This is a genomic window from Micromonospora sp. LZ37, from assembly GCF_059359015.1.
The window spans coordinates 167223-223085 of record NZ_JCADBL010000008.1 but is presented as its reverse complement, the minus strand read 5'-3'; the positions used below and the strand labels follow the sequence as shown (position 1 = coordinate 223085).

The following is a 55863-nucleotide window of genomic DNA, read 5'->3' as shown; positions in this document are numbered from 1 at the left end:
CCGCTGCTCGACGCGGTGGTGCCCACCCGGTTCGCCCTGATCACCTCCGTGGTGATCGGCGTGCTGCTGGCGCTGGCGGTGCAGCGGGCCTGGACGCTGCGCGGCGCCGAGTGGCGGCACGCCCGTACCGTCACCGTGGCCGCCCTGGTCATCGCCCTGCTGCCGATCGTGCCGATGCCGCTGAAGGTGACCTCCCGGCCGCCGGTGCCGGACTTCATCACCGCCGAGCGCTGGCGGGAGTACGTGGGTCCGGACCAGACCCTCGTCCCGATCCCCGTGCCGAGCATGGGCAACACCTACGGGATGCGCTGGGCCGCCGCCACCAACCTCGACTTCAAGATCCCCGGCGGCTACTTCCTCGCCCCGCGCAACGGCACCACCGGTGACCCGGGCCGCTTCGGTGGCCGGCCCAGCGGCATCGGTGAGCTGCTCGACGAGGTCGCCACCACCGGCCGTACGCCGAAGCTGAACGACCGGCAGCGCCGCCGCTGCCTCGACGAGCTGCGGCACTGGCGGTCGGCGGTGCTGGTCCTGCCGGTACGCCAGCACCACGCCGAGCCGCTGCGCCGGACCGTGGAGCAGCTCGTCGGCCCCGCCCGGCGGGAGCTGGACGTCTGGGTGTGGGACGTCCGGTCGCTGGACGCCCGCTCCGCCTGACGTCCGGAGCCGCTCAGCCGCTCAGCCGACCAGCGGGCGGACGTCCCAGAGCCAGACGTCGTCGACCCGCTGCGCCGGGCCGAGCAGGCCGGTCATCAGCTCCCGCAGCACCGCCTCCCGCGGGTGCGCGCCGAGCACCACCACCGACGCCTTCCAGAAGCGCAGGTCCTCGACCGCCTGACGGCGGTTCTCCTCGGTCAGCGCCGGCACCGTGCCCGAGTCCATGCTGGAGTAGATCAGGGTGCTGGTAGGGCGGTTCGGGGCGCCGAAGACCCCCTCGCCCTTCTCGTTCGGGCCGATGAAGTAGCCGCCCGGCACGGGGAACTCGTGCCCGGTCAGGGCGCTCCAGCGCAGCGTGGGCAGGCCGTGCACGTTGCTGGGGATCGGCACCGGCACCAGGGTGCGGCCGTCCGGCACGTACGGACGCCAACCGCCGGCGGTGATGAAGCGCGGCGGCGGGTCCACCGGCTGCGCCGGCAGCGGACGCGGGAACAGCGGCAGCACGGCGAGCGTGATCGCCGCGTACCCCACCGGGCGCAGCCACCGCCGGCGGGCCGGCGCCGGCGTGGTGGGCCGGCTCGCGGCGTCGTCGGCCGGCCGGCGCGGCGCCGGGGCGGTGGCGCGGCCGTACCCGGCCGCCGCGTCCCAGGCCAGCGCGAGCAGGACGCCGACCGCCGCGACCACCACCAGGCTCAACCGGGTCGGCATCATCATCTCGACCAGCGGCAGGTCGTCCGGGATGTACGCCCAGGGGCCGTCGGTGTCGGTCTCCACCCCGTTGACCCGCACCTTCGGGCCGATCGAGGCGACGGTGAAGACCACCACCAGCACCCCGGCGATCCGGGTCGCCAGCGACCGGCGCCAGAGCAGCACCAGGGCGGCCAGCGCGACCAGCACCAGCGGCCAGCCGAACCAGGTGTTCTGCTCGGTGAGGCCGATGGTCTTCTCCACCGCCTCGTCGCCGGCCACGGTGTCCCGGGCGAAGGTGACGAAGGCCATCAGGTCCTCGCCCCAGTTGTGGAACACCCCGCCCTGCAGGCCCCGGTAGGACTGCGGGCCGTTGAACTGGTACCAGATCGGGTAGCCGGTGAGCAGCAGGGCCAGCCCGCCGCCGAGGCCCAGCGAGGCCAGGAAGCCCCCGGCCCGCGCCCGCGCCGCCCGGGGCCGCTGCGCCACGTACGCCAGCACCACCACCAGGCAGGCCAGCGCGGTCAGCAGCAGCATCTCCTCGTTGATGAAGATCTGGTACGCCACCAGCAGGCCCAGCACCACCCCGTCGCGCCGCCACCGGCCCGGCTGCCCGAGGCCGAAGACCCGGACCACGATCAGCGGCAGCAGGAAGTTGGAGACGAAGTTGGGCTGCCCGTTGGCGTGGTGCACGATGCCCGGCGCGAAGCCGAGGAAGGCGCCGCCGACGAAGGCCGCCCCGCGGGAGCGCACCAGGTGCCGCGAGAGCACCCAGTACGAGGTGGCCGCGGTGGCGGCGAGCGCCCCACCCAGGTAGAGCGCGTACGTCACCTGCGGTCCGAAGAGGAGGGTCACCGGGGCGAGCGGGATGGTCATGCCCAGCAGTGAGGTGTTGGCCATCATGTTCACCCCGTCCGGCGCGTTCTGCCGCGCGCTGAACAGCGGGTTCTCCAAGTGCCGCACCGAGTGGGCGCCGTGCTGGAAGAGCCACTCGAACCAGCTGTGGTCGGTGGGCAGGTGGGAGGAAACCCGGTGCTGCACGTCCACCCAGTAGTTCAGGCACACGAAAACGCCGAGCAGCACATAGGCTCCGATGGCCAGCAGGTCGGCCCGGCCCGGTCGCCGGCGGGGCCGCCGTGTCGGTTCGGCCACGACGGGCTCGGCCCCAACGGGAGCGGACGTCGGGTTCAGCGAGGGATCTACCACCGGCACAGCCACGACGGGCCATCGTACAGGCGGCGACGAATCGGACCCGCCGGCCGGTGACCGGAGCGGGGGACGCCGGGATCCGGTCGTAACGGTCCCGGGGGAGGGGTGGACGTGGCGACGATCGATCTCGGTGAGATCCGCGCGGACGCCGAACCCGAGCCGCTCCGCCGGCCACCCCGCGCCGCCGGCCGGCCCCTGCGGATCGCCCTGCTGGCCGTGCTGCTCGTCGTCTCCATGGCCGGCGCCGCCGCACCCCCGCGGCGCAGCCTCTTCACCGTGCCGGCCGGGCCCACCACGTCGGCCAGACTGCACGGTGACCTGCTCTTCGTGCTGGAGCGCGGTGACTCACCGGCCGCCCGGGGCGGCCAGCTCGTCGCCTACGTCGTACCGGCGGCCGGGACCGGCCCGCTCAGGCCACGGTGGCGCGCCCCGCTGCCCACGGCGAACGCCGCCGAGGGGGTCTCCGTGGTGGGCGACACGGTGCTGGTGACCGGCGGCGTGGCCGCGGAGGCGCCGGCGCGCACCGCCGCCTTCGACCTGACCACCGGGGTACGCCGCTGGGAGCTGCCGGGCGTCGCCTTCAGGTCGGGGGAGGGTCTGCTCATGGTCGACGGCGGCGGCGACCGGTCCACCGAGTTCCGCTCCGTCGAGCTGGCCACCGGCCGGGTCCGCTGGTCGCTGTCGACACCGCCGGACGCCAGCTGGCGGTGGGGCCCCGACGGGATCGACCGGATCGTGGCCACTCCCGCCCCCGGCGAGGTGCAGGTCTGGGACCCCCGTAGCGGCGTGCGGCTGCGAGCGGCGAACATCCGCCCCGGCGAGCTGCCCACTCCCCAGCGGGCGCAGCCGGTCGGCGACCTGCTGCTGGTGTTCGGGGAGAACGCCACCCGGGTCACCGCGTACGGGCTGGACGAGCTGGACCGCCGCTGGGAGGCCCGGCCCGGGCTGGTGTCGTACTTCGAGTCCTGTGGCGCGCTGATCTGCGGATACGGGCAGACCAGCGGCATGTGGGGGCTCGACGGGGACACCGGGGACGTGCGGTGGCGGGCCGACCGCTGGAACGGCCGGCTGACCGAGCGGGACGGCCGGATGTTGGTGATGGCACCGCACACCGGTGGCCGGGAGACGCTCGCGATCCTCGACACCGCGACCGGACGCACGGTCGCCGAGCTGGGCAGCTGGCAGCTGGCCAGCTGGTATCCGTTCGACGGCCGGTTGATCGGGCTGCGCCCGGCCGGGACGGGTCGGCTGGTCGTCGCCGACCTGGATCCGGCGGCCGGCGAGGCCCGCGCCCTCGAGGTGGTCACCGGGGTCGTCGGCGACTGCCAGGCCACCCCGACGCTGCTGCTCTGCCGGCGGGGTGACGACGCGTACGGGATCTGGCGGTTGCCACGGTGGCCGTGATCGACCTCGGCGAGCGGAGCCACGACACCGAACCGGACCCGCCGCCTCCACCCCCGCCCGTCGGTCGTCAGCTACGCGCCGCGCTGCTCGCCCTGCTCGCCCTGCTCAGCCTCGGCGCGGCGGCGCCCGCACCGGCGCGGGCCGTGCGGATCGCCGTGCCGGCCACGTCCCAGCCGGGCGCCCTCGTCGCCGCCGGCCTGCTCATCGTCATCGGGGAGCGGGCCGCCGGGCCGGACGGGCCGCCCCAGCTCATCGCGGTGGACGTGACCGACGGGCGACCCCGGTGGCGACTGCCGCTGCCGGACGCCGCGCCGGTCTCCGCGCTCGAACGACTCGGCGACGACGTGCTGGTGACCGTCGAGTCCGACGAGGGCCCGACCACCCTGCTGATCGACCCCACCGCCGGCCGGGTGCGCTGGCGGCGGGCCGGTACGGCGACGCCGACCGGCGACGGTGGACTGCTGCTGAGTGTTGCCGGCCCGGGGACCGTGCACGGGGTCGATCCGGACTCCGGCGCGCTCCGTTGGTCGGTGGCCTCCGGGTCGGACACCGTCCAGTACCGCTACGACGACCGGACGGTCGACGCGTTCGTCCTGGTGGCCGTCACCGGTCGGATCCAGGTGTACGACGCCGGTACCGGCGAGCGGCGAGCGGCCTTCACGATCCCGCCGCCCCGGCCCGGCGGGTACGAGTCGACGCAGGTGGTCGGGGACCTGCTGCTGGTCGTCGAAGAGCCGGACCGGGTCGCCGCGTACGGGCTGGACGACGGGGCGCCGCGCTGGGAGGCGCCGCTGGACCCGACGGCGCCGATCACGAACGACTGCGGAGACGCCGTCTGCCTCGGCCAGCCGAGCAGGGCCCGGGTGATCGACCCGGCCACCGGGCGGGTGCGCTGGACGGCCGACGGATGGGCCCCACTCACCCTGGTCGGCGACCGGTTGCTCGCCGGCGGCCTGGAGGGGGCCCGCCCGCAGTACGCCCTGCTCGATCCGGCGACCGGCCGGGTCCTCGCCGAGCTGGGCCGGTGGCAGCCGGTCGGCGAGCTGCGGGGGGAGCGGTTGCTGGTGACCCGCCTGCTGCCCCGCAACCGGCAGCTCCTGGGGGAGCTGGAGGTGGCCACCGGCGAGGTGCGGGCGCCCCACGTGCTGCCCGGCTGGTCCGGCCCGTGCGACCACGCCGACCGCGTCCTGCACTGCCTGACGGATGGCGGGCAGATCCGAGCGTGGCGGCTACCCGGTTGACCTGCCCGCCCCCGCCGGGCCCCGGCGTCGGGTTTGGTGGCCGGCACTAGGTTGTCGGGCAGGTCGGCGAGGAGGTCGGGATGCGGGTACTGGTGGTCGAGGACGAGCGCAACCTCGCCGACGCGATCGCGCGCGGGCTGCGCAAGCGTGGCATGGCGGTCGACGTGGCCTACGACGGCGACGCCGGCCACGAGGCCGCCTTCGTCACCCGGTACGACGTGGTGGTCCTCGACCGGGACCTGCCGGGGATGCACGGCGACCAGATCTGCGCCGAGCTGGCCGCCTCCGGCACCCTGACCCGGGTGCTGATGCTGACCGCCAGCGACAGCGTGGCGGACCGGGTCGAGGGGCTGGGTCTCGGCGCCGACGACTACCTGCCCAAGCCGTTCGCCTTCGACGAGCTGGTCGCCCGGGTGCAGGCGCTGGGCCGGCGGGCCACCCCGGCCGCCCCGCCCGTGCTGGCGATCGCCGACCTGGTGCTGGACCCGGCCCGCCGGGTGGTCAGCCGGGGCGGCGCCCCGGTCGACCTGACCAACAAGGAGTTCGGCGTGCTCTGCGAGCTGGTCAAGGCTCGCGGCGCGGTGGTCTCCAGCGAGGAGCTGCTGGAACGGGTCTGGGACGCCAACACCGACCCGTTCACCACCATCGTCCGGGTGACCGTGATGACCCTGCGCAGGAAACTCGGCGACCCGCCGCTGATCGAGACGGTCGTCGGCGCCGGCTACCGGACGGTGGGGGCATGACCCGCCGGCTGCGCCCCACGCTGCGGCTGCGGCTGACCCTGCTCAACGGGGTGCTGCTGGTGGGCGCCGGGGCGGTCCTGGTGGCGCTGGCCTGGCTGCTGGTCCGCGACGCGCTGCGCCCGAGCGACGAGCTGCGCGCCGGCACCACCGTGCTGCTGGCCGACGGCCGCACCCTCGACGCCGCCGTCTGGCAGCGTCAACTGGTCGACGCGGCGTCGCAGGAGCTGCTGTTCAAGGGCCTGGTCGCCCTGCTGGCGATCAGCGTGGTCGGGGTCGCCGGGGCGTACCTGGTGGCGGGGCGGGCGCTGCGGCCGCTGCACCAGGTCACCGCCACCGCGCAGCGCCTCGGCGAGGCCACCCTGGACCAGCGGATCGGCTGGTCGGGGGCGGACGACGAGGTGGCCGAGCTGGCCCGCACCTTCGACGCGATGCTGGACCGGATCGCCGCCGCCTTCGAGGCGCAGAAACGCTTCGTCGCCAACGCCTCGCACGAGCTGCGTACCCCGCTCGCGGTGATGCGGACCGAGATCGACGTCACGCTCAGCGACGACGAGGCGGACACGGCCGAGTACCGCCGGATGGCCACCGTGGTGCGCGACGCCTCGGAACGGGCCAATGGGCTGGTGGACGCGCTGCTGGTGCTCGCCCGCAGCGAGGCCCAGACCGGTCGCCGGCTGGCCCGCCGCACCGAGTGCGACCTCGCCACCGGTACGGCCAACGCCCTGTCGGCCGTCGCCCGGGAGGTGGAGCGGATCGGGCTGCGGGTGCAGACCTCGCTCCGGCCGGCTCCGGTGGTCGGCGATCCGGGACTGCTGGACCGGCTCGCCGGCAATCTGATCGAGAACGCGGTCCGCTACAACCACCTGCACGGCCGGCTCTGGGTACGGACCGGCACCGGCGGATGCAGCTCCTTTCTCGTGGTGGGGAACACCGGCTTCGAGGTGGACCCGGCCGACGTGCCGGGGCTCTTCGAGCCGTTCCGGCGGGGCGGGCGGGAGCGGACCGGGGCGCGCGGGTCCGGGCTGGGGCTCTCCATCGTCCGGGCGGTCTGCGACGCGCACGGCGGCGCCGTCACGGTCGTGACCCAGCCCGGTGGCGGGCTGGAGGTGACCGTGGCGCTGCCGGCCGCCGGCGCGGAGGGCGCGGTCGCGCGGCCCGCCGCCGTCCGGTCGACCGCGCACCGGGAGCGGTGACGCCGCTCCTGCTGTCGGCCTGCTCGTCCGCGCCGCCCGTCCCGGCCACGCTCCGGGGAGCGGCGGAATCCGGTTGGCGGGCGGTCGGGCGGGTGGAATGATCAGCCCGCGTCAGCCAGAGGCGACGAAGGGAGGTGCGTCCGATGTCCACCATGCACCGTCGCCCGCCCCGCCCCGGTCACCGCTGACATCCACGTCCGCGGGGCGCATCCCGCCACTGGACCTGGAGCCGACCGACCGGACCCGGGACGAGGAGGTCGAGCGGCTGCTCGGGATCGGCGCGGTCCAGGTGGCCGACCACCGCCGCCCGGACGGCTCGGGCTGGGTGGTGCTGGCCGACCCCGAGGGCAACGGGTTCTGCGTCCTGCGCAGCGCCCCGGAGCGCGCCGCCACGGCCGGCTGACCGGATCGGGCCCCGTCCACTTCGGTGGACGGGGCCCGCTGTCGCGGCGTACGGGTCAGGACTTCTGCTCGATCTGTCCGCGCATGGTGGCGAACTCCGCCTGCACGTCGTCGCCGTTCTTGAAGTAGATCATGATCATGCCGAGGCTGCCCTTGTCGCTCCAGAGGCAGACGCCCAGCGGCACCTTGGCGGCCTTGGCGTCGCCGCACCTGGCCACACCGCCGAGCGGCCCCGCGTCGACGGTCTTCATCGCGCCGATCTCGACGTCGCTGGTCCGGGCGCCGGCGAGGAAGTCGTTCAGTGTCCTGGTCGGGTCGGGGTTCAGGCCGGAGGCGGCCGCGACCATCACCAGGTCCCGCTTGGCGGGGTTGCCGTAGAAGGCGCCGGCGGTGCTGGTCGCGTCCGGGATGGTGCGGTTGAGCTCCGACTCCAGCTGCTTGGCGACATCCTGGAGGTTCGGGTCGGTGACCTTCGGTCGGCCGGCGAGCGTCTCCGGCGCGCTGACCCGGATGTCCTGCGCGTCGACCGCCTCCTTCACCTCGTCCTTGACCAGGAAGAAGACGGCCGCGCCGCCGCCCAGGCAGAGCACCAGCAGCGCGGCGAGCACGATCAGCACGATCTTGCCGGCGGAGGACTTCTTCGGCGCCGGCGGGACGCCCGGGCCGCCGTACGGCTGGCCGGGCGCGTTCGGGTCGCCCCACGGCTGGCCGGGCGGAGCGGGGGCGCCGACTGGCGGCGGGTAGGCCCCGGGCTGCGGCGGCGGGTAACCAGCGGGCTGCTGCTGCGGGTAGCCCCCCGGCGGCGGATATCCGCCGGGCTGTTGCTGCGGCGGCGGGTACGAGCCGTACGGCCCGTCGCCCTGCGGATTCGGGGGATAGGGGTTGGCCGGCGGCTGGGACATGGGACGGCTCCAGGTCTGCGGGGAGGGGAACGGGTGATCTTAGCCAGCCGCTGTCGGCGAACCGCCGGCCGACCGGGACGGTCCCGGGTCGACGGTCCCGATGGGGGTGACCGCCGACCCGGGCACGCGTCGACTCAGGACCGCTTCTCGAGCTGGCCCCGGATCCTGATGAACTGGGCCTTCGCCTTGGCGCCGGTGGAGAAGAACATCACGACGATGCCGACGCTGCCCTGGTCGGCCCAGGCGCAGACGCCCAGCGACACGCCGGAGGTCCGGCCGTCGCCGCAGCGCGCGGCACCGCCGAGCGGGCCCGGGTCGACGGTGGACATCTTCCGGGCGGCCAGTTCGCCGGAGAGCCCCTCGACCGCCTCGTCGAGCTCGCTCTCCGGGTCCAGGACGAAGCCGGAGGCGCCGGCGACCATGATCATGTTTCGCCGGGTCGGGCTGCCGTAGAACGCGCCGATGGCGCCGTTCTCGTTGCGGACGGTCGACTTCATGTCCTCGACCATCTCGTCGGCCAGCTTCCGCAGCTCCGGGTCGGTGCTCTTGGCCCGGCCGGCGAGGCTCTTCGGCGCGACCAACCGGATCCGCGGCTCGGCGCTGGGCTCCGCCGAGGGGGTCTCCTCGGCGGTGGCGGTGGCGGTGGCGGTGGGCGTCGCGCCCCGCGGGGGCGTGGAGCCGGCCACCGGGTCCGGGTCGTCCCCACCGGAGAGGGCGACGTAGGCGAGGCCGCCGCCGCCCAGGCAGAGCACCAGCAGGCCGGCCAGCCCCAGCGACAGGATCAGCGGGAGCCGGGACTTCCTGGCCGACGGGGCGGCCGGGGCGCCGTACGGCTGCTCGGCCGGGGCGCCGTAGGGCTGGCCGTACGGCGGCTGCACGGAGGGGAAACCCCCGTACGCCTGGGTGGGTTGGGGATCGGGGTGCGGCCCCGGCTGGGGCGCGGCCGGCCAGCCACCGGCCTGGGTGGGCGGCGGGGGCTGGCCGCCGGGCGGGTACGGGTGGGGGCCGGGGGGCGGGCCGTGCTCCGGCTGCCCGGACCAGGGATCGACCGGCGGTGAGGACATTGATCAGCTCCAGCGCGAGATGAGAACGGGTGATGGTAGCCAGCCGAAGTCCCCTCCCGCTGCCCCGTGTCCGAGCCGACGGCGCCCACCAACGACGATCGCGGTGGCCGGCGGCGCCGCGAGGGGCGCGCCGACCACCGCGATCGCGGGCAGCGGGTGGGGTCAGCCGCGCAGGCTGGCCGCCCCGAGCGGCAGGAACCGCCGGCCGGTGACCCGCTCGGAGGTGCCGGTCCGGTCCAGATACGGCGTGACGCCGCCCAGGTGGAACGGCCAGCCGGCGCCGAGGATCATGCACAGGTCGATGTCCTGCGCCTCGGCGACGACGCCCTCGTCGAGCATCAGCCGGATCTCCTGCGCCAGCGCGTCGAGCGCGTTCTGGCGCACCTGCTCGGCGGTGAGCGGCTGGTCGCCGACCACCAGGAGCTTGGCGACGTCCTCGTTCACCCGGTCGTCGACCACGATCGGCTGGCCGGACTCGGCGATCCGCTTGAGGTTCTCGCTGACCGCGAAGCGGTCCGGGAACGCCGTGTGCAGGGTGCCGCCCACGTGGTACGCCACCGCCGGCCCGACCAGCTGGAGCAGGGCGAGCGGGCGCATCGGCAGGCCCAGCGGGTCCAGCGCGCTGTTCGCCACGTCCAGCGGGGTGCCCTGGTCGACGGCGGCGAAGACGGTGCCGAGGAAGCGGGTGAGCAGCCGGTTGACCACGAACGCGGGCGCGTCGGAGACCAGCACCGACGACTTCTTCAGCTGCTTGCCGACGGCGAACGCGGTGGCCAGGGTGGCGTCGTCGGTCCGCTCGCCGCGGACGATCTCCAGCAGCGGCATCATCGCCACCGGGTTGAAGAAGTGGAAGCCGACCACCCGCTCCGGGTGCTCCAGCTCCGCCGCCATCGCGGTGACCGACAGCGACGAGGTGTTCGTCGCCAGCACCGCCTCCGGCTTGACGATCTTCTCCAGCTCGGCCCAGACCTGCTTCTTGACGTCCAGGTCCTCGAAGACCGCCTCGATGACGAAGTCGGCGTCGGCGAAGACGCCCTTGTCGACCGAGCCGCTGACCAGGCCGTACAGCTTGGCGGCGGTGCCCTTGTCCATCCGGCCCTTGCTGACGGCCTTCTCGATCTGGGTGTGCACGTAGCCGACACCCTTGTCCACCCGGGCCTGGTCCAGGTCGGTCATGACGACCGGCACCTGGAGGCGGCGGGCGAAGAGCAGCGCGAGCTGGCTGGCCATCAGGCCGGCGCCGACGATGCCCACCTTGGTGACCGGCCGGGCCAGGCCCTTGTCCGGCGCGCCGGCCGGCCGCTTGGCCCGCCGCTGCACCAGGTCGAAGGCGTACAGGCCGCTGCGCAGTTCCTCGCTGAAGACCAGGTCGGCCAGGGCCTCGTCCTCGGCGGCGGTGCCGGTGGCGAAGTCGGCGTCCTTCGCCGTCTCCAGCAGGTCCAGCGCCTTGTACGCGGCCGGGACCGCGCCGTGCAGCCGCTGGTCGAGGGTCTGCCGGGCGAAGTAGAGCACGCCCGCCCACATGTCCTTGTCGACCTCGGGACGGACCACGGTGACCTCGCCGCGGACCACGCCGGCGGCCCACTCCAGGGACCGCTCCAGGAAGTCGCCCGGCTCGAGCAGCACGTCCGCGATGCCCATCTCGGCGGCCTGCTTCGGCTTGAGCATCTTGTTCTGCATCAGCGGGTTCTGGATGATCACCTGGGTCGCCGCCGGGATGCCGATCAGGTTCGGCAGCAGCTGGGTGCCGCCCCAGCCGGGCACCAGGCCGAGGGAGACCTCGGGCAGGGCCAGCGCCGCCGCGCCGCCGGAGAGGGTCCGGTAGTGGCAGTGCAGGGCCAGCTCCAGGCCGCCGCCCATCGCCGCGCCGTTGACGAAGGCGAAGGTCGGGATCTCGCTGTCCTTGAGCCGGGCGAAGACCCGGTGGCCGAGCCGGCCGACCTCGAGGGCCTGCTCCCGGTCGGCGAGCGCCGGCAGGCCGACGATGTCGGCGCCGACGCAGAAGATGTACGGCTTGCCGGTGACCGCGATGAACGCCGGGTTCGCCGCGAGCGCCGCGGTGATCGCCTCGTCCAGGCTGGTCAGACCGGCCGGGCCGAAGGTGTTCGGCTTCGTGTGGTCGAAGCCGTTGTCCAGTGTGATCAACGCGGCCGGCCGGTCCAGGCCCGGGACGTTCACCTGGCGCAGCAGCGCCCGGGTGACGACCTCGTTCGGGGCGGAGAGCGCGCTCACTTGTTTCCCTCCCAGTGCGGGTTCTCCCAGATCACGGTGCCGCCCATGCCGATGCCGATGCACATGGCGGTGAGGCCGTAGCGGACCTCGGGGTGCTCGGCGAACTGTCGGGCGAGCTGCGTCATCAGCCGGACGCCCGAGGAGGCGAGCGGGTGGCCGATGGCGATCGCGCCGCCCCAGGGGTTGACCCGCGGGTCGTCGTCGGCGATGCCGAAGTGGTCGAGGAAGGCGAGCACCTGCACGGCGAACGCCTCGTTCAGCTCGAACAGGCCGATGTCGTCGATGGTCAGGCCGGCGATGCGCAGCGCCTTCTCGGTCGACGGGATCGGGCCGATCCCCATGACCTCGGGCTCGACGCCGACGAAGCCGTACGAGACCAGCCGCATGGCGACCGGGAGGCCCAGCTCGCGGGCAGTGGCCTCGTCGGCGAGCAGGCTGGCAGTGGCGCCGTCGTTCAGGCCGGCCGCGTTGCCCGCGGTGACCTTGCCGTGCGGGCGGAACGGGGTCTTGAGGGTGGCGAGCTTCTCCAGGGAGGTCTCCCGGGGAGCCTCGTCGGTGGTGGCCAGGCCCCACGCGCCCTCGGCGTCACGGATCGCGACCGGCACCATGTCGTCCTGGAGCTTGCCGTTGGCGTACGCCTTCGCCGTCTTCTGCTGCGAGGCGAGCCCGAACGCGTCGGTGCGCTGCTTGGTGATGTGCGGGACCAGGTCGTGCAGGTTCTCCGCGGTGGCGCCCATGACCAGGGCGGACGGGTCGACCAGCTTCTCGGCGATGATCCGCGGGTTGGGGTCGACGCCCTCGCCCATCGGGTGCCGGCCCATGTGCTCGACGCCGCCGGCGATGGCGATGTCGTAGGCGCCCATGGCGATGCCGCCGGCGACGGCGGTGACGGCGGTCATCGCGCCGGCGCACATCCGGTCGATGGCGAAGCCGGGGACGGTCTTGGGCAGCCCGGCCAGGAGGGCGGCGGTGCGGCCGATGGTCAGGCCCTGGTCGCCGATCTGGGTGGTGGCGGCGATGGCCACCTCCTCGACCCGCTCCGGGGGCAGCTGCGGGTTACGGCGCAGCAGCTCGCGGATGCAGCGGATCACCAGGTCGTCGGCGCGGGTGTTGGCGTACATGCCACCCGCCTTGCCGAACGGGGTACGGACGCCGTCGACGAAGACGACATCCCGAACTTCACGGGGCACTTGAGCCTCCTATTCGACCATGATCCGGCCTTCGCGCCGGCAGGCGGCACTCCGAACCGAATGAGGGTCGCCGACACGGGCACGTTCCCCCGGATGCTACTCGCCAGTAACCAACACCGACAGCACCCCCCATGTGGCCCACCCCACACCTCTCACCCCCGCCCGAGTGCCGTCGATCATGAAGTTGTCGCCCCGGCGCGCCGAGCGCGGGGGCGACAACTTCGAGTCAGCGAAGGGGTGGGGTGGGTCAGGGGGTGGAGAGGGCCTCGGTGAGGGCGGGGAGCAGGAGGGTGAGCTGCCACTCCCGGGCGCCGAAGCCGCGCAGGACCTCGCCGACGGTCGCGTCGGTGATGTCGTCCGGCGGCTGCCAGGCCAGCCGGCGGATCGAGTCCGGCGTGATCAGGTTCTCCGGCGGCAGATTGTGCTCCCCGGCGATGCGGACCACCACCTCACGGCAGCGGGTCAGCCGGCCGGCGGCCACCGGGTCGCGCTCCGCCCAGCGGTGCGGCGGCGGCGGACCCTCGACCGTCGGCGCCACCGGCAGGGCGTCCTCGGGCAACTGCCGGGCGTCGTCCAGCGCCGCCAGCCAGGTCCGGGCCAGCCGGCGCACCGAACGGCCACCGAACCCGGGCAGCGTCAGCAGCGTCTTCTCGTCCTTCGGGTCCAGCTCGGCGGCGGCCACGATCGCCGAGTCCGGCAGCACCCGCCCCGGGGCGGCGTCCCGCCGCGCGGCGATCTGGTCCCGGGCGTACCAGAGGGAGCGGACCCGGGCCTGCGCCCGCGCCCCGCGTACCCGGTGGATGCCCGAGGTCCGGCGCCAGGGCTCCGCCCGGACCCGCGGCGGGCGGGCGCCGTTGCGGACCAGCGCGGCGAACTCCTCCGCCGCCCACGCCGACTTGCCCTGCCGGGTCAGCTCCTCGTCCAGCGCGTCCCGCAGGTCGACCAGCATCTCCACGTCCAGCGCGGCGTAGGTCAGCCAGGACTCGGGCAGCGGCCTGCTCGACCAGTCCGCCGCCGAGTGGTGCTTCTCCAGCGTGTAGCCGAGCAGCTGCTCGGTGAGGGCGGCCAGCCCGACCCGCTCGAAACCGGCGAGCCGGGCGGCCAGCTCGGTGTCGAAGAGCCGACGCGGGCGCAGACCCACCTCGGCCAGGCAGGGAAGGTCCTGGCTGGCGGCGTGCAGCACCCATTCGGCGTCGCCGATCGCCTCGTCCAGCGCGGTCAGGTCGGGCAGCGGCAGCGGGTCGATCAGCGCGGTTCCGGCGCCCTCCCGGCGCAGCTGCACCAGGTAGGCCCGCTGGGAGTAGCGGTAGCCCGAGGCGCGTTCGGCGTCGAGGGCGACCGGGCCGGTGCCCGCGGCGAAGCGGGCCACGACCTCGTCGAGTTCGCTCGGGGCGGCCACCGGCTTGGGGGTGCCGTCGCGGGGCGTGGTCAGCGGGACGGGCCCGCCGCTGGGCTGGTCGGTCCCCACGTCCTCCGGCTCCGGCGCGGCCGAGGGCGAGGCGTCTCCCGTACGGCTTTCGGCGGCCCGACGGCGCAGGGGTGGTTCGTCGGTCACCTGACAACCCTAGTGCGCGCCGCGATCCCGTGTGCGCAGCCGGTCCGGGGTGTGTCGGTCAAGTGTCCGGCGGGTGGCCGCGCGGATCGGACATCCGGGCCCCGTCGGCGCGTCCGGGCAGCTCCGTACCGGTGCGGTCAGGCGGCGCCGGCCGGACGGCGCCCGGGCAGGGCGGTCACCCCGGGCGGGGGCAGCCCCGCCGTCGAGGCGAGCAGCGCGCACCAGGCGAGCAGGTGGCGGCCCAGGTCCTCGCCGAGCGGCGTCCAGGAGGCCCGGATCTCGATGTCCCCGGCGGCGGGCGGCCCGGCCAGCTCGCCGAACCGGGTCGACAGGGTCTGCGTGACCGTGCCGCCGGCCGCCCGGTACGGGGCCTCGTGCGCCTCCAGCGCGTCGGTCAGCCAGGTCCAGCCGACTCCGGGCAGCAGCGGGTCGGCCGCCAGGTCGACCTCCAGCTCGGCCGTCACGTAGGTCACCAGCCGCAGCGTGCCCTGCCAGGCCTCGTGGCCGGCCGGGTCGTGGAGCAGGATCAGCCGGCCGGTGGCCACCTCGTCCTCCTCGCGCGGCACGGCGGCGGAGAGCGCGAAGGCGTACGGGGCGAGGCGCTGCGGGGCGCCGACCTCCTCCAGGACGATCTCGGGCCGGCAGGTGACCGACCGCAGCCCGGCGACCGCGCGGGCGAACGTCTCCGGGGGCGCGATCGGGGGGGCCATGCCGGCAGCCTATGCCGCCGTCCGGCCGCCCGCCGGGACGGCACGCCGAGGGCCGGACCCGGTGCGGCGCGTCGACGGGCGGCACGTCCCGCCCATGGCACCAGGGCCGGACGACCCGGCGGACGCGGGTCACAAATGGCGGCGCTGCCCGTTGGCGTCACCCGGGACCGTGGCACGATTGCCGCGATGACCACCGACACCACGGGCCGTGCCGCCCGAGACGGAGAATCCCGCCGCGGCGGACCGGCCGACTCGCCCTTCGTCCGGGCCTGCCGCCGCGAGCCGGTGCCGCACACCCCGGTCTGGTTCATGCGCCAGGCCGGCCGGTCGTTGCCGGAGTACCGGGAGATCCGGGCCAACGTGGCGATGCTGGACTCCTGCCGCCGCCCCGAGCTGGTGACCGAGATCACCCTCCAGCCGGTCCGCCGGCACGGCGTCGACGCCGCGATCCTGTTCAGCGACATCGTGGTGCCGGTCGCCGCGGCCGGCGTCGACCTGGACATCGTCCCCGGCACCGGCCCGGTGGTGGCCGAGCCGGTGCGCACCGCCTCCGACGTCGAGCGGATCCGGCCGATCACCCGCGACGACGTCTCCTACGTGGACGAGGCGGTCCGGCTGCTCGTGGCCGAGCTGGGCGACACCCCGCTGATCGGCTTCGCCGGCGCGCCGTTCACCCTCGCCAGCTACCTGGTCGAGGGCGGCCCGTCCCGCACCCACGCCAAGACCAAGGCCCTGATGTACGGCCAGCCGGAGCTCTGGCACGCGCTCTGCGCCCGGCTCGCCGAGGTGACCCTCTCCTTCCTGCGGGTGCAGGTCGACGCCGGGGTCTCCGCGGTGCAGCTCTTCGACTCCTGGGCCGGCGCGCTGTCGGAGGCCGACTACCGCCGCTACGTGCTGCCGCACTCGGCGGTCGTGCTCGCCGGGCTGGCCGACGCGGGCGTGCCCCGGATCCACTTCGGGGTGGGCACCGCCGAGCTGCTCGGCGCCATGGGCGAGGCCGGCGCCGACGTGGTCGGCGTGGACTGGCGTACCCCGCTGGACGTCGCCACCCGGCGGATCGGCCCGGACCGCGCGGTGCAGGGCAACCTCGACCCGACCGTGCTGCTCGCCCCCTGGTCGGTGGTGGAGACCGAGGTCCGGCGGATCGTGGAGCAGGGCCGGGCCGCCCCCGGCCACGTGTTCAACCTCGGCCACGGCGTCCTGCCGGAGACCGACCCCGACGTGCTGACCCGGGTGGTCGCGCTGGTGCACGAGGTGTCCGCGCGCCGGGCCGAGCAGGGCTGAGGGCGTCGTGCGGCGGCCGTGGCGGGTGGCGGTGGTCGGCGGTGGCATCGCCGGCCTGGCCGCCGCGGTCCGGTTGCGCGACGGCGCCCCCGCCGGCACCGAGATCACCGTGTACGAGCAGTCCGGCGCGCTCGGCGGCAAGCTGCGCACCGGTGAGCTGGCCGGGCAGCCGGTGGAATTCGGCGCCGAGTCGTTCCTGATGCGCGACCCGGCCGGCGGCGAGTCCGCCGCAGTGGGCCTGATCCGCCGGCTCGGCCTGGCCGATTCGATCGTGCATCCCACCGTCGGGCAGGCCGCGCTCGCCGTCGACGGCGGGCTGCGCCCGATGCCCGGCGGCACGCTGGTGGGCGTACCCGGGGATCTGGAGAAGGTGGCGGCGGTCGCGACGCCGGCGGCGGACGCCGACCGCGACGCCGGCCGCCCGCTGCTCGGCGCGGACGACGACGTCTCCGTCGGCGCGCTGGTCCGGTCCCGCGTCGGCGACCAGGTGGTCGACCGGCTGGTCGACCCGATGCTCGGCGGGGTCTACGCCGGCCGGGCCGACGACCTCTCGCTGGCCACCACCATGCCGGCGCTGGCCCGCGCGGCCAGGGTGGAACACACCCTGGTCGGGGCGGTCCGCGCCGCGCAGGCCGCCGCGCCGCGCCCGCCCGGCGCGCCCGTCTTCGGCACCCTGGTCGGCGGGCTCAGCCGGCTGGTCGAGGCGGCGGCGCGGGCCAGCGGCGCGACGATCCGGCGGGACGCCGCCGTGCGGGAGCTGAAGCCGACCGCCGACGGCTGGCAGTTGACCGTCGGCCCGACCCGCGACCCGGAACTCATCGAGGTGGACGCGGTGGTGCTCGCCGTGCCGGCCCGGCCCGCCGCCCGGCTGCTCACCGACTGCGCCCCGGCGGTCGCCGCGACGATCGGCGGCCTCGACTACGCCAGCGTGGCGCTGGTCACCCTGGCGCTGCCCGAGCCGGCGCTGCCGCGGCTCTCCGGCTTTCTGGTGCCGGCCACCGAGGGGCTGCTGGTCAAGGCGTCGACCTTCTTCACCACCAAGTGGGGGCACCTGGCCCGGCCGGACGGGCTCGCGCTGGTCCGCGCCTCCGTCGGCCGCTACGGCGAGGAGACCTCGCTCCAGCTCGCCGACGCCGACCTGGTGGCCGCCGTGCACCGGGAACTCTCCGGCGTGCTCGGGGTGCCGCTGCCCGCGCCGGTCGCCGACCACGTGCAGCGCTGGGGCGGCGCCCTGCCGCAGTACGCCCCCGGTCACCTCGACCGGCTCGCCGCCGCCCGGGCGGCGTTGCGCGCGACCCATCCGACGCTGGTCCTGGCCGGCGCCGGATACGACGGCGTCGGCATCCCGGTCTGTGTCCGCTCCGGCGAGACGGCGGCCGGGGAGATCATCGAAGCACTGGGAGGATCGGGTCAATGACCGAGCAGACCAACGCGGCCCGGCTCAAGGAGCTCAACGCCAGCATCCGCTACACCATGTGGTCGGTGTTCCGGGCCACCAGCCCGCTGCCGTCCCTGCGGGAGAACGTGACCGGCGAGGTCGAGGCCCTCTTCGAGGAGCTGGCCGGCAAGGACGTGACGGTCCGCGGCCTGTACGACGTCGCCGGCCTGCGCGCCGACGCCGACCTGATGATCTGGTGGCACTCCTCCTCCAGCGACGCCCTCCAGGACGCGTACCTGCGCTTGCGGCGGACCACCCTGGGGCGGGCGCTCACCCCGGTCTGGTCGCAGATGGCGCTGCACCGGCCGGCCGAGTTCAACAAGAGCCACATCCCGGCGTTCCTCGCCGACGAGGAGCCCCGCGCCTACGTCTGCGTCTACCCGTTCGTCCGCTCGTACGAGTGGTACCTGCTGCCCGACGCCGAGCGGCGGGAACTGCTCGCCGAGCACGGCAAGATGGCGCGCGGCTACCCGGACGTGCGGGCCAACACGGTCGCCTCGTTCGCCCTCGGCGACTACGAGTGGATGCTCGCCTTCGAGGCCGACGAGCTGCACCGGATCGTCGACCTGATGCGGGACCTGCGCGCCTCCGGCGCCCGCCGGCACGTGCGCGAGGAGGTCCCGTTCTACACCGGCCGCCGCCGCTCGGTCGCCGAGATCGTCAACTGCCTGGTGTGAGACAGCGGGGCCCCGGTCGACACCGGGGCCCCCGCCGCCGTCCCGTCCGCACCGCGCGGTGGCACCGGTGTACTTCAATCGCTCGTGGCAGCACTTCACGACCGCGGACAGCGTTGGAGGACCGGGTGGATGCCGTGGGGCTCGTCTCCGCCATCGTCTCCGTGGCCGGTGCGGTGCTCACCGCGCTCCTCGGTTACTGGTATCAGCAGCGGGCGCGACGGCTCGACCGGCGGAGCTACATGGACCGTTACGGGGCGCACCTGGCGATGGCGGCCTTCGATCTCCAGAGCAGGATCTTCAACATCCTGCACGGCCGGCGTGTCGACGCGGCCGGCGAGAGCCGGGGGTTCCTGACCGCCTTCGTCGTGCACGGCAGCGCCGACGATGCGGAGTACGCCCGGCGGAGCACGGCGTTCGTGTTCGCCGAGTACCTGGCCTGGGTGGAGATCCTCCGCCGGGACGTCCAGTTCCTGGACCTGGGCAGGAACCGGCTGAACCGGGACGTGATGCGGCAGATCTCCCGGATCGGCGGCATCCTGAGCGGGATCCACTTCGGGCAGCTCGACGTCGGGACCGAGTTCCGCATCTTCCGGACGGCCCAACGCGCCATCGGGGAGGTCATGGTCCAGACGGACGACGAGACCGGCCGGCGACACTGCCGCGGGTACGCCGAGTTCGACACCCTGCTCGACGAGGACGACTCGTTCCGGCGGTGGTTCACCCCGCTGTTGGGCGACGTCGACCGGGTCGCGGCGGCTCCCGATCCCGCACTGCCGAGGCTGACCGAGCTCCAGCACCGGCTCGTCGAACTGGTCGACCTGCTGGATCCCCGGTTCATCCGTTTTCCGCGCGAGCACCGCTCCCGCTTCGCCTGGTCGGAGGCGGCCGACCACGGCGGGCGGCTGACGTCGGTGACCTGAGCCCGCCCGCCGCCGGCCCGGGTCGCGCCGCTGGTGGCCCGTGGGCCGTACCCGGGGTGCCGGGTACGGCCCACGGTGGTCAGACGGTCGCGGTGCAGGTCGGAGTCGGCGCGGTGTTGGCGCCGCTCCACGAGCCAAGGAAGCCGAAGGTGGCTCTCGCCCCGGCGGCCAGCGCCCCGTTCCAGCTCACGTTTCGGGCGGTCACCGTGGACCCGCTGCTGCCCAACGTGGTGTTCCACGACGAGGTGACCTGCTGGCCGTTGCCGAAGGTCCAGGTCACCGTCCAGCCCTTGACCGCCGCCGCGCCGGCGGTCACCTCGACCTCGCCCTGGAAGCCGCCCTGCCACTGCCCGGTGACCCGGTAGGTGGCGGTGCAACCGCCGGCCGGCGGCGGGGTGGTGGGCGGCGGCGTGGTCGGCGGGGGCGTGGTCGGCGGCGGGGTGGTGGGCGGGGTGGTCGGTCCGCCGCCGCCGAAGTCGACGTCGCTGCACAGGTAGTACGACTGGTCGAGGTGGCTGGCCTGCCAGATGGTGTAGACGATGTGCCGGCCGGTGCGCCCCGGCGCGTTCGCCAGCACCTGGATCGACACCCCCTGGGTCTCGGGTGTCCACCGCGATGCCGGGGTGTCGCCGATCTGCCCGGCCAGTTCCAGGTCGCTCCAGGCCAGCGGCTTGCTCAGGGCGTTGAAGCCCTGCTTCGTCACGTACACCCGGATGTAGTCGGCGCCGTGGCTGGCCTGGTCGTACAGCTTGATCTTGAAATTGGCGGCGGCCGGTACGGTCTTCCACGCGCCGACCGCGTCGAGCGCGTCGTAGCGCCCGCCGACGGTGTGCCCGGCGCTGCACAACTGGCCGTCGGGGATGGCGGCCTGGTGGTTACCGGCGACGCCCTCACGGAACAGGCCGTTCCAGTTCCACATGGCGTTCGGGTCGGCCTGCCAGGCCTGCCAGCACATCGGGTCCTCGGTGGCCATCCTCGGGTTCTGGAAGTCGCTGCCCCAGCGTTGCAGGCAGCCGTAGTTGCGCGATGCCGGGTCCACGACCGAGCCGTGCGCGGACGCGGAGCGGGCCAGGGCGGTGGTGAGCAGCAGCGCGACGATCGCGCCGACGGCGAGCAGCGCCGCCAGGATCGGCAGGGGTCGTCTGCGCAGGAGAGTGGACATGGAGCCTCCGGGGTTTCGGGGTCGGTCGACGACGCCCGGACGGCCGGGAGTTGCCCCCTCCCGAGCCCCGCCACGTGGCTCCCGCGACGGCTCTGCCTCGCAGGCTCGCACAGGAAAGCGGTGTCCGTCAATGTCTCCGGTGGTCCGTCGGCGGCTCGGGAACGCCCGCGCGGCGCATCGGCACGTGCGGGATGCCGTCCTCGACGTACTCCGGGCCGGTCACCGCGAAGCCGTGCCGGGCGTAGAAGTCGACCAGGTAGGACTGCGCCTCCAGCCGGCAGGGCCGGTCGCCCACCAGGCGCAGGGCCTCGGTCATCAGCCGGCCGGCGTGGCCGCCGCCGCGCGCCGCCGGGGCGACCACCACCCGACCGATCCGGGCCACGCCGTCGGGGTCGGCCAGGATCCGCAGGTACGCCAGCACCACACCGTCGCGCTCCAGCCACAGGTGCCGGGTGCCCGGCTCGACGTCCCGGCCGTCCAGTTCGGGGTACGCGCAGGCCTGCTCCACCACGAACACGTCGATCCGGAGCCGGAGCAGGTCGTGCAGGGTGCGCGCGTCCAGCTCGGCGAAGGTGGCGGCGTGGAGGGTGGCGGTCTGCGGCACCCTGCGATGTTAGGCCCCGTCCACCCGCTCGGGCGTCGGGGCCGGGTCGGCGGCGGTGCGCCGGCGGCGTACCAGTGTGCTGCCGGCGGCCAGCGCGAGCAGCGCGACGGCGACGGCCGCCACGACCCACGGGCCCAGCCCGTCCAGCCAGCCGCTGACGGCCGACTGCACCCGGCCGGCGGCGTCGATCACCGGGTCCTCTGCCGACCGGCCGGAGAAGACCCGGATCTCGTACCAGCCGTACCAGGCGACGTAGCCGCCGGTGAGCACCAGCAACAGCCCGGCGACCCGGCCGAGCAGCGGGGCCGCCCGCCGGGTGCGGCGCACCAGCGACTCCCGGGCCAGGGCGACGGCCAGGGCGGCCGCCCCGACCATGAGCCCCATCCCGACCGCGTAGGCCACGAAGAGGCCGATGCCGGCCAGCGGGCTGCCGGCGCGGAAGCCGGCGGCCACCACCGCCAGGAACGGTCCGATGGTGCAGCCGAGCGAGGCGACCGCGTACGCCGCGCCGAACAGTGCCATCGAGGTGAAGCGCAGCCGGACCGCCGGCCCGGTGGCCATCCTCGGGGTGACGGTCGGCAGTTCCCGGCCGGCGAGCAGCCACCCGCCGGCGGCCACCAACGCCAGGCCGATCAGCACCGACACCCAGGGCAGCCGGCTCGCCACGGCGTCGGCGGCCGGTCCCGCGAGCAGCCCGAAGAGGCCGAACACCGCGACGAACCCGACCGTCATGGCGGCGGTGAGCGCCAGTGCCCGGCCGACCGGCCGCAGCGGCCCGCGGTCCGCCGCCGGGCCGTCGCCGAGCACCAGCACCGAGAGGTACGCGGGCAGCAGCGCGAAGCCGCACGGGTTCACCGCGGCGAGCAGGCCCGCGCCGAGGGCCAGCCCGTAGGAGGCGTCGGGCATCTCAGGTCAGCTTCGCGACCCGGCGGCGCAGCTCGTCCTGCGACAGCGGACCCGAGTGGACGACCTTCCCGGCCGAGTCGAGCAGGACGTACTGCTCCTGGCTGGTGACGCCGAACCGCCGCCACACCGCGCCGTCGTCGTCGGCGAGGTTCGGGAAGCCCTCGATGCCGGTGTCCCGGGCGAAGCGGCGCATCGCGTCGGCGCCGCTGCCCAGCCCCGCCACCCCGACCAGGTTGACCCGCGCCGCGTTGTCCCGCGCGACGGCCGCGACCTCGTCGGCGACGCCCCGGCAGCGGGTGCACCACGCGGCCCAGAACCACAGCACCGCCGGCTTGCCGGCGAGGCTGCTGCCGGCGAACGACCGGTCGTCGAGGGTGCGGGCGGTGAAGTCCAGGGTCGGGGGCGTGGCCGGGCGGGCGGGCCCGCCGGTGGCGTCCGGCCCGGCGCTGCCCGGGGCTGCCGTGGCCCCCGTGGTCGGGGCGGCCTCCGGCGCGGGCGGCTGCGCGGTGGAGCCGCCGCAGGCGGTCAGGGTCAGCACGACCGCGGTCAGCGCGGACGGGAGGAAACGGCGGATCGCGGTGGACATGTCCGGATGCTAGCCGCGGGCCGGGCCCGCCGACCCTTACCGCTCGATTACGCCCCGGAGCGCCGCTCCGGTCAGGCCGGTCGGGCGCCGACCGCGTCGCGGATCTCCGCGCCCTGGGCCTCCTCCGAGCGGGCGCAGTGCGCGGAACAGAAGAAGCGTCCGGCAACCTCGACGCCATGGCCGATGATCTTGACCTGGCAGTGCTCACAGATCGGCGCGAGCTTGTGCGCCGCGCACTCGAAGCTGTCGAAGGTGTGCGTGTCACCGCTGACCGTGCGCACCTCGAACGCCATCCAGTAGTCGTTGCCGCAGACCTCACAGGTAGCCACGATCGAAAACCCCCGGTATCAGGACAGGTGACATCAGGGTGCGGCATGGCGGGGCCCTCCGGGGGCGAAATACCGCGAGTCGATCCGGTCGGGCCGCGGTTCGCCCCCGGCGTGTCGAGGGAGGCCGGTTCACGAGCCTGGGATCACGTGGCGGTGAGCTTGTCGACGTCGGGGGCGTAGACGCTCATCCAGTGCGGGTGCAACCGGTAGTAGACCACCTCACGGTCCCAGTCGAAGGCGTCGCTGCCGTAGAAGTCCTTGAGGTAGGCCAGCAGGTCCGGCCAGTCCGCGGCAGGCTCGCCGTCCTGGGGGTTGAGGATCTCCACCCTGCCGTGCGTGAACACGCCCAGGTCCTCGCCGCGCAGGTGCGCGACGCTGGCGGCGGGGCGAGCGGCGAGATGGCGGGCCTTGGCGGCGTTGCGCGCCGTGCCGAAGTGCCACCTGCCGTGCAGGAAATGCCCGTCCACGCCGCTGATCCGCGGCTCGCCCTTCGCCGTCACGGTGGACAGGGCGAGGGTGCACATGCCGGTGAGGACCTGGGTGAGCTGCTCCGCGGTCAGCGTGCGCTCGGCGATGATCGAGCGGAGGTGCGACGTGGCGCGGGAGAGGGAGGAGTCGAGGAGGTCCTGGAGTTCGGTGAGTTCGTCTGGCGTTTCGCGCATGCCCACCATGCTCCGCCAGAAACCTGACACCTTGTGTCATATCTGTTCGCCCGGCAGGTGCCGACATCAACGGGGGCGACTTGCGTGATTCCTCCGGTCAGGCGGCGTTTCGCCCCCCGCGTGTCGCGCGTTGGACCTGGTGGACCGCCTCGACCCCGGAGGATCACGTGATCAAGCGCAGCAAGCTCTTCGGCAACCAGACCCGGGTCACCTTCTGCCTGCCCCGGGACATCCCGCCCGGCCCGGTCAGCGTCGTCGGCTGCTTCAACGGCTGGGAGCCCGGCCGGCACGAACTGGTCGCCCGCCGCGACGGCACCCGCACGGTGACCGTCCGGCTCGGCCCGGGGCAGTACCGCTTCCGCTACCTGGCCAGCGGCGGCGTCTGGCTCGACGACGACTCCGCCGACCGGGTCGACGACCGGGGCAGCCTGCTGCTGCTCTGACCGGTCACCGGCGGGACGCCTGGCGCACGGCGAGCACCACCAGCAGCAGCGGCACGAAGATCCAGAGCTGTTGGAGGGTGTAGTGCCGCAGCGTCGCGGCGATGTCGACGCCGGCGAGTTCCCGGTCCAGGGCGCCGGGCCGGAGCAGCGAGACGGTGTGCAGGGTGAGCGGGACGTAGTTCAGCCCGACCAGCGCCAACCAGCCGCCGAGCAGGGCATGCGCCGGCTGCCCACCGCTCGCCACCCACCCGCCGACCGCGAGGCAGCCGACCACGCCGAGGACGAACTCGGCCAGGATCACCCAGCGGCGCACCCGGCTGCCCGCCGAGCCGTACATGTCTATCGCGGCGAGTCGCCGCACGTCGAGCCGCAGCACCCCTCCACGGGTACCCGGCCCGCGCAACCCCGCGGCTCAGCCCTGCTTCGGCTCCAGCCGGATCGACACCGAGTTGACGCAGTGCCGGGTGTCCTTCGGGGTGAAGCCCTCACCGTGGAAGACGTGCCCCAGGTGGCTGTCGCACCGGGCGCAGCGGATCTCCGTACGCCTCATGCCGAGGGTGTTGTCCGGGATCTCCTTGACCCGGCCCGGGATGGCGTCGTCGAAACTCGGCCAGCCGCAGTTCGAGTCGAACTTGGTGTCGCTGGAGAAGAGTTCCAGGCCGCAGGCCCGGCAGTGGTACACGCCGGGCGTCTTCGTGTCGACGTACTCACCGGTCCAGGCCGGCTCGGTGCCGGCCTCGCGCAGCACCCGGAACTCCTGCGGGGTCAGCCGGACCCGCCACTCTTCCTCGGTGCGGGGCAGATCGCTCTTGTCAAGACTCACCCGTCAACGGTACGTCGGACGTCGGGGGCGTCGCATAGGGTCGCGGAATGGGTGGCAGCGCGAAGGCGGCGGTGACCGAGATCGAGGTGGCGGGGCACCCCGTCCGGCTGACCAGCCCGGACCGGGTGATCTTCCCGCAGCGCGGCTTCACCAAGGCCGACGTCTTCCACTACTACCTCTCCGTCGGCGACGGCATCATGCGGGCGCTGCGGGACCGGCCCACCACCCTCCAGCGCTTTCCGGAGGGCGTCGAGGGGGAGATGTTCTTCCAGAAGCGGGTGCCCACCCGGGGCGTCCCACCGTGGGTGGGCACGGCGACGATCACCTTCCCCAGTGGGCGCAGCGCCGACGAGCTCTGCCCCGCCGACCTCGCCCACGTCGCCTGGGCCGCCCAGATGGGCACCATCGTGTTCCACCCCTGGCCGGTGCGCGCCGCCGACGTCGACCGCCCCGACGAGCTGCGGATCGACCTCGACCCGCAGCCCGGCACCGACTTCGCCGACGCGGCGACCGCCGCCGGGGAGCTGCGCGGGCTCCTGGCCGAGCTGGGTGTCACGGGCTGGCCGAAGACCTCCGGCGGCCGGGGCGTCCACGTCTACCTGCGCATCCAACCCCGCTGGACGTTCACCGAGGTGCGCCGGGCCACCATCGCGCTGGCCCGGGAGCTGGAACGGCGCCGACCCGAGCTGGTCACCACCGCCTGGTGGAAGGAGGAGCGCGGCCGGCGCGTCTTCGTCGACTACAACCAGATGGCCCGGGACCGCACCATCGCCTGCGCGTACTCGCTGCGCGCCAACGCCCGGGGCACCGTCTCCACCCCCGTCGACTGGGACGAACTGCCCGACGTCGACCCGGACGACTTCGACCTGCGCAGCGTCCCGGCGCGGCTCGCCGAGCGGGGCGACCCGCACGCCGGCATCGACGACACCGCGTACGACATCACGCCGCTGCTGGAGTGGGCCGACCGGGACGCCGCCGCCGGCCAGGGCGACCTGCCCTACCCGCCGGACCACCCGAAGATGCCCGGCGAGCCGAAGCGGGTCCAGCCCTCCCGGGCGAAGCGCGCCGTCGGCGACGGTCCCGCATAGGGCGGCGGGCGGTCTCAGCGGGGTTGGCGAGCCGTCCAGGCCAGGAACCTCTCGAACAGGTCGGCCGGGGACGGGGCCGAATTCGGGCTGAGCTTGATCAGGTCGGCGGTGGCGTCGAACAACTGGCCGGCCATGTAGACGCTGAGGGCCACCCGGTCCCGGCGGTACTCCATCCCGAGCAGCAGTCGCGCCGGCGGGCACGGCCAGGCGGCGGCGCAGACCCGGCAGAGCCAGAGCGGCCGCATCGGCACGTGCGGGCGGACGGCTCGCCGCTGGCGGTCGGGTCCGGCAGAGGTGTGTGGCATGGCCATGCACCCATGCTCGCCCCCACTATTGCCTCTGTCAACAATCACCGTAGTTGTCGCCGTGCGGCGACTGTGCCGCTGTCATCGTCAACGTGTGGAGCTTGTCGGCGTGTCGGAGATTCGGGAGATGCTCGGTGGCGTCTCCCGGCAGCGCGCGTCCGTGATCGCCAATCAACGGAACTTCCCGGAGCCGATCGCCGTGCTGGCGATGGGCAAGGTCTGGCGGAAGTCCGACGTCGAGAAGTGGATCAAGCAGCACCGGCCGGACTCGTCCGCCGACTGACCACCCGCCAATGCGCCGTCAGCGGTGCCGGGCCATCGCCTCCACCGCCTCCTTGGCGGTCTTCAGATCCGCGCCGGTCGCCGCCCGGTACGCCTGGATCGCTTTGATCTTCTCGCCCCGGGCCAGATGCTCCCGGACCCCGGGCAGCGCCGGGCCGTCGTCGACCACCCCGAGGTGGTCCATCACCAGCTGGAGCCGACGTTCGATCTCCGTCAGGCGGGCGGCCGTGCCGTCCCGCCCGGTCGAGCCCGGCAGGCGGACCAGCAGCAGCGTCGCGACGAGCAACGTCAGCGCGGTGAGGGTGAACTCCATGTCGGCGAGGAAAGCACATCCTGGCCGGGCACACTTGCCCTCATGACCTCCACTCCGGACGTGATCCGCGGCATCGTCGGCGTCTACCACGCCGACGGCGGGCTCCGCGGCGAGCTGGCGTACCTGATCGGCAAGGCCCGGGGGACGGCGCACTGCGCGCTCTGCGACGTCACCCACCACGCGCTCGGCCCCCGGCGCGAGTGGCGGGAGCTGGTCGACGCGCTGGGGGTGCCCGTCGAGCTGGTGCACCTCAACGAGCGCACCCCGGCGGTACGGGCGGCGAGCGAGGGGCGTACCCCCTGCGTGCTCGCGGTCACCGACGCCGGTCACCGGCCGCTGCTCGGTCCCGACGAGCTGGCCGGGGTCGACGGCGACGTCGCCCGGTTCGCCACCGCCCTGCGTGGCGCCGCCGACCGGGCCGGGCTGCGCTGGGCGCCGGACGAACGATAACGATCACGTAAAGGACGCGAACCTTTCCCGGCCCGTACCCGCTCTCTGTGATCGTCGGCCCGGCGGGGGCTGCGGGGGAGGGGTCGGATGAAGCTGGTCTGGAGGCGGGCCCGCGAGGCGCGCGGTCTGCTGGCCGCCGCCGTGGCGGCGGCGCTGGTCGCGGTGGTGCTGGTCGCCGGGCTCTCCGAGTACAACCGGCGGGCGGTGGAGTCAGGCCAGCGGGCGCTGCTGGCCGCCGCCCCGGTCGAGGAGCGCAGCCTGCTGGTCACCGGCTCCGGCGGCGCCGACGCGGCCGAGTTCACCACCCGGGACCGGGCGGTCCGGGAGGGCTTCGCCGCCGCGTTCGGCGGCGCCCCGGTGACCGTCGCCGCCGCCCGCTACGGCACCGGGCGGGAGCTCACCGGCGACCTCGGCGCGGTGCGCCGCACCGGCGACGACCCGGTCTTCGCCAACCTGGCCACCCTCGACGACCTGCCCGGCCACGCCGACCTGGTGGCGGGGGCCTGGCCGCCGGCCGGCAGCGGCGGGGTGACCCTGCCGGAGAAGGTCGCCGGCCTCCTCGGCCTGACCCCCGGTGACCGGATCGCGGTCCGGGACCGCCGCTCCGACCGCGACGGTGAACTCGTCCTCACCGGCACCTGGCGGCCTCGCGACCCGGCCGACCCGTACTGGCGGCTGGCCCCCGGCGTGGCCGCCGGCGCCGGCGCCGAGGACGGCTCCTCCTTCGGGCCGTTCGTGCTCGACCCGGCCGACTTCGTGGCCGCCTTCCCCGGCTCGGCCTCCGTGTCCTGGGTGGTCGTGCCCGACCTTGCCGCGGTGGGGGCGTCGCGCCTGGCCGACCTGCCGCCCCGGGTCGCCGCCGCGGCGGTGGAGGTCCCCGAGCGGGCCGGCCTCGGCTCGTCCGCGCAGACCGTGACCCGCATCGACCGGCTGCTGGACCGGATCAGCCGGGCCGACCTGACCGGCCGGTCCGCGCTCGCCACCCCGCTGCTGCTGATCGTCGTGCTCGGCGGCTACGCCCTGATCCTGATCGCCGCCCTGCTGCACCAGGACCGGCGGCCGCAGACCGCGCTGCTGCGCGCCCGGGGCGCGGCCCGCCGGCAGCTCGCCGGCCTGGCCGCCCGGGAGGCGTTCCTGGTGGTCGTGCCCGCCGCCGTGCTCGGGCCGGTGCTCGCCGAGGCGGCCCTGCGCCGGCTGGGCGCCGGCGGGCCGGTCGACCTGAGCCGCGCCGACGCCGACACCACGCTGCTCTGGGCGGTGGCCGCCGGCACCGCGGCCGGTTGCCTCGCCACCATGGTGCTGCCGGCGCTGCGCGGGGCGGGGACCTACGTCGCCGACCTGGCCGCTCGGTCCCGGCCGACCCGGTCCGCCGCCGTGCAGCGGGCCGGCGTCGACCTGGTGCTGATCGGCTTCGCGGTGCTGGCCTGGACCCAGCTGCGGCAGTACGCGTCGCCGGTCGCCGGCGCCGGCGGCCGGCTCGGGATCGACCCGCTCCTGGTCGCCGCCCCGACCCTGGGCGTGCTCGCCGGCGCGGTGGTCGCCCTGCGCCTGCTGCCACCGGTGACCCGGTACGCCGAGCGGTTCGTCGACCGGCGACCGTGGACCGCCACCATGTTCGGCATGTGGCAGGCCGGTCGACGCCCGCACGCCGGACCGGTGCTGCTGCTCGCGCTCGCCGTGGGCGGCAGCACCCTGGCCTGGTCGCTGGTCGCCACCGCCGCCCGCTCCCAGCTGGACCGGGCCGACCACACCGTCGGGGCGGACCTGCGCCTGGTGGAGCGCCGCGGCGCCGCCCCCACCGACCGCGCCGCCCAACTCGTCGGGCTGCCCGGGGTCGCCCGTGCCCTGCCGGCCTGGTCGGACGAGATCCGGGTCAGCCGCGCCGACCTGGAGACGACGGTGGTGGGCCTCGACCTCGCCACCGCCGGCGGTGTCGTCCGGCTCGCCGACCGGCTGGCCGACGAGCCGTCGTCCGCGCTGTTCGACCGGCTCGTCCGGTCCCGCGCCGCACCGGCCGGGCTGGACCTGCCCGGCGGTACCCGGACGCTGACCGGCACCCTGCGGACCCCGGTGCGGGATCCCGTCGCCCCGCACCAGGTCTCCGTCTTCGTGCTGATCACCGGGGCGGACGGGGCGGCCTGGCGGCTGCCGGTCGCCGTCACCGGCAGCGACGGCCGGCCGGCGCGGTTCACGGTGGACCTCCCCGAGGCGGGGGCGGGCGGCCTGCGGCTGGCCGGGTTCGAACTCGACGCGGGGGACGTCGCCGGCCGGGCGTACCGGCTGGAGCTGGCCGACCTGGCCAGCGCCGGCCCGGACGGGCCGGCCCGCCCGGTGCCGCTCACCGACGACTGGACGGTGACCAGTGGCAACCCCGGCAAGACGGTGTCACTGGACACCAGCACCGGCGGCCTCGCCGTCGAGCGTGAGGTCCTCCTCGCTCCCGGTGGCCGGTTCGCCTACCAGGTGGCGTCCCGCTTCGTGGTGGTCCCGTCCGGCGAGAACCGCCCGCCGGGGGCGTTGATGACCCCGGCGGTCCGCGCCGCGCTGGGGCTGGGCGTCGGCGACACGGTCACCCTCTCCCTCTCCGGGGCCACGCTGCCGGTCCGGCTCGTCGGCGAGCTGGACGCCGTGCCGTCGAGTATCGGGGCGGGCATCCTGCTCGACCTGCCCGCGGCGACCGACTGGCTGGTCCGCGACCGGGGCGTGGTCCGACCCACCGCCCAGTGGTGGCTCGCCACCGACCCCGACGGGCACGCCGAGGCGGCGCGTGCGGCGGCCGGGCTCGCCGGGGTCACCGTGCTGGACCGGCGGGTGGTGGCCGACGAGGCCGCCGCGGACCCGTACTGGCAGGGGGCGCGGACCGGGCTGCTCGCCGCCGCCCTCGGCTCGGTGCTGCTGGCCCTGGTCGGTCTGGTCGTCGACGTCTGGGCCACCACCCGGCAGCGGCTGGGGGAGTTCGCCGTGCTGCACACCCTGGGCGCCGGGCCCCGGCTACTGGCCCGGGCGCTGCTCGCCGAGCAGACCTTCCTGGCCGGCATCGGGGTCGGGGTCGGCCTGCTGCTGGGCGCGGTGGTCGGCGCCGCGATGGCCCCGCTGGTCGTGCTGACCCCGGCGGCCGACCGGCCGGTGCCGGAGGCGGCCTTCGTGCTGCCCTGGCAACCCGTCGGACTGACCGCGGCGGGCCTGCTGGTGGCGGCGCTGGCCGTCAGCGTGTTCATCGCCCTCGGCATCCGGCAGCGGGTGGCGGCGGCGCAGTTGCGGATCGGGGGAGACCGGTGACCGGGACGATCGAGGCCGGCGGCGAGGTGGCGACGTGCTGAGCGTGGGAGCGGCCGCCCGCCGGGTCCGGGCCTTCGGTGGGCAGTTCCTCCTGCTCGCCGTCCTGACCATGACGGCGACGCTGCTGGTCAGCGGGGTCCCCCGGCTGGTCAACTGGTACGCCGGGCAGGGCCTGCACCAGTTCCTCGCCGACCGTCCCGCGCAGGAGCGGGACCTGACCTACTCGGCGGCGCCGCTGACCGCCACCGCCAACGGCACGTCGCTGATGGAGGCGTACCGCAGCGACCTGGAGACCATCCGGGCCGGCATGCCGCCGCGGGTGCGCGAGCTGGTCGCGCAGCGGTGGTTCAGCGCCCAGACCGAGCCGAGCCGGGTGGTCGGCCGGGACCTGGCGGCGCGGAACCTGACGGTGGACCTCGGCCTGCGCGTCGTGCCGGACATCCGGGAGGCGGCCACCCTGGTCGAGGGGCGCTGGCCGGACCGGGGGCCGGTGCCGTCCGGGCAACCGGTGCAGGTGGCGCTCGCCGCGCAGGTGGCCGGCCAGTTCAACCTGCGGGTGGGCAGCCGGCTGACGCTCAGGGGCCCGGACACCCCGGGCGTGTCGCTGCCGCCCACCCCGATCGCCGTGGTGGGGCTGTTCGCGCCCCGCGACGGCGGCGACGGCATCTGGGACGCCCTGCCGCCGCTGCTGCGGGTGGTCGAACCGCTCGGGGACGGGCAGCCCTTCATCGGCTTCGCGGTGGTCGACGAGGCCGCACTGGACCGGCAGGCCGCGATCGGCTGGTCGCTGCGGCTGAGCTGGCGCTACCGGCTCTCCGCCGACATGGACGTCCGGGCCCTGGACCAGATCCTCGCCGGCCTCCAGGAGATGTCCCGCAGGTCGGCGGGGCGGACCTTCGTCCAGGGCCTCGACGTCCCGCTGCGACAGTTCATCGCCGGGATGGACGCCGCCCGGACGGTGCTCGCGGTGATCGCGGCGGGGACGTTGGCCACGCTGGGCGGGCTGGTGCTCTTGGCGACCGGCTCGGCGGTCCGCCGGCGCCGGGGCGAGTTCGCCCTGCTGCGAGCGCGCGGCGGTGGTCCCGCCGCCGGGGCGGGACGCAGCCTCGCCGAGTCGCTGCTGGTGGTGCCGCCGGCCGCGGTGCTCGGCTGGCTGGCCGGGACGCTCGCGCCCGGCGGTGCCGGCGACACCCTGGGACTCGCCGTGGCGCTGACCGTGCTGGTGACGCTGGCGTTGCCGGTGGCCACCCTGACCGCGCGGGCCGAGGCGACCGGGCGGCGGGAGGGGCTGCGGCTGCGGCCGTCGACGCGCCGGCTCGGCGTCGAGGGCGGCCTGCTGCTGCTCGCCGCGCTCGCGGTGGTGCTGCTGCGCCGGCGGGGCCTGGAGTCCGGCGCGGTGGACCCGCTGCTGGTGTCGGTCCCGGTGCTGCTCGCCGTGGCGGCGGCGCTGGTGGCGATCCGGCTCTACCCGCTGCCGCTGCGCCTGCTCAGCCGCCTGGCGGCCCGGGCCCGGGGCAGCGTCGCCTTCCTGGGCACCGCCCGGGCGGGACGGGCCCAGGCCACCGCCCCGCTGGTGGTCGTGGTGCTGGCGATCGCCACCGCCGCGTTCAGCGCCGTCGTCGCCGCCGGCGTCGAGGCGAGCCGGGACCGCGCGGCCACCGCCATGGTTCCCGGGGACGCCCTGCTGCGCGGTGAGCGGTTCGCCCCGGACACCCGGGCCGAGCTGGAACGGGTGCCTGGGGTGCGGGTCGCGGCCCCGCTGGCGGAGGAGCCGGCGCAGCGGCTGGCGAAGGACGCGGTGGGCACCGACGCCCGGATCGGGGACGCCACCGTCCTGCTCGTCGACGCCGCGGCTCTGGACCGCGTGGCCGCTACCGCCGGCCGCGGCCCCGGGCTGCCGAGGACGCTGGTGACCGCCGGCCCGGGCGGTTCGGCGCCGGCGGTGGTCTCCCCGGCGGTCGCCGCCGACCTGGCCCGCGCGGGGCTGACCGGGTCGGCGTTCATCACCGTCCAGGGCCAGCGGTACGAGTTCCGGGTGGCCGGGCAGGCGGAGACCTTCCCCCTGCTCACCGGGGGCGGGGACCGGTTCGTCGTGCTGCCCTGGCAGGCCCTGCCGACCAGGGAGTACGCCGTGGTGCCGACCGGCTTCGTGCTGGCTGGGGAGAACTTCGACGCCGCGCGGCTGCGTGCGGTGGGTACCGAGGGACAGTCCCGGTTCCAGCGCGGATCGGCGGTGAACGCGCGGGAGCGCAACCTCCCCGTGGAGGTCTCCACCTGGACGACGGTCCGGCGGGAGTTGGGCGAGGGCGGCCCCAACGGCGTGCTCGTCTTCGGTTTCGTCGCGGGTGCGGCTGGGGGCACCGTCCTCGGCCTGCTCGCCATCGCCTTCACCGTGCTGGCCGGCGCGCGGGCCCGCGGGCAGGTGCTGTCCCGGCTCCGCACCCTCGGCCTGTCCCGCGGGCAGGGACGCGGCCTGCTGCTGATCGAGCTGTCGCCGCTGGTCGGCGCGGCGGTGCTGACCGGCGCGCTGGTCGGCGCGCTGCTGCCGGTGCTGCTCAACCCGGTGCTCGGGCTGGCCACCTTCACCCGGGGCACCCCCGTCCGGGTGGCCTTCGAACCGGCGCTGGTCGCCGGGGTGGTGGCGCTCGGGGCGGTCGCCCTCGGCTTCGCGGTCGCCGTCGAGGCCCTGAACAATCGTCGGCTGCGCCTCGGTGAGGCGCTCCGGCTCGGAGAGGAGAGCTGAGATGACCGCTACCGCGGAGCAACCCGTCGTGCCGGACCTGGCGGCCCTGCAACAGCGGGCGGCCGCGCGGGCCGCCGAACGGGCCGGCGGCCGGGACCGGTTGCGCGGCCACATCGTCTGCGACGGCCTGGTGCGGATCTTCAAGACCGAGGGGGTGGAGGTGGTCGCCCTGCAGGGGCTCGACCTGGTCATCGACCGGGGCGAGCTGGTGGCGATCGTCGGGGCCTCCGGGTCGGGCAAGTCCACCCTGCTGAACATCCTCTCCGGGCTGGACACCCCGACCGCCGGGATCGCCCGGGTCGGGGAGTACGACCTGCTGAACCTCTCGACCCGGCGGCGGCTGAGCTACCGGCGGGACATGGTGGGCTTCGTCTGGCAGCAGACCGGGCGCAACCTGCTGCCGTACCTGACGGCGCGGGAGAACGTCGAGCTGCCGATGGAGCTCGCCGGCCGGGGCGGTGGCCGCCGGGGTCGTCGCCGGCGTGCCGACGAGCTGCTGGAGCTGGTCGGGGTCGGGTACTGCGCCGACCGGCGACCGGGGCAGCTCAGCGGCGGTGAGCAGCAGCGCTGCGCGGTGGCGGTGGCGGTGGCCAACGACCCGCAGGTGCTCTTCGCCGACGAGCCGACCGGTGAGCTGGACGAGGCGACCGGGGCGGAGGTCTTCGGCGCGCTGCGCACGATCAACGCCGAGCTGGGGGTGACCGTCGTGGTGGTCACCCACGACCCGGCCGTGGCCGGTCAGGTCCGCCGGACCGTCGCGATCCGCGACGGCCGGACCGCCTCCGAGGTACGCCGCACCGCGCGGGTCGCCGCCGACGGTGGCACCGAACTGGTCAGCGAGGAGTACGCCGTGCTGGACCGCTCCGGGCGGATGCAGCTGCCGGCACCCTTCGTCGAGGCGCTGACCCTGCGGGACCGGGTCCGCCTCAACCTCGAACCGGACCACGTGCAGGTCCGCCCCGGTGATCGCACGCCGGACGCTGACGGGAGTGACGCATGAGCGAGCAGGTGTCCGTCCGGGCCGCCGACGCGGCCGTAGTCGACGAGGTGGTCCAGGTCGAGGGGGTGAGCCGCACCTTCGGCCGGGGCGCGCAGGCGGTGCACGCCGTGCGGGACGTCTCGTTCACCGCCGGACGGGGCGAGCTGGTCGCGGTGCGGGGCCGCTCCGGCGCGGGGAAGACGACCCTGCTGAACCTGGTCGGCGGGCTGGACCGGCCGGACGCCGGACGGGTGCGGGTGGCCGGGCACGACGTGACGGCCGCCGGCGAGGCGGAGCTGCTCCGGTTGCGGCGCGGCACGGTGGGTTTCGTCTTCCAGACCTTCGGCCTGGTGCCGATCCTCTCCGCGGCGGAGAACGTCGGCGTGCCGCTGCGGCTGGCCCGGGTGCCGGCGGCGGAACGGGAGGAGCGGGTAGCGGTGCTGCTGGAGCTGGTCGGCCTGGGCGCGCACGCCGCGCAGCGGCCGTACGAGCTCTCCGGCGGGCAGCAGCAGCGGGTGGCGGTGGCCCGCGCCCTCGCCCACGAGCCGGACCTGCTGATCGCCGACGAGCCGACCGGTCAACTCGACTCGGAGACCGGACGGTCCATCATGGACCTGCTGCGCGCGGTGGTGCACGCCCGGGGCATGACGGCCCTGGTCGCCACCCACGACCCGGCCCTGATCGACCTGGCCGACCGCACCCTCACCCTCCGCGACGGCCATCTCGTCGACGCCTGACGAATCGACGCCGCACGGCCCGGCCCGCCAACCCCGGATTGTGGCGGCCGCGCGATGCCTTGTTGCGGCGCCGCAGTGCCGCCGTGCCGCCGTGTCGCGGTGCGGCCGTGCCGCCGTGTCGCCGTGTCGCCGTGTCGCCGTGTCGCCGTGCCGCTGTGTCTGCTCGGTGGGCCGGGGACGATCCCGTCGTCGCACCGGCCTACCCCTTCGGCACGGGTGTGTCGGTCCTTTAGAGCTGATGACGTAAACGACTCAGAGTGCGACAGGTGGCCGGCTGCCGGCACCGGCGCCCCTCCCGGCCGTGGTGCCCCTTTCGGCTGGGGCGCGTCTACGGGAGCTTGCGCACCACGCTCGTCCCCCGGAACTGGCGCCTGTTGAGTCGTTTACGTCATCAGCTCTAAAGGACCGGAAGCTCAGCCTGCCTGGCGTCTCCGCGTCTCCGCGGGCCCGCGTCTCTGCTCGGCCTGGCGTCCGGTCGGGTCCGTGTCCACGCCGTGTCCCGGTCAGGGGCCGGGCGTCCGGTCGGGTCCGTGTCCACGCCGTGTCCCGGTCAGGGGCCGGGCGTCCGGTCGGGTCCGTGTCCACGCCGTGTCCCGGTCAGGGGCCGGGCGTCCGGTCGGGTCCGTGTCCACGCCGTGTCCCGGTCAGGGGCCGGGCGTCCGGTCGGGTCCGTGTCCACGCCGTGTCCCGGTCAGGGCGCGGGCGTCCGGTCGGGTCCGTGTCCACGCCGTGTCCCGGTCAGGGGCCGGGCGTCCGGTCGGGTCCGTGTCCACGCCGCGTCCCGGGTCAGGCGCGGGCGTCCGGTCGGGTCCGTGTTCATGCCGTGTCCCGGTCACGGGCCGGGCGTTTGGCCGGGTCCGTGTCGACGCCGCGTTCCGGTCAGGGGCCGGGCTTCCGGCCCGGTCCGAGGTGCGGGCGGGTCAGCGGGCGGCTGCGACGGGGGCCGGCGCGGGCGTGGACGACGGCGGGGTCAGAGAGGGAGCTTCATGCCCTCGTGGCTGGCGACGAAGCCCAGGCTCCGGTAGAAGCGGTGCGCGTCGGCGCGGCTCTTGTCGGTGGTGAGCTGCACGAGCCCGCACCCGCGCTGCCGGGCCTGGTCGACCGCCCACTCCATCAGCTGCCGACCCACCCCGCGACCGCGCAGGTCGGAGCGGACCCGCACCGACTCGATCAGGGCGCGCTCGGCCCCGTGCCGGCCCAGCCCCGGGATGTACGTGATCTGCAGGCAGGCGACGGGTTCGGCGTCCAGCTCGGCGACGATCTGCTGGTTGCGCGGGTCGGCGGTGATCTCGGCGAAGGCCCGCTCGTACGCCTCGTCGACCTCGACGTGGTCCCGCGCCCGGCCCAGCACGTCGTCGGCGAGGAGCGCGAGGAGAGCCGGCAGGTCCGCGCGGACCGCCTCCCGGATGATCAGGTCACTCATGACCGGCAGCCTGACACAGCCACTACCTCCGATGTGCGGGCGTGCGTTGACCGGAGCGGGCAGCATGATTCGGCATGGAGAACCTGCTGATGCCGTTCCGCTGGATCTACCGGGGACTGTTCTGGTTCGCCAACTCGCCCCGGACGCTGATCATCTCGTACCTGGTGATGATCGTGGTGGCCGGGGTGATCTACGGCCGGGTGGAGAACGCCAGCGCGGCCGACGCGGTCTGGTGGGCCGTGGTCACCGCCTCCACCGTCGGGTACGGCGACATCTCGCCGACCACCTGGCAGGGGCGCTTCCTCGCCGCGCTGCTCATCTCCACCATGGTGCTGCTGGTCATCCCGCTGATCACCGCGCACTTCGCCAGCCACCTCATCGTCGACGACGACGCGTTCGAGCACGACGAGCAGGAGGAGATCAAGCACGAAGTCCGGCGGATACGGGCGCTGCTGGAGGAGCTGGCCGCCCGGCAGGGCATCGAGATGCCGGAGCTGGAGCGGCCTCAGCCGCTCAACGCGCCGGACAGCGCAGCCCCGCTCTGGGAACGGTCAAGGAGATCAGGTAGGCGTCGACCGCGTCCGTGACGCAGGTGGTCTGCGGGTACGCGGTGTGCCCCTCGCCCTCCCAGGTCAGCACCCGCCCCACCCCCAGCATGTCGGCCAGCCGCGCGGTCTGCTCGTACGGGGTGGCCGGATCGCCGGTGGTGCCGACCACCACGATCGGCGGCGCGCCCACAGCCTTCCCGGTCGGATAAGGGTCCCGCTGCCCGGGCCACTCGGCGCAGCCGAGCATCCCCACCGCCAGGGCCGGCCCGAAGAGCGGGTACTTCTCCCGCCACTGGGACTGGAGCTGGCGGATCTGCTCCCGGCTCGGCTTCTCGATCTCGTCGGCGCAGTTGACGGCCAGGTTGGCGTCGAAGAGGTTGGAGTACCGCCCGTCGTCGTCGCGGCCGGCGTACGCGTCGGCCAGCCGGAAGACCTCGCTCGGGTCGCCGCCCTCCAGCTTGTCGATCGCCCGGGCCAGCTCCTCCCAACCCGACTCGGTGTAGAGCGACGAGATGACCGCGTAGAAGACCCAGCCCGAGGTGGCCTCCCGTCCGTCGGCGCCCCGCACCGGTGAGACCTTCGCCTTGTCGATGGCGGAGGTCACCGCGGCCCGGGCGTCCGGGGCGATGGGGCAGCGGCCGGCGTTCTCGGCGCACCAGCGGGTGAAGTTGCCGAACGCCCGCTCGAAGCCCCTGGCCTGGCTCTCCGAGCCGGCGATCAGCTTCTGCTGCGGGTCCACCGCGCCGTCGAGCACCAGCGCGCGGACCCGCTGCGGGTAGAGCTGGGCGTAGGTGGCGCCGAGCAGGGTGCCGTAGGAGTAGCCGAGATAGGTCAGCTTCTCGTCGCCCACCGCCGCCCGGATCGCGTCCATGTCCCGGGCGGCCTGCTCGGTGCCGTAGAGCGGGAGCTGGGCGCCGTACTTGTCGCCGCAGCCCTGCCCGATCTTCCGGTTCAGCGCGACGTAGTCGTCGAAGGACTCCTCGGTGCGCGGGTCGGGGTCGTAGCCGAAGCTGGCGTCCAGGTCGGCGTCGGGGATGCACTTGACCGGGCTGGACCGGGACACCCCGCGCGGGTCGAAGCCGACGATGTCGAACCGGTCGGTGATCGACGCGGGGAGCCCGCCGAAGGCCTGCCCGAAGGAGAGGTAGACGGCGGTGTCCACACCGGACCCGCCGGGGCCGCCGGGGTTGATCACCAGCGAACCGATCCGGTCCCGCTGCTTCGACGAGCGGGCCCGCAGCAGCGCGATCTCGAAGGTCTCCCCGCTGCCCGGGCCGGCGGTCGCGCCGGTCCCGGCGCCCCAGTTCCGGGGCACGGTGATCCGGGCGCACTCGTACCGCATGCCCGGCGCGCCCCGGCCGACCAGTTCCTCGGCCACCTCGGGGCAGGCCCGCCAGGTGGGTGCGCCGCCCGGCGCCGCCGCCCCGCCCTCGGCCGTGGTGCGCGGCGCGAACGCCGGCAGCGTGCACCCGGCGGCGAGGAGCGCGGCCGCGACGAAGCCGGCCAGGGAGAGCCGGACCCGGCGGATCCGATCGGAAGTGCAGGTCACCAGCGAGCCTCCGTGATCGTGTCGACGGCCAGGCTACGCCGGGCCGGCGGCGGTCGGCTCGACGGTCGCCAGTGGATCGCCGCGCAGCACCTCGTCCACGTCGAACCGGACCGGCCGGTCGAGCTGGTCGTAGCGGCAGGAGCGCGGGTCGCGGTCGGGCCGCCAGCGGACGAAGCGGGCGGTGTGCCGGAACCGGTCGCCCTCCATCGCGTCGTAGCCGACCTCCACCACCAGCTCGGGGCGCAGCGGCTCCCACTCCAGGTTCTTGGTGCCGGTCCACCGGCTCACCCCGCCCGGGATGCGCTGGCCGCGCTCGTGGTCGCCGTGCACCCACGGGTGCTCGGCGCCGCCGTCACGGTAGGGGGCCAGCTCCTCCAGCAGCTCCGCGCGGCGGGCCATGGTGAACGAGGCGCTCACCCCGACGTGGTGCAGCACCCCGGCGTCGTCGTAGAGGCCGAGCAGGAGCGAGCCGACCACCGGGCCGGACTTGTGCCAGCGGAAGCCGGCCACCACCACGTCGGCGGTCCGCGCGTGCTTGACCTTGGACATCAGCCGCTTGCCCGGCTCGTAGGGCAGGTCGGCCGGCTTGACGATCAGCCCGTCCAGCCCGGCGCCCTCGAAGACGTCGAACCAGCGGCGGGCGGTCTCCGGGTCGGTGGTGACCTGGGTGACGTGCACCGGCGGGCGGACCCCGGCCAGCGCCTGCTCCAGCCGCGCCCGGCGGCGCGGATAGGGCTGGTCGAGCAGCAGCTCGTCGCCGAGGGCGAGCAGGTCGAAGGCGACGAAGTCGGCCGGCGTCGTCTCGGCGAGCAGCTTCACCCGGGAGGCGGCCGGATGGATGCGCTGGGCGAGCAGCTCGAAGTCGAGCCGCGGCTGGCCACCCGGGCCGTCGCGCCGGATCACGATCAGCTCCCCGTCGACCGCGCACCGCTCCGGCAGCTGCCGGCGGGCCTGCTCGACCACCTCCGGGAAGTAGCGCGTCATCGACTTGCCGCCCCGGCTGGCCAGCTCCACCTCGTCGCCGTCGCGGAACACGATGCACCGGAAGCCGTCCCACTTCGGCTCGTACGTCAGGCCGGGGTCGGTGGGCAGTCGGGCCACGCTCTTGGCCAGCATCGGCTCGACCGGGGGATTGATCGGCAGGTCCACGGCGACCAGTCAATCAGACGGCACCGACACCCGTGAGGCAGATCACCGCCGGGCGCTCGTACGGCGTGTCCCGTCGCGTCCCGCTCGTCACCCGCACGCCGCTCACGTTCGGGCAGCTCAGAGCTACCGTCGCCGGGTGGAGTTGGCATGCGGGTGCTGCGGGCGCTGGCGGGTCAGCGTCGAGCTGATCCGGGGCCGGCACCGCTACCGGCTGGTGCGTCGATACCCGGCCGAGTTCGGCGGCGGCAAGAACGTGCTCGGCGAGGTCGGCACCGTGGCCGAGCTGGAGGAGCTGCTGCACCGCCGCACCCCCCTCACCCTGGCCGACCTCCAGGAAGCCGCCTGACCCCTGCCCCCGGCCCAGGGGCTCAGGCGTCGCGGCGGGCGGGGCCGACCGCAGACTTCTCCAGCACGGCCAGCCGCACCCCGTTCGGGTCCGAGCGGTACCCCACAACCCGGTAGCCGTGCCGCTGGTACAGCCGCAGGTTCCGCTCGCTGCCCGCCCCGGTGAACAGCTCCAGCCGCCTCACCCGGCCGGCGCAGGCCGTCTCGACCGCCGTCAGCAGCCGGCTGCCCAGACCGCGCCCCTGCCAGTCGGGGGCGACCGAGAGCCGGCCGACGAGGGCGGTGTCCCCGGCCAGCCGGGCCCGGACGGAGCCGACCAGCCGGTGCCCGGCCCGGGCGGCCAGCACGATGGTCGGCCCGGCCAGCACCGACCGGACCTCGTCGAGGGTCTCGGTCAGCGGCGGCAGGAACGGGTCGGCGTAGTGCTGGGCCTCGGTGAGGTAGGCGGCGCGCTGCACGGTGAGCAGCTCGCCGGCGTCCGCGACGCCGGCCGGAACGACGGTCACCCCGGTCACGTCCGCCAGCCAACCACAGCCACCCCGGCGGGTGGTGGCCGGCGACCGTAGGCTGGGCGCGACCCCGAGGAGGTGTCGGGTGCCCGAGCTGACGTACCCCGAGGTGGGGGCGACCCGCGACGGTCGCCTGCCGGCCGGCTACCACCACCTGCGCCATCGGGTCCGGTTGCCGGACGGCTGTTTCCCGGCCGCGGCGGACGCGGTGCTGGGCTGGCGGCTGCACCGGGCCGCGGGTGTGGTGATGCGCACCGACGCGGCCCGCGCCGACCCGGGCGTGCGGGTTACCCCGGGCCTGGGTGTCGGCCCGCTGCGGATCTGGGGCCCGACCGAGGTGGTCTGGGCGGCGGACGGGCCGGACCGGGCCGGTTTCGGCTACGGCACCCTGCCGGGGCACCCCGAGCGCGGCGAGGAGGCGTTCCTGGTGCTCCGGGAGTCCGGCGGGGTCTACTTCGAGGTGCGCGCGTTCAGCCGTCCGGCCCACTGGTACGTCCGCGCGGCCGGGCCGGTCGCCCGGTTCTTCCAGCACGCGTACGCCTGGTGGCTCGGGCGGACCCTGCGCCGTCTCTGCGCCTGACCGCGCCGGCCCGCGCACCGGGTCCACCGGGCGCGGGCCGGCGCGGCTCCTCAGGCGTCGGTCACGGTCAGCGTGAGCGGGCCGCCCGGCATGGGCTGGCCCCCGACGCCGTAGGTGGTGCTGAGCCCGGGGCCGACCTCCGGTTCGGGGGTCAGAACCGGGCGAACGAGCGGATCGGCATCCGCGGCCCGAACTTCGGCGCCTGGATGCCGGCGGCGGCCAGCAGCAGGCAGACCCGGCCCCGATGCCCCCGGAACGGCTCCAGCAGGGCCAGCATCCGCGCGTCGTCGCCGCGCGCCTCCCCGGCCAGGGCCCAGGCGACCATGTTCGGCACGTGGTAGTCGCCGACGCTGACCGCGTCCGGGTCCCCGTACGCGACCCGGACCACCTCGGCGGCGGTCCACGGCCCGATCCCGGCGATGGCGGTCAACCGCCGGGTGGCCTCGGCGCTGTCGGCGCAGCGCTCCAGCCGGTCGGCGACGGCGGCGGCCCGGCGCAGCGTGTCGGCCCGGCGTTGCTCCACCCCGAACGGGTGGAAGACCCAGTACGGCGCGGCGGCGACCGCCGCCGGCTCGGGCGGTAGGAGCAGCGGTTGCAGCGGGCCGGGCGCCGGCTCGCCGAAGTGCCGCACGGTCGCCGCGTACGCCCGGTACGCCTCCTTGCCGGTGACCTTCTGCTCGAACACCGCCCGCAGCACCCGGGGGAAGACCAGCCCGGTGGCCGGCATCCGCAGCCCCCGGTGCCCGGCGGCCAGCCGGGCCACCAGCGGGTGCGCGGCGGCGAGTTCGGCGAAGCCGGTGAGGTCGTCGCGCAGACCCGCGATCGCGTCGGCCCGTTCGACCACCCACTGGGCGCCGGGGCCGTAACCCTCGGCGGTGATCTCCCCGCCGTCGGGGCGCAGCGCGAGGGTGGCCGGGCCGGCCGGGGTGCGGGTGGCCCACCAGAACGTGCCGGCGGCGATCCTGGCGCACGGGTCGTACGGGCTGAAGGTCAGGGCCCGGACGGAGGCGGCCAGCCGGTAACCGGCCGGGGGATGCAGCACCCGGCGGGCGGCGGGCTCGGTCCAGGTCACTCCGACACTCTGCCACGGGCCGGTCCCGTGACGGACGACACCGCCGACGCCCTGCACGTCGGCGGTGTCTCCATCCCGGTGCGGACCGGCCGCCCGAGCGGCCGTGGGTGCGGGTTGGGGGACCTCGGTGGCGCGCCTGCTGGCGGGGGCGCGCGCACCGCCCTCGTCCGCTCCGGGGACTGGTGGGGGAGGGCTGGCGGCAATCGGGACGAACCGCGGCGCCGGCCCGGTGGGGCCGGCGCCACGGCCGGGACGCGACGCTGCCGGTGCGCCGGCGTCCGGATCCGTGACGGTGGCCGGCCGCGCCCTCCCCGGCTGCGACCGGCCACCGTGTCCGCGAGGCGACCGTCGGATCAGTACGTGTAGCCCGAGTCGCCGCCCTGCGCGCCGCCCGAGTCACCCGCGGCCGGCGGGGCGACCGCCTTCGGGGTGCCGGTCGGCAGGCAGGTCAGGTTCTTCTTGCCGTTCGGGTCGACCACGAACCAGGTCCCGCCGACGGCCTGGCCCTTCCACTGGCCGGGCTTCTTGTCGCCGATGTAGCGGTAGACCGGCCACCCGCCGATGGTGATCTGCCGGGTGCCGTCCTGGCGGGTGACGGTGCCGACCTTGTCGTCGGAGACGCCCTCCAGCTGCGGGTTGCCGTCGGTCAGCGCCGGCGGCCAGATCTGGGCGCACTTGTCCACGCAGTTGGACGACGGCGGATCGTCGGAGTCCTTGTCGAAGCGGTAGAGGATCCAGCCGTCCTGGTCGGTGACGACGTTGCCCATCCGGGCGACCTTCTTGCCGACCAGCTGGTCGGTGAGCTTCACGTCGGCGGGGGGTGGCGCCTGCTCCGACGCGGGCGCCTCGGGGGCGGCGGAGGCCTCCGGTTCGACCGCCGCGGTGGGCTCGGCCGCGGCGACGGCGACCGGCTCGGCGGCGCTGCTGTTCGCTCCGTCGTAACCCGCGGGAGCGCAGGCCGTTAGTGCGACCATCGCGCTCGCGACGATGACGGATCGCTTCATCTGTGCCACGTGCCCTCCTCATTCTTGGCAGTTCACCGAGTAGTACGGAGGGTGCGCTGTCAAGGTTGAACGATTGAGAGTGGGCAATTTCACTGCGGGGGCGTTGAACCGATCCGCCGGAAACTACGTGTGCCGACACATCCCCGTCATTTCGGCGGGTACGCCGAATCGGCGCCGGCCCACGATGGGGCCGACGCCGATCCGGTACGACAGGTCAGGGGTTGACCGTCACCAGTGGACTCGCCACCCCGTTCGCGTCCATCGACTGCACCTGCAGCTTCGCGATGTCGCTCGGCGGCGTCGAGGTGACCGCCTGGAGCTGGAGGTCCTGCTGATTGCTGTTCGTGCCGTACCCGGTGCCCGGCACCGACCAGGTGGAGACCACCTCGGTGGTGGCGTTCTTGCGCACCACCACCAGCCGGCAGGTGCGTGGACCGGGCAGCCGGGTCAGGTTGAACCCGATCCAGGTGCCGTACTCCTTCTTGGCCAGGAACATCGTGGCCTTCACGCCGGTGCTGCTGTCGGTGGCGTCGTACTGCTCACCGGGAATCTCGTTGGGGCCGCCCGCGCCCGGCCCGGAGCGGGTCGGCTGCGGGGTCGGCGGACCCACCGGCACGGTCACCGTCGGGCCGGCGACCGGCGGACCGACCGTGCCGCCGCCGTCCAGGGCGGACACCCCGACGCCGCTCGCCGCGCCGACCGCCACCACCGCGGCCGCCGTGGCCAGCACCCGCCGGAACCGGGTGCGCCGCCGATGGGTGCGGACCGCGACCAGCGTACGGTCCAGCAGGGCGGGATCGGTGGCGGTGTGCTCCATCGCCATCATCGTCTCGCCGTCGATGTCGGAGAGCAGCCCCACCACGGGAACCATGGTCTCCAGCTCGGCGGCGCAGGCCCAGCAGGTGGCGAGGTGCTCCTCGAACCGTTCGGCGTCCTGCTCGTCCAGCACGCCGAGCGCGTACGCGGCGACGTCCATGTGGTCTGCCCGGCTCATTCCGTCACCCCCCTCTCCTGCAGGGCCGTGCGCAGCGCGCGCAGCGCGTAGTAGACCCGTGACTTGGCGGTGCCCAGCGGCAGGCCCAGCTCCTCCGCCGCCTCCGGCACCGTCCGGCCCCGGAAGTACGTCGCCACCAGGATCTCCCGGTGCGACTGGCTGAGCGTACGCAGGGCGTCGGCCACCGTCATGGTGCGCAGCACCCGGTCGGTGCTGTCCGACTCGGCGAACGCGGTGAGATCCCGGTCGTACGTCTCGGCCGGCCGGGCCTGCTCGCTGCGGTGCTCGTCGATGGCGATCCGGCGGGCCACCGTGACCAGCCACGGCCGCAGCGAGCCCTGACCCTGCACGCCCAGCCGGTGAGCGTTGCGCCAGGCGCGCAGCAGGGTCTCCTGCACGATGTCCTCGGCGCGCTGCCGGTCACCACCGGTCAACCGCATCACGAACATCAGCAGCGGGCCGGCGTGCTCGGCGTAGAGCAGCCGGATGAGCTGGTCGGAATGACTGGCCTCGGGAGACGCCGCCTGGTGGCGTCCGGGCGCCGGTCGGGGCGTCACCGGGCCATTCTGGCGATCGGTGGGTCCGGCGTCGACCCCACGACCGGACCTCGTCGCACGGGAGTGGGGCTGGGCCCGGGCGAACATCCACCCTGGCCTGGCCATATCGCCGTGCAAGCCGGCCGCGACCGCGTGCATGGAACCTCCTGGTGCCCGATGACATCAGCCGGCCCACGGGGGAGGGCCGCCCGGTGATACGCACCGGCCGGCCCAACGGATCAACGGCGAACCGAAAAAATTCCCGGCGGGGGTGGGGTGGAGTCGGTGGCGTCGGCGTCCCGCACCACCGGGACGCCCCCGGCGAACCGCTCCAGCTCCGCGCCGGCCACCACCCGGCCGGGGAACCAGTCCCCGGCCGCGCGCCGGGTCAGCTCCGGCACCGGCGGCTCCGTCCGGCCCGCCACCAGCACCAGATTGCCGTAGCGACGCCCGCGCAGTACCGCCGCGTCCCCCACCAGACACGCGCCGGGCAGCACCGAGCGGACCGTGGCCACCTGGGCGCGGGCGTGCCGCAGCGGCGGCCCGTCGGCCAGGTTCGCCAGGTACCAGCCGGTCGGCGCCAGCACCCGCGCCACCTCGGTGGCGTATTCGACGGAGGTGAGGTGGGCCGGGGTGCGGGCGCCCGCGAAGACGTCGGCGACCACCACGTCGTACGAGGCGTCCCGGGTGGACGCCAGCGTGGCCCGGGCGTCGGCCACCCGCACCTTCAGCCGGGGATCGGTCGGCCAGGGCAACGCCCGGCGGACCAGCTCCACCAGCGCGCCGTCCACCTCGGCCACCCGCTGCGTGGAGCCGGGGCGGGTGGCCTGCACGTAGCGGGGCAGGGTCAACGCCCCGCCGCCGAGATGCAGCACCCGCAGCGGCGCGCCGGCCGGGGTGAGCAGGTCGATCGCGGCGCCGAGCCGGCGGACGTACTCGAACTCCAGGTGGGTCGGGTCGGTCAGGTCCACGTGCGACTGCGGCGCGCCGTCCAGCAGCAGCGTCCACGACCCGGACCGGTCCGGGTCCGGCACCAGCTCGGCCTGACCGGTGTCGACCGGCGCGACGATCCGGTCGTCGCCACGGCGGCGGCCCATCAGCGACGCACCGCGCCGGCGCGGGTGGCCATGGTCAGCGCCCGGTGCAGCAGCCGGGCGTCGCCCAGCAGCCCGCGCAGCTTGCGCTCCAGCCCGGCGATCGGCACCAGGTTCTGCGGAGCCCGCGGGTCCTTGTACGGCGAGGAGGCGAACCGGGGCAGGGTGACCAGCGACAGGTCGGCCAGCGCGATCGCCTCCTCGGGCGGCAGCTCGGCCGAGCACTCCATCCGGACGATGCCGGCCCACGGCGCGCCGAGCGCCACCGGCAACCGCAGGTACCAGGACCAGCCACCCCACGCGGTGCCGAGCCGGAACACCGGCGACCGCTCGCCCGCACCCAGCCCGGTCACCACGGCCGTCAGCCGGGCGTCGAGGTACTGGCTGTGCTGCGTCTTGATGTAGCCGAGGGTGCGCGGCAGCTGCCGCCGGCTGCGCAGCGGACCGTCCACCACGAGCAGGTCCCCGTCCACCCGCGCCGCGTCGGAGACCGCGACCTCCAGCGCGGTCAGCGGCGCCTGCACCGCCGCCGGCAGCTTGCTCAGCTCGCCGGTCCCGCCCACCCGGTGCACCGGGTAGCGGACCTGCCCGCACACCACCTCCTCGGCGGAGGGGCTGGCCGTGAAGAGGCCCCGCCCGACCCGCGCCCCGGCCAGCGCCGCCGCGCCGCGCTCCAGGTCGCAGCGGACCACCCCGGCCGCGTACGACGCGGCGATGCCGGGGAACGAGGCGCCGTCCTCCTCGGCCGTCCAGACGCTGGCGTCGATCCGGCGCACCCCGTCGACGAGCAGCACCACGTCGGGGGCGCGCAGCCCCGCACGCGGCCCGATCGCCCGCCACTCGGCCACCGGCAGTTCGACGTCCGCCTCGACCTGGGCGCTGCTCGGCGTGGCCGGCCCGCCCACCGACGCCTCGAACGAGGCGCCGTAGGAGGGATCCCAGGTGTCGACGAAGAGCCGCGGCCCGTTCACGGGGCCCGTCCTTCGTTCGCGACTGCGGGGCTCCGCTGCGCTGCGCTCCTCGCGCTCACAGGCCGGTCCGTTCGACGTGTGCGCTGCGCGCGTCCTTGCGGACCTCGTAGCGGACCGGGATCCGCTCGGCCAGCGCCGGCACGTGGGTGACCACGCCGACCATCCGGTCGCCCCGCGCGGCCAGGCTCTCCAGGGTGGCGGCGACGGTGTCCAGGGTGGCCGCGTCGAGGGTGCCGAAGCCCTCGTCCAGCACGATCGACTCCAGGCTCGCCGCCGTGGTGGACATCCCGGCGAGCTGCTCGGACAGCGCCAGGGCCAGCGCCAGCGACGCCTGGAACGTCTCCCCGCCGGAGAGGGTGCGCACCCCCCGGCGCAACCCCGCGTCGTGGTGGTCGACCACGAAGAACTCGCCCTTGTCGTGGACCAGGTCGTACTGGCCGTGGGAGAGCTCACGCAGGATCCGCGAGGCCCCGTCGACCAGCAGGTCCAGCGCCTCGGCCAGCAGCCACCGCTCGAAGTTGTTGGCCCGCAGGTGCCCGGCCAGGGCCCGCGCCGTGCGGGCCTGCCGTTCGTGCTCGACCCGCTGCCCGCGCAGCTCACCGGCCTGTTCGCGGCGTTCCTCGATGCGGCGCACCGCCGCCTCGGCCCGCTCCGCGGCGACCGTCACCGCGCGGACCGGATCGTCGGCGGGCGGTAGCCCGGCTGTGCTGAGCAGGCCGGCGATGCGCTCCTCGACAGCCGTGGCCGCCGCCTCGGCCTCGGCCACCGACGCTGCCAGCCCGACCCGCTCGGCGCGCCGCTGCCCGATCTGGCCGGCCGCCCACTCCACCAGGGCGGCCCAGGCGCCGGCCACGTCGTCCCGGTCGGCGGCGGGCGGACCGAACCGGGCCAGCCCGTCCCGGGCGGCGTCGAACCCGCGCCACGTCGCGCGCAGCCGCTCCTCGGCCGCGTCCAGCGCGCCCCGGGCCCGCCGGGCGGCGTCCCGACCGGCGCGGACGGCCGTGGCGGCCTCGTCGAGGGCCCGCCGCAGCCGGGTGTGCTCGTCCAGCGCCGCGCGCAGCGCCTCCGGCGCGGCGGCCCCGGCGAGCTGGTCGTCCAGCTCGGCCAGCCGGGAGCGGAGCTGGTCGTGCTGGGCGCGTGCCCGGAGCAGCACCCGCTCCAGGTCACGGGCGGCGGCGTCGCGCTCCTGCACCCGGGCCTGGGCGGCCTTGCTGGCGGCCCGGGCCGCCTTGCCGGCGGCGGTCGCCTCGGCCACCGCCGAGCCCGCCGGCAGCGGCGGCACCCGGTCGACGGTCTGCTCGCAGACCGGGCAGTTCGCGCCGGCGCTCAGGTGGGCCCGCAACGCCACCGCCTGGTCGGTCGCCTTCGCCTCCTCGTGCGCCCGGAACGCCGCCTCCAGCTCGGCCTCGGCCCGGGCCGACGCCTCCCGGGCCGCGGTGAGCGCCGCCACCGCGACGTCGTGCTCCCGCTGGGCCGTGTCGAGCGCGCCGCGGACCAGCTCCGCCTCGCCGGTCAGCCGGTCCCGGTCGGTGTGCGCCCGCAGCAGCAGCCGCAGCGTGCTCTCGTCGCCGGCGGCGGCGAGCTCGCCGCGCAGCTTCTCCTCGCGCTCCTCGGCCAGCGCCACCGTGGCCGCCGCCTCGTCGGCCGCCACCCGTGCCGTGGTGACCGCCCGGGCCACCTCGGCGACCCCGTCGGGCGCCCGCACCCCGGCCAGCCCGGCCAGGTCGGCGTCGAGGGCGGCCAGCGCCGCGCCGGCCTCCCGCGCCGCGGCCCGCGCCCGCTCCCGCTCCGGTACGGCCGCCTCGACCGCGGCGGCGAGCTCGCGCATCCGCGCCACCTGCCCGGTGGCCGCGGCCAGGGCGGCGTCGTCGATGTCGGTCAGCCCGGCCAGCACCCGGTCGACCGTCTCCAGCTTCGCCTCGGCCTGCCCGGCCCGCTCGGTGGCCCGCTTCTGCACGTCCTCGTAGACCCCGAGGCCGAGCAGGTTGACCAGGATCTGCTGCCGGGTGGCGGGCTTGGCGTGCAGGAAGTCGGCGAACCGCCCCTGCGGCAGCACCACGCAGGAGGTGAACTGCTCGTACGGCAGCCCGACCGCCTCCAGTACCGCGTCCTCCATCTCGGCCGGCGTGCCGGCGATCACCTCGCCGAGGTCCTCCGGGCTCAGCCCGGTGTCGAGCTTGGTGACGTCGAAGCCGGCCGGCATCAGCTGCAACCCGGCGTTGGCGGTCTTGACGTTGCCCCGGCCGTCCCGGCGGACCACCCGGGTCGCCACGTAGCGCGCCCCGGCGGACTCGAAGACCAGCCGGACCCGGGCCTCGGTGGCCGACGGCGCGAGGGCGTTGGCCAGACCGCGGGCGCCGCCCCAGCGGGGGACGGTGCCGTAGAGGGCGAAGCAGATCGCGTCCAGCACCGTCGACTTGCCGGAGCCGGTCGGGCCGACCAGCGCGAAGAAGTCGGCGTCGGTGAAGTCGACGGTGGTCTCGTCCCGGAAGACGGTGAAGCCCGCCATGTCCAGCCGCATCGGACGCATCAGCGGTCCGCCTCCTCGAGGAGCTCGTCGAAGAGTTCCCGCACCCCGTCGTCGTCGTGGCCCCGGCTGTCCAGGTAGTCGGCGAAGAGCTCGCGTGGGGAGCGGCCGGCCCGCTGGGCGACCCGGGCGCCGCTGCCCGGCGCGGGCACCAGCTCCGGGTCGATCCGGATCTCCAACGCCCCCGGGAGCAGCTCCTGCACCTCCTCGCGCAACCCGGCCCGGGGCTGCTCGCGGACGAAGACCCGCAGCCAACCCTCGGGCGGGGTCAGCTCGGTCAGCTGGGCCAGGGTGCCCCGGACCGTGCGCAGCGGCACCGCCGCCGGCACCGGCACCTCCCGGACCTGGGCGGCGGTCCGGGCGGTCACCTCGACCAGCGTCACCGAGGGGACGTTCTCCTGCTCGCCGAAGTCCACCGCCAGCGGGCTGCCGCTGTAGCGCACCGGGCAGGGGCCGATCACCCGCTGCGACCGGTGCAGGTGACCCAGCGCCACGTAGTGGGCGTTGCCGGGGAAGACCGTCGCCGGCACGGCGTAGCCCAGGACGGTGTGCGCGTCCCGCTCGCCGCCGCCGGTGCTCGCCCCGACCACGGTCAGGTGGGCGGTGACCAGGTGCACCCGGTCCGGTTCGGTGAAGCCCTCGGTCAACCGGGCGAGCACCCGGCCCAGGTGGTCGGCGTAGGTCTGGTTGGCCTCGGCGGCGGTCAGCTCGTACATCTCCACCGCGCGGACGGCGTACCGCTGGGAGAGGAAGGGCAGCGCGGCCACCTGCCAGCGTTCGCCGTCGCGGGTGACCCCGTCGATGACGTGCTCGGCCGGGTTCTCCCGCACGCTGCCGCGCAGGGTGATCCCGGCCGCCTCGGCCCAGGGGCGCAGCGCGTCGAGGGCCGCGCCGTTGTCGTGGTTGCCACCGATCGCCACCACGTCCGCGCCGGTGCGGCGCAGCGCGGTCAGCGCCCGGGTGACCAGCCGGGTCGCCTCCGGGGTGGGCGCGGCGGTGTCGTACAGGTCGCCGGCGACGATCACCAGGTCGGGGCGCTCGGCGTGGGCGATCTCGATCACGCCGGCGAGCACCTGCTTGTGCTCGTCGGCCCGGGACCGCCCCTTGAGCACCTTGCCGACGTGCCAGTCCGAGGTGTGCAGGATCTTCACTGCTGTGCCGGCCTTTCGTTCGCGACTGCGGGGCTCGCAGGCTCACTCCTCGCGCTCACCGGTGCCCCCTAGAACGGGATGTCGTCGTCGGCGCCCGAGCCGACCACCGCGAACGGGTCGGCCGACTGGGTGATCGAGCGCAGCGTCTCCGACGGGGCCCGACCCGCCTCGGAGACCCGGGTGGCCCAGGCCGGGAAGGGGAACTCCAGGCAGAGCGGGACGGGGATGTCCGGCTGGTTGACGAACATGGTGCCGGGCTTGGCCAGCAGCGCCCGCTGGCGCTGCGCGGGCGGCAGGAAGCCGTACTCGGGGCGGGACGCCTCCGCCGGGTCCAGCCGCCCGACCACCCGGATCGCCGAGTTGGTGACGATCCGCCGCTCCACCTCGCTCGCGGTCTGCTGCGCGCCGACCAGGATCACCCCGAGCGAGCGGCCCCGCTCGGCGATGTCGAGCAGCACCTCCTTGATCGGGGAGGAGCCCTCGCGCGGGGCGTACTTGTTGAGCTCGTCGAGGACGACGAAGAGCAGCGGCTTGGCCGTGCCGGCCTTCTCCTTGCGCTCGAACTCGCTCTTGAGCGTCACGCCGACCACGAAGCGCTGCGCCCGGTCCGGCAGGTTGTGCAGGTCGACCACGGTGACCTGGGCGCTCTCGGCGGTGTTGATGCTGTGCGGGCGGCGCAGCGCCAGGTCGCCGCGGATCAGCCGGCCCAGGTCCTTCTTGCTGCCGATCAGCCGGCGGGCGAAGGCGTTGACCGTGCCCAGGCCGACCGCGCTGCCCGCCCAGTCGGCGCGGGTCTCGTCGTCGTTGAGCTGCTCGACGATGTGGTCGACCAGGTCGGCGTAGGAGCCCAGCCGGACCCCGTCGAGGCTCACCCCGCCGTCGGCGGGCTGGGCGTACCGGGCGAGGTGGGCGGCGACCGAGTGGACCACCATCGTGTACTGCTGGCGCTCGTCGTCGGCGTCGGCGAAGACGTACGGCAGGAGCCGGTCGGCGCAGAACTCGCTCAACGTCCAGTAGAAGCTGTCCACCCCGGTGAGCCGGCTGCTCACGTCCGGCGTGCCGGAGGAGTCGCCGACCCGCGGCGGGGCGTACACCCGCACGTCGGGGAAGGCCCCGGCGTCCAGCCCGAGCTTCGCGTACGACGCCCGGGTGGCATCGTCCAGCCGGAGGTTGGGGTGGTCGAGGAAGAGCAGGTCCTCGCCCTTGACGTTGAAGATCAGCGCCTTGGCGTTGACCGCGTCGCCGCCGAGCACCCCGGAGCGGAAGACCGAGTAGAGCAGGAAGGTGGCGAAGCTGGTCTTGGTGGCCACGCCGGAGATGCCGGAGATGGAGACGTGCGCGCCCCGACTGCCGTCGAGGAAGTCGGCGTTGAGGTAGACCGGGACGCCGTCGCGGCCCATGCCCATCGGGATCCGCCGTTCCATCCGGTCGAAGTGCAGCGCCCGGGCCCGGGCGTCGCCCTCGGCGCGGTAGACCGCCGCGCCCGGTGCCGGCGGCACGTAGAACTCGGGGTCGACCCGGGTGGTGGTGATCTCGGCGGCCTCCTGCACCTGGGCGGGGAGAGTGCCGTCGGCGATCGCGAAGACGTCGGAGTCGAACTGGGCGCCCTCGTGCCGCGCCCGGACCTGGGTGACCACCCCGGCGATGGTGACCGGCTCGCGGTCGGGCAGCTCCCGCCGGGTGACCACCACGTCGTCGAGCTGGAGGTAGCTGTCGGGGGAGACGGCGGTCCAGAACTGCAGGGGGGTGGCGTCGGCGGTGCCCAGCACCCGGCCGACCGCCCTGCCCGGGCCGTCGAGCTGGTCGTCGGTCATCGGGGGACTCCGGTCAGCTGGTCGTCTCGGTCGGGGCACACGTGGTGCATCCTGCCCGAGGAGTACGACAGGTTGCCACGTGACGCGGCGGACGCCACGCGCCCTGTCCGGCACCGTCGCGCTCCGGGATCGCGCGACCACGTTGGGTGCGGCCGTCGGCGTGAATCGCGTCCCGCGCGGCGTGATCCGGGAGAGCATCGGAGGGCCGGGAGAGCGAGGGGTGCCGTGGGACCGACACGAGGCCGACTTGTCGGGCTGCTGGGCCTCGCCGCGCTGCCGCCGGCGCTGGAGGAGGCGCTGCTGGTCGGCGTCGGCCTGCACGCCGCCCGGGGCCTGGCCCCGCAGGCCACCGCCGTCTGGCCGTACGACTCGTACCACGACCTGCGCTGGCTGCTGGTCTACCACGACTCCTGGGGCATGTTCCTGCTCGGCCTGCTGCTGCTGACCGTGCTGCGGGGCGTGCTCTCCGCCGGGTTGACCGCGCTCGCCTGGCCCGACGGCGTACCCCGGCCCTCCTGGGGCTGGCTGGTGCGGCGCAACCTGGAGGTCGCGGTGCTCGCCGCGGCGGTCATCTCGCCGTGGGCCGCCCTCTCCGTGGCCTTCTCGGCGGTGGCGCTCTCCTGGTACCTCTTCGCCTCGCTCGGCCCGATGCTGGTGCTCGCCCCCTTCCTGGTCCGGGCCGGGGTGGTGGCCCGGTGGTGGAAGGGGCTGCCCCCGATCGAGCTGTTCGGCTGGGCGTCGCTGAACTTCGTGGTCCTGACCCTGGCCGGCGCGGTGATCTCCGGCGCCTCCGGCTGGTGGACGGTGGTGCTGGCCGGCCTGGCCGGGGTGGTGAACGGGCTGCTCTGGCAGCGGACCGTGGCCGCCGCGGCGGCGCCGGTCCGGCTCCGCTGGGCGCGGGTGCCGGTCGCGCCGATCGCGATCGTGCTCGCCCTGGCCGGCGCGGTCTGGGCCCAGGCGGCGATCGGGTTCGCCAGCGGCGGTGGGCGGGGGGAGTGGCGGCCACCGATCCTCGCCGAGCGGCTGCCCGAGCGGGTCCCCCACGCGGTGATCGTGCTGGGCGGGCACAACTCCAGCTGGGACGGGAGTCCGTCGGCCGACCCGCGGGTCGAGCGCTTCTCCTACCAGGGCCTGGACGCGCGGGGCCGACCCCTGCCGTACCCGCCGGAGGCGACCCACCGCTCGCTGGACTCGAGCGCCTCCCTGCTCGCCGACCAGATCGACGTGGTGCACCGGCGCACCGGACGTCCGGTCGCCCTGTTCGGGCAGAGCGAGGGCTCGATGGTCGCCCGCACGTACCTGGAACGGCTGCCCCGCGGCCCGGTGAACGCGGTGGTGATGTTCAGCCCCCTCGTCCAGGCCGGCCGCGCCTACTACCCGCCGCCGGGCCACTCCGGCTGGGGAGTGGCGACCGGCTGGCAGTTGCGGGCCATGTTCTGGCTGGCGTCCCTGCCCCAGACGGTGAAGGACGAACCCGACAGCCCGTTCGTGCGGTCGGTGCTGATCAACGCGCCGTTCTACCGCAACCGCACCCTCTGCCCGGTCGCCGGGGTGCGGATGATCGCCTTCATGCCGACGGTCAGCGCCGCGGAGGCGCCGCCGGGCGAGTACAGCCGCGTCCCGGTCTACCAGCAGCCCGCGCTGCACGGCGGGCTGGTGGGGGAGCGGGCGGTGGAGGACCGGGTGGTCGCCTTCCTGGCCGGGGAGCCGGTGGAGATGCCCCGGGGCGAGTACGGCCTGTTGCAACGGCTGGGCGCCGCCTGGCAGGCTCCGCCGCTGGCCCTGGCGCTCAACCCGATCTGGTCGGCGACCCGGGAGGGGGATCCGGCGATGACCGGCCGGGTCTGCGAGCCGCGCTGAGCCGCCCGCCGCCCCGGGCGGTGCGCCGGTGTCGGAGCAGCAGCCGGGCGGCCGCGGCGTACAGCCCCACCACCAGCAGCACCCGGACCGGCGCGTACGGGAACAGCAGCAGGTCCACGGCGGCGCCCACCGCGGCGCAGCCGAGGGCGACCGGCACCGTGCCCCGCCCTCCGGTGGCGACCGCCAGCCCGGAGAGCGTGACCGCCGCGCCGATGGCCCCGTGCAGCCGGGCCCAGCCGGCGATGTCCACCAGGTACACGCCCTGCCCGGTCTCGACGGCGAACGGGTCACCGGTCGTGGCGGCCAGCGCGGAGAGCACGTCCACCAGGCCGGCGAGGACCAGCAGCGCGCCGACCAGCAGCGGTCGGTCCGGTCGGATCGCGCCGCCCGGCGCGGGAACGCCCATCCGCCCAGGCTAGGGCCGCAGGGTCCGACGCGGACCGGTCCCGGGCCCGGGTACGCGGACCGGGTGCCCGAGCCGTCGTCGTGGCACCCGGATGCGCACACCACTGCGCCCGGGCCCGTCGTCGTGGCCGGGGTGGACCGCCCGCGTACCCGGTGGGTGGCCGCCGGGGGACGGCCCGGCGCGGCCCCGGGTCCACCGCCGGCGGCGGGCGTGGCGCAGCGGGCGCCGTCAGGCGGCCGGCGCCGCCCCGGCGGGCGCCGGCGCGGGGGCGTCCCGGGCGTGGCGCAGCATCAGCACGCCGTCGTCGGCGGCGAGCACGTGCCGCAGCGGCAGCTCGCGGGCCGCGCCGGCCCCACCGGCGGAGATCCGCCCGGGACCCGGGCCGGCGAGCAGCGGGGCGACGGTCAGGCAGAGCTCGTCGACCAGGTCGGCGGCGGTGAGCGCGCCGAACAGGTGGGGGCCGCCCTCGCAGAGAATCTGGCCCAGCCCGCGGCGGCGCAGCTCGGTCAGGCCGGCGGCGAGGTCGACCCGCTCGTCGCCGCAGCGGACCAGTTCGGCGACGTCGGTCAGCCCCGGGGGCGGCTCGGCGGCGGCGTGGGTCAGCACGAGCGGGCGCACCGGCGCGTCGGCGAACGCGGCCTGCGCCGGGTCGAGGTCCAGCGACCCGGAGACGACCACCAGGGTGGGGTACTCGGCCAGCCCCCGCTCCCGCCGCCAGGCCCGGCGCGGCTCGCTCAGCCGCACCGCGCGGTAGCCCTCGTGGCGCAGCGTCCCGGCGGCCACCAGCAGTCCGTCGCAGAGCATCCGGAGCAGCCCGAAGACGCGCTTGTCCGGCGCGCCGGAGAGCCCGGCGGAGTAGCCGTCCAGGCTCACCGCGCCGTCGAGGCTGGCGACGAAGTTGACCCGCAGGTGCGGGCGGTCCGCGCGACCGTAGAGCGCGGTCAGCTCGGCGTCGTCCAGGGGCGGCGTGGCCGGCGTCGGCCAGATCCGGCGGATCGGGGTTCCGACGGTCATTCGCCGGCCGGACCGGTGACCGGAGGGGTGGGTCCGGGGGTACGGTGCTGGCAGTCGCACCACTTCCGGCCGGGACAGTCGTCGTGCCGCCGCTCCCGGCAGGCTCGGCAGATCATGC

General features: G+C 75.1%; 54 protein-coding genes (1 of these 54 cut by a window edge). 22 read left to right on the top strand and 32 right to left on the bottom strand.

Going from position 1 to position 55863, the window contains the following annotated elements:
* Positions 1–657, top strand: the 3' end of a protein-coding gene (locus tag AC5L3Z_RS18440) for a glycosyltransferase family protein (RefSeq protein ID WP_494843732.1). It extends 1188 nt beyond the left edge of the window; 657 of the gene's 1845 nt are visible here — the last part of the coding sequence; its start codon lies beyond the left edge, outside the window; it ends in the stop codon at positions 655–657.
* Between the two features lie 21 nt (positions 658–678).
* On the opposite strand, the gene AC5L3Z_RS18435 is transcribed toward AC5L3Z_RS18440, so the two are convergent.
* Positions 679–2550 (bottom strand): hypothetical protein, encoded by a 1872-nt coding sequence (locus AC5L3Z_RS18435; protein WP_494843731.1) that lies wholly within the window; start codon positions 2548–2550, stop codon positions 679–681.
* 114 nt (positions 2551–2664) lie between these two features.
* Here AC5L3Z_RS18435 and AC5L3Z_RS18430 point away from each other — a divergent pair, with 114 nt between their 5' ends.
* The 5 genes from AC5L3Z_RS18430 (at position 2665) to AC5L3Z_RS18410 (ending at position 7537) form a co-directional block, all read left to right on the top strand.
* Positions 2665–3957: a hypothetical protein gene (locus tag AC5L3Z_RS18430; protein ID WP_494843593.1), complete on the top strand. Its 1293-nt coding sequence runs from the start codon at positions 2665–2667 to the stop codon at positions 3955–3957.
* Positions 3948–5198 carry an outer membrane protein assembly factor BamB family protein gene (locus AC5L3Z_RS18425; RefSeq protein WP_494843591.1) on the top strand — a complete coding sequence of 417 codons (1251 nt, stop codon included), beginning with the start codon at positions 3948–3950 and terminating at the stop codon, positions 5196–5198. The genes AC5L3Z_RS18430 and AC5L3Z_RS18425 overlap by 10 nt, the downstream gene beginning before the upstream one ends.
* Before the next feature lie 80 nt (positions 5199–5278).
* A complete protein-coding gene (locus tag AC5L3Z_RS18420; RefSeq protein ID WP_494843589.1) occupies positions 5279–5941 on the top strand; it encodes a response regulator transcription factor in 663 nt (220 codons plus the stop codon).
* The gene (locus AC5L3Z_RS18415) at positions 5938–7134 is read left to right on the top strand and encodes a sensor histidine kinase (protein WP_494843587.1); all 1197 of its coding nucleotides are present in this window, start codon (positions 5938–5940) and stop codon (positions 7132–7134) included. The genes AC5L3Z_RS18420 and AC5L3Z_RS18415 overlap by 4 nt, the downstream gene beginning before the upstream one ends.
* Before the next feature lie 97 nt (positions 7135–7231).
* The gene (locus AC5L3Z_RS18410; protein WP_494843585.1) at positions 7232–7537 is read left to right on the top strand and encodes a VOC family protein; all 306 of its coding nucleotides are present in this window, start codon (positions 7232–7234) and stop codon (positions 7535–7537) included.
* A 55-nt stretch (positions 7538–7592) separates the two neighbouring features.
* On the opposite strand, the gene AC5L3Z_RS18405 is transcribed toward AC5L3Z_RS18410, so the two are convergent.
* The 6 genes from AC5L3Z_RS18405 to AC5L3Z_RS18380 form a co-directional block, all read right to left on the bottom strand.
* Complete coding sequence (locus AC5L3Z_RS18405; RefSeq protein WP_494843583.1) at positions 7593–8438, bottom strand: hypothetical protein; 846 nt, start codon at positions 8436–8438, stop codon at positions 7593–7595.
* Between the two features lie 134 nt (positions 8439–8572).
* Positions 8573–9502 (bottom strand): hypothetical protein, encoded by a 930-nt coding sequence (locus tag AC5L3Z_RS18400; RefSeq protein ID WP_494843581.1) that lies wholly within the window; start codon positions 9500–9502, stop codon positions 8573–8575.
* A gap of 162 nt (positions 9503–9664) precedes the next feature.
* Positions 9665–11734 carry a 3-hydroxyacyl-CoA dehydrogenase NAD-binding domain-containing protein gene (locus AC5L3Z_RS18395; RefSeq protein WP_494843579.1) on the bottom strand — a complete coding sequence of 690 codons (2070 nt, stop codon included), beginning with the start codon at positions 11732–11734 and terminating at the stop codon, positions 9665–9667.
* Positions 11731–12924, bottom strand: a complete 1194-nt coding sequence (locus AC5L3Z_RS18390; RefSeq protein ID WP_494843577.1) for a thiolase family protein — start codon at positions 12922–12924, stop codon at positions 11731–11733. Before AC5L3Z_RS18390 ends, AC5L3Z_RS18395 begins: the two co-directional genes overlap by 4 nt.
* A gap of 247 nt (positions 12925–13171) precedes the next feature.
* A complete protein-coding gene (locus tag AC5L3Z_RS18385) occupies positions 13172–14479 on the bottom strand; it encodes a ribonuclease D (RefSeq protein ID WP_494843575.1) in 1308 nt (435 codons plus the stop codon).
* A gap of 137 nt (positions 14480–14616) precedes the next feature.
* Complete coding sequence (locus tag AC5L3Z_RS18380; protein ID WP_334526942.1) at positions 14617–15189, bottom strand: DUF3000 domain-containing protein; 573 nt, start codon at positions 15187–15189, stop codon at positions 14617–14619.
* A gap of 186 nt (positions 15190–15375) precedes the next feature.
* Here AC5L3Z_RS18380 and hemE point away from each other — a divergent pair, with 186 nt between their 5' ends.
* The 4 genes from hemE to AC5L3Z_RS18360 all read left to right on the top strand — a co-directional run bounded on the left by hemE (position 15376) and on the right by AC5L3Z_RS18360 (position 19508).
* Entirely contained in the window at positions 15376–16473 is a 1098-nt protein-coding gene (gene hemE, locus AC5L3Z_RS18375; RefSeq protein ID WP_494843573.1) for a uroporphyrinogen decarboxylase, read from the top strand.
* A gap of 7 nt (positions 16474–16480) precedes the next feature.
* Positions 16481–17890 (top strand): protoporphyrinogen oxidase, encoded by a 1410-nt coding sequence (gene hemG, locus AC5L3Z_RS18370; protein ID WP_494843571.1) that lies wholly within the window; start codon positions 16481–16483, stop codon positions 17888–17890.
* Positions 17887–18588 (top strand): hydrogen peroxide-dependent heme synthase, encoded by a 702-nt coding sequence (hemQ, locus tag AC5L3Z_RS18365; protein WP_494843570.1) that lies wholly within the window; start codon positions 17887–17889, stop codon positions 18586–18588. The genes hemG and hemQ overlap by 4 nt, the downstream gene beginning before the upstream one ends.
* A gap of 125 nt (positions 18589–18713) precedes the next feature.
* The gene (locus tag AC5L3Z_RS18360; protein WP_494843568.1) at positions 18714–19508 is read left to right on the top strand and encodes a hypothetical protein; all 795 of its coding nucleotides are present in this window, start codon (positions 18714–18716) and stop codon (positions 19506–19508) included.
* Positions 19509–19587: 79 nt separating this feature from the next.
* Here AC5L3Z_RS18360 and AC5L3Z_RS18355 read toward each other — a convergent pair whose 3' ends face one another.
* The 6 genes from AC5L3Z_RS18355 to AC5L3Z_RS18330 all read right to left on the bottom strand — a co-directional run bounded on the left by AC5L3Z_RS18355 (position 19588) and on the right by AC5L3Z_RS18330 (position 23757).
* Complete coding sequence (locus AC5L3Z_RS18355; protein ID WP_494843567.1) at positions 19588–20670, bottom strand: lytic polysaccharide monooxygenase auxiliary activity family 9 protein; 1083 nt, start codon at positions 20668–20670, stop codon at positions 19588–19590.
* 127 nt (positions 20671–20797) lie between these two features.
* Positions 20798–21274, bottom strand: a complete 477-nt coding sequence (locus AC5L3Z_RS18350; protein WP_494843565.1) for a GNAT family N-acetyltransferase — start codon at positions 21272–21274, stop codon at positions 20798–20800.
* A gap of 9 nt (positions 21275–21283) precedes the next feature.
* Entirely contained in the window at positions 21284–22180 is an 897-nt protein-coding gene (locus tag AC5L3Z_RS18345; RefSeq protein WP_494843564.1) for a cytochrome c biogenesis CcdA family protein, read from the bottom strand.
* A gap of 1 nt (position 22181) precedes the next feature.
* Positions 22182–22766, bottom strand: a complete 585-nt coding sequence (locus AC5L3Z_RS18340) for a redoxin domain-containing protein (RefSeq protein WP_494843563.1) — start codon at positions 22764–22766, stop codon at positions 22182–22184.
* Positions 22767–22837: 71 nt separating this feature from the next.
* Positions 22838–23095, bottom strand: a complete 258-nt coding sequence (locus AC5L3Z_RS18335) for a metallothionein (protein ID WP_494843561.1) — start codon at positions 23093–23095, stop codon at positions 22838–22840.
* Positions 23096–23238: 143 nt separating this feature from the next.
* Positions 23239–23757 (bottom strand): pyridoxamine 5'-phosphate oxidase family protein, encoded by a 519-nt coding sequence (locus AC5L3Z_RS18330; RefSeq protein ID WP_494843560.1) that lies wholly within the window; start codon positions 23755–23757, stop codon positions 23239–23241.
* 167 nt (positions 23758–23924) lie between these two features.
* Here AC5L3Z_RS18330 and AC5L3Z_RS18325 point away from each other — a divergent pair, with 167 nt between their 5' ends.
* Complete coding sequence (locus AC5L3Z_RS18325) at positions 23925–24200, top strand: early set domain-containing protein (protein ID WP_494843559.1); 276 nt, start codon at positions 23925–23927, stop codon at positions 24198–24200.
* Positions 24201–24204: 4 nt separating this feature from the next.
* Here AC5L3Z_RS18325 and AC5L3Z_RS18320 read toward each other — a convergent pair whose 3' ends face one another.
* Positions 24205–24576, bottom strand: coding sequence for a hypothetical protein (locus AC5L3Z_RS18320; protein ID WP_494843557.1), 372 nt, complete (start codon positions 24574–24576; stop codon positions 24205–24207).
* 36 nt (positions 24577–24612) lie between these two features.
* On the bottom strand, positions 24613–25023 hold the full coding sequence (gene msrB / locus AC5L3Z_RS18315) for a peptide-methionine (R)-S-oxide reductase MsrB (protein ID WP_494843555.1): 411 nt from the start codon (positions 25021–25023) through the stop codon (positions 24613–24615).
* Positions 25024–25070: 47 nt separating this feature from the next.
* Between msrB and ligD the strand changes: the two genes are divergently transcribed.
* Entirely contained in the window at positions 25071–26111 is a 1041-nt protein-coding gene (gene ligD, locus AC5L3Z_RS18310) for a non-homologous end-joining DNA ligase (RefSeq protein WP_494843553.1), read from the top strand.
* A gap of 14 nt (positions 26112–26125) precedes the next feature.
* Here ligD and AC5L3Z_RS18305 read toward each other — a convergent pair whose 3' ends face one another.
* A complete protein-coding gene (locus tag AC5L3Z_RS18305) occupies positions 26126–26422 on the bottom strand; it encodes a hypothetical protein (RefSeq protein WP_494843551.1) in 297 nt (98 codons plus the stop codon).
* Positions 26423–26525: 103 nt separating this feature from the next.
* Between AC5L3Z_RS18305 and AC5L3Z_RS18300 the strand changes: the two genes are divergently transcribed.
* Positions 26526–26699 carry a hypothetical protein gene (locus AC5L3Z_RS18300; RefSeq protein ID WP_334527021.1) on the top strand — a complete coding sequence of 58 codons (174 nt, stop codon included), beginning with the start codon at positions 26526–26528 and terminating at the stop codon, positions 26697–26699.
* A gap of 18 nt (positions 26700–26717) precedes the next feature.
* On the opposite strand, the gene AC5L3Z_RS18295 is transcribed toward AC5L3Z_RS18300, so the two are convergent.
* Positions 26718–27011 (bottom strand): hypothetical protein, encoded by a 294-nt coding sequence (locus tag AC5L3Z_RS18295; protein ID WP_494843549.1) that lies wholly within the window; start codon positions 27009–27011, stop codon positions 26718–26720.
* 42 nt (positions 27012–27053) lie between these two features.
* On the opposite strand from AC5L3Z_RS18295, the gene AC5L3Z_RS18290 reads away from it, so the two are divergent.
* From AC5L3Z_RS18290 to AC5L3Z_RS18270, 5 genes are all read left to right on the top strand, one after another.
* Positions 27054–27461, top strand: a complete 408-nt coding sequence (locus tag AC5L3Z_RS18290) for a hypothetical protein (protein WP_494843547.1) — start codon at positions 27054–27056, stop codon at positions 27459–27461.
* A gap of 87 nt (positions 27462–27548) precedes the next feature.
* Positions 27549–30740 (top strand): FtsX-like permease family protein, encoded by a 3192-nt coding sequence (locus AC5L3Z_RS18285; protein ID WP_494843545.1) that lies wholly within the window; start codon positions 27549–27551, stop codon positions 30738–30740.
* Between the two features lie 34 nt (positions 30741–30774).
* Positions 30775–33483: an FtsX-like permease family protein gene (locus AC5L3Z_RS18280; protein WP_494843543.1), complete on the top strand. Its 2709-nt coding sequence runs from the start codon at positions 30775–30777 to the stop codon at positions 33481–33483.
* 1 nt (position 33484) lies between these two features.
* A complete protein-coding gene (locus AC5L3Z_RS18275; RefSeq protein WP_494843542.1) occupies positions 33485–34483 on the top strand; it encodes an ABC transporter ATP-binding protein in 999 nt (332 codons plus the stop codon).
* Positions 34480–35199, top strand: a complete 720-nt coding sequence (locus tag AC5L3Z_RS18270; RefSeq protein ID WP_494843541.1) for an ABC transporter ATP-binding protein — start codon at positions 34480–34482, stop codon at positions 35197–35199. The genes AC5L3Z_RS18275 and AC5L3Z_RS18270 overlap by 4 nt, the downstream gene beginning before the upstream one ends.
* 970 nt (positions 35200–36169) lie before the next feature.
* On the opposite strand, the gene AC5L3Z_RS18265 is transcribed toward AC5L3Z_RS18270, so the two are convergent.
* Positions 36170–36622 (bottom strand): GNAT family N-acetyltransferase, encoded by a 453-nt coding sequence (locus AC5L3Z_RS18265; RefSeq protein ID WP_494843539.1) that lies wholly within the window; start codon positions 36620–36622, stop codon positions 36170–36172.
* A 74-nt stretch (positions 36623–36696) separates the two neighbouring features.
* Here AC5L3Z_RS18265 and AC5L3Z_RS18260 point away from each other — a divergent pair, with 74 nt between their 5' ends.
* Positions 36697–37209 carry a potassium channel family protein gene (locus AC5L3Z_RS18260; RefSeq protein ID WP_494843538.1) on the top strand — a complete coding sequence of 171 codons (513 nt, stop codon included), beginning with the start codon at positions 36697–36699 and terminating at the stop codon, positions 37207–37209.
* On the opposite strand, the gene AC5L3Z_RS18255 is transcribed toward AC5L3Z_RS18260, so the two are convergent.
* Together AC5L3Z_RS18255 and AC5L3Z_RS18250 are read right to left on the bottom strand one after the other, a co-directional pair.
* Positions 37136–38719 (bottom strand): alpha/beta hydrolase, encoded by a 1584-nt coding sequence (locus AC5L3Z_RS18255; RefSeq protein ID WP_494843536.1) that lies wholly within the window; start codon positions 38717–38719, stop codon positions 37136–37138. The genes AC5L3Z_RS18260 and AC5L3Z_RS18255 overlap by 74 nt on opposite strands.
* 33 nt (positions 38720–38752) lie before the next feature.
* The gene (locus tag AC5L3Z_RS18250; protein ID WP_494843535.1) at positions 38753–39868 is read right to left on the bottom strand and encodes an ATP-dependent DNA ligase; all 1116 of its coding nucleotides are present in this window, start codon (positions 39866–39868) and stop codon (positions 38753–38755) included.
* A 136-nt stretch (positions 39869–40004) separates the two neighbouring features.
* Between AC5L3Z_RS18250 and AC5L3Z_RS18245 the strand changes: the two genes are divergently transcribed.
* Entirely contained in the window at positions 40005–40214 is a 210-nt protein-coding gene (locus AC5L3Z_RS18245; RefSeq protein ID WP_334526869.1) for a hypothetical protein, read from the top strand.
* 22 nt (positions 40215–40236) lie between these two features.
* Here the strand turns inward: AC5L3Z_RS18245 and AC5L3Z_RS18240 are convergent, their stop codons facing one another.
* A complete protein-coding gene (locus AC5L3Z_RS18240; RefSeq protein WP_494843533.1) occupies positions 40237–40728 on the bottom strand; it encodes a GNAT family N-acetyltransferase in 492 nt (163 codons plus the stop codon).
* 79 nt (positions 40729–40807) lie between these two features.
* On the opposite strand from AC5L3Z_RS18240, the gene AC5L3Z_RS18235 reads away from it, so the two are divergent.
* Positions 40808–41302 carry a DUF1990 domain-containing protein gene (locus AC5L3Z_RS18235; protein WP_494843532.1) on the top strand — a complete coding sequence of 165 codons (495 nt, stop codon included), beginning with the start codon at positions 40808–40810 and terminating at the stop codon, positions 41300–41302.
* A gap of 151 nt (positions 41303–41453) precedes the next feature.
* On the opposite strand, the gene AC5L3Z_RS18230 is transcribed toward AC5L3Z_RS18235, so the two are convergent.
* The 9 genes from AC5L3Z_RS18230 to AC5L3Z_RS18190 form a co-directional block, all read right to left on the bottom strand.
* Positions 41454–42374, bottom strand: coding sequence for a DNA-3-methyladenine glycosylase family protein (locus AC5L3Z_RS18230; RefSeq protein WP_494843531.1), 921 nt, complete (start codon positions 42372–42374; stop codon positions 41454–41456).
* Positions 42375–42727: 353 nt separating this feature from the next.
* Complete coding sequence (locus tag AC5L3Z_RS18225; protein ID WP_494843529.1) at positions 42728–43387, bottom strand: hypothetical protein; 660 nt, start codon at positions 43385–43387, stop codon at positions 42728–42730.
* 205 nt (positions 43388–43592) lie between these two features.
* Complete coding sequence (locus AC5L3Z_RS18220; protein ID WP_494843528.1) at positions 43593–44372, bottom strand: anti-sigma factor family protein; 780 nt, start codon at positions 44370–44372, stop codon at positions 43593–43595.
* Positions 44369–45067, bottom strand: a complete 699-nt coding sequence (locus AC5L3Z_RS18215; RefSeq protein ID WP_334526850.1) for a sigma-70 family RNA polymerase sigma factor — start codon at positions 45065–45067, stop codon at positions 44369–44371. The genes AC5L3Z_RS18220 and AC5L3Z_RS18215 overlap by 4 nt, the downstream gene beginning before the upstream one ends.
* An 80-nt stretch (positions 45068–45147) precedes the next feature.
* Entirely contained in the window at positions 45148–46005 is an 858-nt protein-coding gene (locus tag AC5L3Z_RS18210) for a spermidine synthase (RefSeq protein WP_494843527.1), read from the bottom strand.
* On the bottom strand, positions 46005–46973 hold the full coding sequence (locus tag AC5L3Z_RS18205; protein WP_494843526.1) for a hypothetical protein: 969 nt from the start codon (positions 46971–46973) through the stop codon (positions 46005–46007). Before AC5L3Z_RS18205 ends, AC5L3Z_RS18210 begins: the two co-directional genes overlap by 1 nt.
* A gap of 55 nt (positions 46974–47028) precedes the next feature.
* Positions 47029–49503, bottom strand: a complete 2475-nt coding sequence (locus AC5L3Z_RS18200; RefSeq protein WP_494843524.1) for an AAA family ATPase — start codon at positions 49501–49503, stop codon at positions 47029–47031.
* A complete protein-coding gene (locus AC5L3Z_RS18195) occupies positions 49503–50651 on the bottom strand; it encodes an exonuclease SbcCD subunit D (RefSeq protein WP_494843523.1) in 1149 nt (382 codons plus the stop codon). Before AC5L3Z_RS18195 ends, AC5L3Z_RS18200 begins: the two co-directional genes overlap by 1 nt.
* A 68-nt stretch (positions 50652–50719) precedes the next feature.
* Positions 50720–52465, bottom strand: coding sequence for an ATP-binding protein (locus tag AC5L3Z_RS18190; protein ID WP_494843521.1), 1746 nt, complete (start codon positions 52463–52465; stop codon positions 50720–50722).
* 225 nt (positions 52466–52690) lie between these two features.
* Here AC5L3Z_RS18190 and AC5L3Z_RS18185 point away from each other — a divergent pair, with 225 nt between their 5' ends.
* Positions 52691–54325, top strand: a complete 1635-nt coding sequence (locus AC5L3Z_RS18185) for an alpha/beta fold hydrolase (RefSeq protein WP_494843519.1) — start codon at positions 52691–52693, stop codon at positions 54323–54325.
* On the opposite strand, the gene AC5L3Z_RS18180 is transcribed toward AC5L3Z_RS18185, so the two are convergent.
* Both AC5L3Z_RS18180 and AC5L3Z_RS18175 read right to left on the bottom strand, forming a co-directional pair.
* Entirely contained in the window at positions 54255–54731 is a 477-nt protein-coding gene (locus tag AC5L3Z_RS18180; RefSeq protein WP_494843517.1) for a DUF7144 family membrane protein, read from the bottom strand. The genes AC5L3Z_RS18185 and AC5L3Z_RS18180 overlap by 71 nt on opposite strands.
* Positions 54732–54959: 228 nt before the next feature.
* Positions 54960–55745, bottom strand: a complete 786-nt coding sequence (locus AC5L3Z_RS18175) for a pyrimidine reductase family protein (RefSeq protein ID WP_494843515.1) — start codon at positions 55743–55745, stop codon at positions 54960–54962.
* Positions 55746–55863: the final 118 nt, after the last annotated feature.

Bases quoted from the DNA above. Each gene is read 5' to 3' on its own strand.
- AC5L3Z_RS18340 (WP_494843563.1), bottom strand. From the start codon at position 22,766: ATGTCCACCGCGATCCGCCGTTTCCTCCCGTCCGCGCTGACCGCGGTC.
- AC5L3Z_RS18290 (WP_494843547.1), top strand. From the start codon at position 27,054: ATGACCTCCACTCCGGACGTGATCCGCGGCATCGTCGGCGTCTACCAC.
- AC5L3Z_RS18410 (WP_494843585.1), top strand. From the start codon at position 7,232: ATGATCAGCCCGCGTCAGCCAGAGGCGACGAAGGGAGGTGCGTCCGAT.
- AC5L3Z_RS18355 (WP_494843567.1), bottom strand. From the start codon at position 20,670: ATGTCCACTCTCCTGCGCAGACGACCCCTGCCGATCCTGGCGGCGCTG.
- AC5L3Z_RS18200 (WP_494843524.1), bottom strand. From the start codon at position 49,503: ATGCGTCCGATGCGGCTGGACATGGCGGGCTTCACCGTCTTCCGGGAC.
- AC5L3Z_RS18345 (WP_494843564.1), bottom strand. From the start codon at position 22,180: ATGCCCGACGCCTCCTACGGGCTGGCCCTCGGCGCGGGCCTGCTCGCC.
- hemE (WP_494843573.1), top strand. From the start codon at position 15,376: ATGACCACCGACACCACGGGCCGTGCCGCCCGAGACGGAGAATCCCGC.
- AC5L3Z_RS18190 (WP_494843521.1), bottom strand. From the start codon at position 52,465: ATGACCGACGACCAGCTCGACGGCCCGGGCAGGGCGGTCGGCCGGGTG.
- AC5L3Z_RS18265 (WP_494843539.1), bottom strand. From the start codon at position 36,622: ATGAGTGACCTGATCATCCGGGAGGCGGTCCGCGCGGACCTGCCGGCT.
- AC5L3Z_RS18305 (WP_494843551.1), bottom strand. From the start codon at position 26,422: ATGGCCATGCCACACACCTCTGCCGGACCCGACCGCCAGCGGCGAGCC.
- AC5L3Z_RS18210 (WP_494843527.1), bottom strand. From the start codon at position 46,005: ATGGGCCGCCGCCGTGGCGACGACCGGATCGTCGCGCCGGTCGACACC.
- AC5L3Z_RS18400 (WP_494843581.1), bottom strand. From the start codon at position 9,502: ATGTCCTCACCGCCGGTCGATCCCTGGTCCGGGCAGCCGGAGCACGGC.
- AC5L3Z_RS18220 (WP_494843528.1), bottom strand. From the start codon at position 44,372: ATGAGCCGGGCAGACCACATGGACGTCGCCGCGTACGCGCTCGGCGTG.
- AC5L3Z_RS18285 (WP_494843545.1), top strand. From the start codon at position 27,549: ATGAAGCTGGTCTGGAGGCGGGCCCGCGAGGCGCGCGGTCTGCTGGCC.
- AC5L3Z_RS18380 (WP_334526942.1), bottom strand. From the start codon at position 15,189: ATGGCCCCCCCGATCGCGCCCCCGGAGACGTTCGCCCGCGCGGTCGCC.
- AC5L3Z_RS18275 (WP_494843542.1), top strand. From the start codon at position 33,485: ATGACCGCTACCGCGGAGCAACCCGTCGTGCCGGACCTGGCGGCCCTG.
- AC5L3Z_RS18415 (WP_494843587.1), top strand. From the start codon at position 5,938: ATGACCCGCCGGCTGCGCCCCACGCTGCGGCTGCGGCTGACCCTGCTC.
- AC5L3Z_RS18295 (WP_494843549.1), bottom strand. From the start codon at position 27,011: ATGGAGTTCACCCTCACCGCGCTGACGTTGCTCGTCGCGACGCTGCTG.
- AC5L3Z_RS18420 (WP_494843589.1), top strand. From the start codon at position 5,279: ATGCGGGTACTGGTGGTCGAGGACGAGCGCAACCTCGCCGACGCGATC.
- AC5L3Z_RS18180 (WP_494843517.1), bottom strand. From the start codon at position 54,731: ATGGGCGTTCCCGCGCCGGGCGGCGCGATCCGACCGGACCGACCGCTG.
- AC5L3Z_RS18175 (WP_494843515.1), bottom strand. From the start codon at position 55,745: ATGACCGTCGGAACCCCGATCCGCCGGATCTGGCCGACGCCGGCCACG.
- ligD (WP_494843553.1), top strand. From the start codon at position 25,071: ATGGGTGGCAGCGCGAAGGCGGCGGTGACCGAGATCGAGGTGGCGGGG.
- AC5L3Z_RS18270 (WP_494843541.1), top strand. From the start codon at position 34,480: ATGAGCGAGCAGGTGTCCGTCCGGGCCGCCGACGCGGCCGTAGTCGAC.
- hemQ (WP_494843570.1), top strand. From the start codon at position 17,887: ATGACCGAGCAGACCAACGCGGCCCGGCTCAAGGAGCTCAACGCCAGC.
- AC5L3Z_RS18330 (WP_494843560.1), bottom strand. From the start codon at position 23,757: ATGCGCGAAACGCCAGACGAACTCACCGAACTCCAGGACCTCCTCGAC.
- AC5L3Z_RS18260 (WP_494843538.1), top strand. From the start codon at position 36,697: ATGGAGAACCTGCTGATGCCGTTCCGCTGGATCTACCGGGGACTGTTC.
- AC5L3Z_RS18405 (WP_494843583.1), bottom strand. From the start codon at position 8,438: ATGTCCCAGCCGCCGGCCAACCCCTATCCCCCGAATCCGCAGGGCGAC.
- AC5L3Z_RS18215 (WP_334526850.1), bottom strand. From the start codon at position 45,067: ATGCACGCGGTCGCGGCCGGCTTGCACGGCGATATGGCCAGGCCAGGG.